Origin of the sequence: Pseudomonas sp. PA1(2017) (assembly GCF_001945375.1) — a bacterium.
Lineage (GTDB): Bacteria > Pseudomonadota > Gammaproteobacteria > Pseudomonadales > Pseudomonadaceae > Aquipseudomonas.
Map to the genome: position 1 here is coordinate 112,408 of NZ_MSXU01000002.1, position 57,671 is coordinate 170,078.

Consider the following 57,671-nt stretch of genomic DNA (forward strand, 5'->3'; position numbering starts at 1 on the left):
GCAGACGGCTGAGCGAGGCGCTTTCGATCAGCGCATCAGGGTGCTTGAGGTCCAGGCCCAGGGCGCTGCGCTCACCGAGTTCGCGTGAGTCCTGACCGCAGGCAGCCAGCAGGCCGGCCGTCAGCAGCAGGGCGACGTGGCGCAGGTGGGCAGTGGTATTCCGGTTCATCCGAGCCTCGGGATATCAGTAATTGAAGGATTTCACGAAAAGCAGCTCGCCAATGGCGCGCAGCGGTACCACGAAGGTCTCGCGCTTCTCGTTGACGGTGTTCTCGTTGAAGATCAGGTTGATCTGCGCGGTGATGATTTCGTTCTGGTTGCTACCAGCCTCGAAGTTGTAGCCCTCGCTGCCCAGGTTGCCCCAGTAGTTCACGTAGATCAGGTAGGTGCCTTGCAGCGGCGCGGTCATGGTGAACATTTCCGGGCCGGGACCGTCGACGCTGTCGACATCCAGCCCGCCGCCATTGGTGAGTACCGGGTGGCTCCAGAACGCGTGCTGGCCATCCGGGGTGACCACGTGCAGGTCGAGTTCGGCCTTGGGATCGTCCCAGCCCAGCACCATGCGGATACGCGCCGGTGTGCGCAGGCTGTTGGCTTCGAAGAACTGAATGCGCTTCAGCGACTGCCCTTCACCGGCCACCAGTTCCACGCTGTTGGAGCCGGCGCCAAAGGCGTAGGGCCGGGCGAAGCTGCCCTGCTCGTCGGTGTACAGCGGCAGCGGGTTGCCGTTGACCACCAGCCGATGTGGCGCACGCAGGTGGCCGATGTTCTGCAGGGTGCCTTCGATCAGGCTGCGCCCACGCTGCGCGCCGCGGTCGATGGGCGGCGTCGGATAGGCCACCCGGGCGTCGTTGTCGCCTTCGTTGAGGCCGTGATAGCGCCAGCCGCCAGCGGGGCTTTGCAGGGAAACGGAAGGTTCGGCACGGCCAGTTTCGGCCCGGCCAGGTTCGGCCCGGCCAGACTCGGCCCAGCTCAATGGCATGGCGAACAGGGCGCAGAGCAGCACCAGTCGCGAAGCGACCGGCGCGCGCCGAAGAGCTCGGCATCGCAGAGGGAAACGAACCACCGCACTGCACTCCTTGTGCTGGCTCAGGGGGGCTGGCGCCGGCACTCACACTGTTGGCTCTGAGAGAAAGGTTTGACTTGCGCGAGGCGCAAGCCGCTTCTGCGGCGCACCCGTCACATCAAGTTACACGCTGGGCAGGAATGCTAGCGAGTTGCCCGAAGGCTGACAATCGTGGCACTTGCGAATCGGCACTGGATCACAATGAGGAGGTGCAGAATCACACAAGACCGACGTGCCGGCCGGGCCAGGCGTCGGCCGTGCTCAGATCAGGAAAGGCGCTGGCGCAGCTTGGCCGAGGCCCATTCGGAAAAGATCACAGTGGCGAAGATCAGCAGGAAGATCACGCTGACCCGATCCCAGGCGAGGTTGTTGATCGCCGCATCCAGCTGCAGGCCAATGCCACCGGCACCGACCAGACCCAGCACCGTCGCCTCGCGGATGTTGATGTCCCACCGATACAGCGAGGTGCCGACGAAGGCCGGCATGATCTGCGGCACTACGCCGAACTGCAGCACCTGCAGGCGCCCTGCCCCGGTGGCGCCGATGGCCTCGACCGGCGAGGTGCTGATCTCCTCGATGGCCTCGTAGAGCAGCTTGCCAACGAAGCCGACCGAACGCAGCGCAATGGCGATGATGCCGGCCAACACGCCCGGGCCGAGCATCGCCACCAGCAACATCGCCCAGATCAGCGAGTTGATCGAGCGCGACGAGACGATGATCAGCAACGCGGCGCTTCTGACGGTAGGCGACGGCGTAGTGTTACGCGCGGCGAGAAACGCCAGCGGGAATGCCAGCATTACCCCAAGGGCGGTACCCAGCGTGGCGATGTTGAGCGTGTCCCAGAGCGGCTTGAACAATTCGGGCGTGTAGTCCCACTGCGGTGGCACCATGCGCGCCAGCAACGAGGCGCCTTGGGTTCCGGCATCTGCCACGAACTCCCACAGGGTGTTCTCGGAGATGAACCGCGCGCACCAGACGAACAGCAGCGCGCCAGCGAACCAGGCGACCCAGTGGGCCCACTGCTCGGCGGTGGTACGTCGGCGCCATTGCGGCTCGGCCGTCTCGGCATGAATGATCGGCATTACGATAGCGCCCTATTGAAGCCAGCGACGTACATAGCCGGAGAGATATTCCGAGGCCAGCACGATGGCGATGATGATCAGCAACACGGCTGCAGCCGTGCTGTATTCGTAGCGATCCATGGCGGTGCCGAGCGTCGCGCCGATGCCGCCCGCGCCAACGATGCCGATGATCGCCGACTCGCGGAAATTGATATCCAGGCGGTACAGCGAAAGCCCGATCAGGCGTGGCAGGATTTGTGGCTGCACCGCGTGATTCAACACCTGCAACCAGCTGCCACCCGTTGCCCGAATGGCCTCGACCGGCCGCGCGTCGATGTCCTCGATCGCCTCGGCCAGCAGCTTGGCGATGAAACCGATGGTCGCGAAGGTCAGCGTGGCCACACCGGCCAACGGGCCGAAGCCGAACATCACCACGAACAGGATGGCGATGATCACCTCCTGAAAGGTACGCGACACCATGATGATCCAACGGCAGAACAGGTAGATCGGCAGTGGCGACAAATTGCGTGCGGCGCCCAGGCCCACTGGAATCGACAATGCGATGCCGAGCACGGTGGCGACCAGGGTCATGCTCAGGCTTTCCAGCAAGCCTTCGACGATATCGCCACCACGGCTGGTGAAGTCCGGATGCAGAAAGCCGCCGGCGAAGGCCAGGCCGCGCGACCAGCCTTCGGCAATGCGATTCCAGTCCAGGTTGATGCTCGAACCGGCCAGCAGCAAATAGAGCAGCAGGCCACCGATCACCAGGCAGCGCTGCCCCGTTCCCGATAGCAACGAGGGCGGTTGCCAGTCGCCGGCCCGGGCTCTGGCCAAGCGATCGTGCAGAGACGTTTCCCCCGTCATCAGGTCGCCACCCCTGACCAGCCGGAGCGCGACGCGTGCGGCGTGGGACGCTCGGCTGGGTCGTCCTGCGTTGCGTCACCGGCATGGGTTTCCCAGTCTTCCTCGCCGTAGATACGGGTCAGCGTTGCGGCGTCCAGTGAATCGGGCGAGCCATCGAAAACCACCTTGCCGGCATGCAGGCCGACGATACGGTCAGAGAAACGCCGTGCCAGCTCGACGTCATGGATATTGATGATGGCGGTCAGGCCGCGCTCATCGCACAGCTCACGAATCAGCCGCATGATCTGCCGAGAGGTTTTCGGGTCGAGGCTGGCCGTGGGCTCGTCGATCAGCATCAACTCGGGATTCTGCAGCAGGGCGCGGGCGATGCCGACTCGCTGGCGCTGGCCACCGGACAGCGCATCGGCGCGCTTGTCGATGGCATGGGCCAGGCCGACGCGCTCGAGCAAGCGAAACGCCTCCTGCACATCGGCCCGCGGATAGCGTCGCCACACGCTGCGCCAGAAGCCGACGTAGCCCAGCCGTCCGGACAACACGTTTTCCATTACCGTAAGGCGGTCGACCAGGGCATGGTCCTGAAAGATCATGCCCATGCGCCGCCGCGCCTTGCGCAGGGCACCGCCACGCAGCCTGGTCAGCGACAGGCCAGCGAGCAGCACCTCACCCTCGGAGGGTTCCACCAGGCGGTTGATGCAGCGAATCAGCGTGCTCTTGCCAGCGCCGGACGGGCCGATCAGCGCCATCACCTGGCTCTTCGGCAGCGCCAGACGGATATCGGCCAGGGCCTGGTCGCCAGTGGCATAGCGCTTGCCCAGGCCTTTGATCTCGAGCAGGTTCATGGCTGCGCTCCTCTGTCCAAGTGGATCACTTGTCGCACGCGTAGCTCACATCCATGGCCTGGTCGATCTTGCGCACCACTTCCCAGTGCTCCTGATAGGTGATGGGGATGAACTGTGCCTGGCCGGAGTTCTTGAATTCCGCCTGCAGCGCGGTGCCTTCCCAATCGAAGGTCTCGAAGCCCTCGCGCACCTTGTCCGCCAGTTCCGGCTTGAGGTTGTAGACGTAGCCATAACCGGTGGTGGGGAAGGTTTGCGAGGTGTACAGCACCTTGTACTGATCGGCCTTGATCACACCGCGCGCCTGCATTTGCGACAGCACCGAGTTGGCGATGGCAGCGGCGTCGTAGTCGCGGTTCACCACGCCCATGATCGAATTATCGTGCTTGCCGGAAAACGCGGTCTTGAAGTCCTTGTCCGCCTCCAGATTGAACTCGGACTTGAGCAGGGCTGACGGCGCCTTGAAACCGGAGTTGGAAGTCGGCGACGTGAACGCCAGGGTGTGGCCACGAAGGCCCGGCACATCATCGATGCCGCTGCCTGCATGGGTGATGATTTCCATCTGGTAGCCGTAGCCACCATTCTCGTCGGCCATCATGGTGAACGGCACGAAACCGGCGCAGTTGACGGCCAACGGCACGGAACCGGTGTTGAAGCCGGCGATGTGCAGGCGCCCGGCGCGCATGGCTTCGAGCTGGGCGGCGTTGGACTGGACCGGGAAGAACCTGACTTTCTTGCCGGTCACTTTCTCCATGTGCTGTAGGAACTCGTCCCACACCTTGGCGTAGACGGCCGGATCTTCGACCGGGGTATAGGCGAAGATCAGCGTGTTCGGGTCCAACCACTCGCTGGGCTTGGCCGGCGCGTCGGCCACCATGTCGTCGTTGCCGTCGGTGTAGCGCGAGGACAGATCCGTGGCATGAGCGCTGCCCATCAGAGGCAGCAACAGGGCAGGTAGCAGTCGACAGAAAGGGGCGCGCAGCATGGTCGTGTCCTTACAGGCTGGAAAGAGATTCCGGCCACCATAAGGCGCCCTTGTGACGCTTTTGCTGCAATGAATCGCGCCGTCACGTCTTGCAATGAAGTGCGCAGGCGCCTACTAGACCCATCTCGCCCACTGCAACAACAACAGCCCCACGTTGGTGCTCACCACCGCCGCCAGGGTGGTGATGACGATAATCGCAGCAGCGAGCCGGTAGTTGCCATTCACTGCCTTGGCCATGACGAAGCTGGAGGCAGCTGTGGGGCTGACGAAGTACAGGAACAGGATCGCCAGGTCCGCACCGCGAAAGCCTACGGCCCAGGCGCCGAGAGTGGAGAGCAGCGGCAGCCAGACCATCTTCATCAGGCTGGAGCTGATGGCCACGCCGCTGCTCTCGCGCAACGAGGCCAGTGAGAGGGTGCCGCCGATGCAGATCAGCGCCAGCGGCAGGGTCATCTGCGCGAAGTATTCGGCCGAGACCATGGTCCAGTGCGGCAGCGGGATCTGCCAGTAGGCAAAGGGGATGGCCGACAGCACGCCGATGATCAGCGGGTTGGTGAAGATGCTCTTGCACAGCGTCCAGGGATCGGCCTTCATGTCCGGCGCGTAGATGGCCAGCACGATGGCGGACAGCACGTTGTAGCAGAGGATCACCACGCCACCGAGCACCGCGCCCACCGACAAGCCGTAGTCGCCGTACATGCTGGTGGCCAGCGCCAGGCCGACGATGCCGTTGTTACCGCGAAAGGCGCCCTGGGTGTAGATGCCGCGGTCGACCTTCGGGCAGCGCCAGATCGCCCAGCCCCAGGCGAGGGCGAAGCTGACCAGGGTAGCGAACACGAAGTAGCCGATCAGCGCCGGCTGCAGTGCCGCGCTCAGGTCTGCCTGGACGATGCTGATGAACAGCAGCGTCGGCATGGTGCCGCGAAACACCAGGGACGAGGCGGTATCGATGAACGGGTCGTCGATCCAGCGCAGCCGCTTGAGCAGCACGCCGAGAAACAGCATGGCGAAGACGGGCGCGGTGATCGCGAGCGTCTGCTGGAGTACAGCGAGCATGAGAGCCCCGGGAGGTGGAAGTGCCTTAGGATGCGCCGACGTGCCTGGCGCTCAGGCACGTCGATAGCCTGCTAATGATAGCAAGGCTTTGGCTTCCCGAAACGGTTCGACACTCGCTTCAGCGGCGAACCGGGCGCTTCTGTAGTTTGCGCTGCAGGGTACGCCGGTGCATGCCCAGAGCGCGGGCGGTCGCCGAGATGTTGCCTTCGTGTTCGGCCAGCACGCGCTGGATGTGCTCCCACTGCAGGCGATCCACCGACATGGGGTTTTCCGGCACCAGGGTGTCGAGATCGGCGTGCTGGGTCAGCAGCGCGGCAAGCACGTCATCGGCATCGGCAGGCTTGCACAGGTAGTTGCAGGCGCCACGCTTGATGGCTTCCACGGCGGTGGCGATGCTCGAATAGCCGGTGAGGATCACCACGCGCATCTCGGCATCCAGCTCCAGCAGCTTGGGCAGCAGCACCAGGCCGGAGTCGCCTTCCATCTTCAGGTCGAGCACGGCGTAATCGGGCAGGTCCTGGGCGGCCAGCGCCAGGCCTTCCTCGGCGGAAGCGGCGGTGGACACGCGCAGCCCGCGGCTGCTCATGGCGCGCGCCATCACGCGAGTGAAGGTGGGGTCGTCGTCGACCAGCAGCAGATGGGGCTGTTCTTCGCTTTCCAGCAGCGTTTCGTCACTCATGGTTCACTCCTCAATACATGCTCGCGGCCTGCCGGCCCGGCAGTGCGCTGCATCGAAAAACCTGCGTCGGGCTCACACCCGGGCGTAGGCGCGCGGCAACTTGAGCTCGGTGAGCGTGCCGCCTTCTTCATGGTTATACAGCTTCACCGTGCCGCCGGCGCGGGTCACGCTGGCCTGGCTGAGAAACAGGCCGAGGCCGAAACCCTTGCCTTTGCCCTTGGTGGTGAAGAAAGGCCGGCCCAGTTGCTCGGCGATGGCCAAGGGTACACCCGCGCCGTAGTCGCGAATGCTCAGGCGAACCCACTGGTGATCCCAGTCCAGGTTGATTTCCAGGTTGTCCGGGCAGGCATCGGCCGCATTGTTGAGCAGGTTGAGCAGCGCCTGGGTCAGGTCGGCGGGCGGCATCAGTTGCGGCGATTTGCCCACGCCGAGGCATTCGTAACGATAGCTGGCTTCCGGGCGCATCAGGTGCCAGCGATTGAGGGTGGTCTCGAGCCAGCTGACCGCCGGCATTTCCACCACGGCCTGACGACGATCCGCTTCGGCGGCGCGCACCAGGTGCTGGAGGGTTTCCTTGCACAGCTTGACCTGCTCCTGCAGCAGCGCCAGGTCTTCCTGCAGCAGCGGGTTCTGGTGCTCGCGGCGCAGTTCCTTGATCAGCACGCTCATGGTCGCCAGCGGCGTGCCCAGCTCATGGGCGGCACCGGCAGCCTGGGTGGCCACGGCCAGCAACTGCTGGTCACGCATGCCTTCCTCGCGGCGCTCGGCACGCAGCTTTTCCTGCTGGCGCAGCTCCTCGGCCATCTTGGCGACGAAGAAAGTGATCAGCCCCGCCGCCAGGGCGAAGCTCAGCCACATGCCATACACCAGCAGGCTCTCGCGCGGTCCTACCGGCAACTGCAGCGGGTGCGACCAGACCAGCAACAGCGTGTAGGACGCCAGCGCCATGCCGCCGAGAATCATGGTGAACAGCCATGGCAGGGTCGCCGCGGCGATGGTCAACGGCACCAGGTAATAGGACACGAAGGGGTTGGTCGAGCCGCCCGAGTAGTACAGCAGCACGCTGTGGATCACCAGATCGAAGCCCAGGTGGATGCCATATTCGGCTTCAGTGACCGGCCAGGGCCCGCGCAGGCGCAACGCGGTCAGCAGGCAAAGCACCAGGGAGGCACCCAGGGTGATGCTCAACTGCAACCAGGGCAGCGGCAACAATTCGGATTTGTAGGCCAGGCCAACCGAACCGGCTTGGGCAGCCAGCACCAGAAAGCGAATCAGGGTCAGCCGCCAGAGGTTCTGGCGGCTGGCCGAAAGCAGTTGTACGGGGGCGAGCATCGATACTCCTCTATGCTCGTTGGCGAGCCCGGCGAGTATAACCAAGGCCGCCGGCGCCCTGATGCGGCAACGCGCCGCAGTCGTACGACGATTGCCCGGCAGGCGCCGAATCAGACCAATCACTTGCTGGTCGGCGCGGTCTGAGGTGAGGTGAATATTTTTTCGATTCGCTTAACCCGAATACCCAGACCGCCTCGTCTAACCCTATGAACACGGTCTCCATCCGTGCCCGCTATCGATAAGGAATCGCCATGCTGCCACTGTCCCGCCTCGCCACCGCACTGGCTTTCACCACCGCCGGCCTGCTCAGTATCGCCGCGCACGCCGATGAACCGCGCTACAACCAGATTTCCCTGAGCACTCAGGTCAGCCACGAGGTGGCCCACGACCTGATGCAGGTCACCCTGTATACCGAAGCCCAGCAGAAGGACCCCGCGGCGCTGGCCGCCGAGATCACCCGTACCCTCAATGCCGGCCTGACCCAGGCCCGCGGCGTGAAAGGCGTGACCGTTTCCCAGGGCAGCCGCAACAGCTACCCGGTGTACAGCGAAAAGGGCGAAGAAATCAGCGCCTGGCGCGAGCGCGCCGAGATCCGCCTGGAAAGCGCGGACTTCGCCGCCCTCTCCAAGCTCACCGGCGAGATGCTGAAAACCCTGAAGATGGGCGGCATGAGCTTCAGCATCGCTGATGCCACCCGCAAGAAGGAAGAAGACGCACTGATCAAGGACGCCGTCGCGGCGTTCAAGGAGCGCGCCCAACTGACCACCGAAGCCTTGGGCGGCAAGAGCTACAAACTGGTCAGCCTGAACCTCAACAGCGGCGGCTTCGTGCGCCCGCCGATGCGCATGGAAGCCATGAAGGCCTCGTCGTTCGCCAGCGACAGCGCCACCCCGGAAGTCGAAGCCGGCACCAGCCAGGTGACGATGAATGCCGATGGGGTGATCGAGGTGCAGCTGTAAACCCGCCTGCCGCCCCCCGAGAAGAGGTTGCGACCGCTGTCGCAACCTCTTCTTTTTTTGCCCCAAGCTTTTCGGCACAGCCCGTGCATAGGCTTAACTAAGGTCTAGGCTCAAGGCAGGCTCGTCACCATCCGACACGCCCGTTTTGCCGCAGCAGACCCCTCAGGAAAAATCACAATAGACATGAGGTAACCATGCACAAGAACGCCTTTATCCAGGCTTTTGTCGTCGCCGGGCTGATCGCCAGCGCACCTTTCGCACAGGCAGCCGGCAACCTGGTGTACTGCTCCGAAGGCAGCCCGGCGGGCTTCGACCCCGGGCTCTACACCACCGGCACCGACTTCGACGCCGGCGCGGAGACCGTCTTCAACCGCCTCTCGCAATTCGAGCGTGGCGGCACCTCGGTGATCCCCGGCCTCGCCGAGAAATGGGACATCAGCGATGACGGACTGACCTACACCTTCCACCTGCGCGAAGGGGTCAAGTTCCACACCACCGACTACTTCAAGCCCAGCCGCGAATTCAACGCCGACGACGTGCTGTTCACCTTCAACCGCATGCTCAACAAGGACGATCCGTTCCGCAAGGCGTACCCCACCGAGTTCCCGTACTTCACCGACATGGGCATGGACAAGAACATCGCCAAGATCGAAAAGGTCGACGAACACACGGTGCGCTTCACCCTCAACACCGTCGACGCGGCCTTCATCCAGAACATGGCCATGAGCTTCGCCTCGATCCACTCCACCGAGTACGCCGCCCAGCTGCTCAAGGCCGGCAAGGCCTCGGACATCAACCAGAAGCCAATCGGCACCGGCCCGTTCGTGTTCAGCCGGTACCAGAAGGACGCGCAGATCCGTTACAAGGGCAACAAGGAATACTGGAACCCGGATGACGTGAAGATCGACAACCTGATCTTCGCCATCAACACCGACCCATCGGTGCGCATGCAGAAACTGCGCGCCGGCGAATGCCACGTCAGCGTGTTCCCGCGCCCGGCCGACCTGGAAACGCTGAAGAAGGATCCCAAGCTGCAAATGCCCGAGCAGGCCGGTTTCAACGTCGGTTACCTGGCCTACAACACCGAGCACAAACCGTTCGACCAACTCGAAGTGCGCCAGGCCATGGACATGGCGGTCAACAAGCAGGCGATCATCAACGCCGTGTATCAGGGCGCCGGCCAGGTGGCGGTAAACGGCATGCCGCCGACCCAGTGGTCCTATGACGACACCATCAAGGACACGCCTTACAACCCGGAAAAGGCCAAGGAATTGCTCAAGGCCGCCGGCGTGAAGGAAGGCACCGAGATCACCCTGTGGGCCATGCCCGTGCAGCGCCCCTACAACCCCAACGCCAAGCTGATGGCCGAGATGCTGCAGGCCGACTGGGCGAAGATCGGCATCAAGGCGCGCATCGTCAGCTACGAGTGGGGCGAGTACAACAAACGCGCCAAGGCCGGCGAACACGATGCCCTGCTGATCGGCTGGACCGGCGACAACGGTGACCCCGACAACTGGCTGAGCGTGCTGTACGGCTGCGACGCCATTGGCGGCAACAACTACAGCCGCCTGTGCAACAAGGAGTTCGACGCACTGCTCAAGAAAGCCAAGGCGATCAACGACCGTGAAGAACGCACCGTGCTCTACAAGCAGGCCCAGCACCTGCTCAAGGCCGACGTGCAGAACACGCCGATCGCCCACTCCACGGTGTACCAGCCGATGAGCACCCGGGTGAAGGACTTCAAGATCAGCCCGTTCGGCATCAACTCCTTCTACGGCGTGAGCATCGAGTAAACCAGCTGCATGAATGAAAACGCCCGGCCAATTGGCCGGGCGTTTTCGTTTCCAGGTGCCTGATCACGATCTTGCGAATTGAATTCAGCGCGCTGCCTGCAAAAGGCGGGAGCGGCCGGTGAATGCGTGGCTTTGTAGGGGCTTCAGGCATTCAGCCCGAACGGGTCGTCCACCGAGTGGCTTGGCTGGGTAAACCAGCGCGGGCCTTCGGACGTCATGTAGAAGTGATCTTCCAGGCGGATGCCGAACTCGCCCGGCACGCAGATCATCGGCTCGTTGCTGAAGCACATGCCCTCGGCCAGCGGCGTGTCGTCGCCACCAACCAGGTAAGGGCCCTCGTGAATGTCCAGGCCGATGCCATGGCCGGTGCGGTGCGACAGGCCCGGCAGCTTGTAGCCGGGGCCCAGGCCGGCGGCTTCCAGGCTGCGTCGGGCGGCGGCATCCACACTGGCGCACGGGGCGCCGAGCACGGCGGCTTCGAAGGCAGCCTGTTGGGCAGCCTTTTCCTTGTTCCAGAACTCGCGCTGGCGCTCGCTCGGCGTGCCGAAGACGTAGCTGCGAGTGATGTCCGACAGGTAACTGTGCACCTGGCAGCCGGTGTCGATCAGCACCATGTCGCCGTCCTTGAGGGTCTGCGCATGCTTGACGCCGTGGGGGAAAGCGCTGGCCGGACCGAACAGCACGATGCAGAAGATCGAGCCCGGCGCGCCGACCTTGCGGTGCGCCTGGCGGATGAACTCGGCGACTTCGGTGGTGGTGATGCCTTCGTGAAGGATGCTCGCCGCGGCCTTGTGCACCTCCAGAGTCATGTCCTTGGCACGTTGCATCAGGGCGATTTCGGCGGCGGATTTGCGCTGCCGGCACGCGGCAGTAATCACCCCGGCGTCGACGAAACGGTAACCGTTGGTCAGCTTGCGGATGCCTTCGAACATGAAAAAAGGCAAGGAAGAACAAAGACCTACCTGAGGCGGCGCACCTTCATCGGGCATCACGCCGAGGCGCCGCAGGCACCTGAGCAGCAATGCATAGGGGCTCTCGTGCTCCTCCCAGGTATTGATGGTGCCTGGCACCACCTGAAAGTCGCACACCGTGCCTTCCTCAAAGGTCGGCGCCAGGTATTCCAGCGCGCCACTGGCCGGCAGGATCGCCCCGACCATGCGCTCGCTGGGGTTCCATTTGACCCCGGTGAAGTACTGCAGATTGCTGCCCGCGGCGACGAACAGCGCCTCGATGCCCTGCTCGCGCATCAGCGCCTGAGCACGCTCGATGCGTGCCTGATACTCCGCTTCGCCGATCGGCTGCGCGCCGGCCGTCATGTCCTGCAGGCGCGCCAAGGCCTGCTCCGGCGTGCTACCGCCCACTCCCAGTGTCATCTGCACATCCTCGTCTGGCGACGGCAGCGGACATCGCTGCCGGGTCATTCACTGCGGCAAAATTTAAGTGCAACTTAAATTACGGTCAAAGCATTTTTCAGTGGGACTTAAAAAATGCCGTCAACTTCCGGCTGAAGTCCCTACTCGCCATCGGTATACTCCGCCCATTCGAACAGCGAACCTTACCCATGACCGCAGATCGCATCGGCGAACGCCTGCGCCGCTACCGGCGAGCCGCCGGCAAGACTCTCAATCAAGTAGCGGCGGACGCCGGCCTGACTGCCAGCTTCCTGTCCCAGGCAGAGCGCAACCTCACCGGCGTGTCGATCTCGTCCCTGGCGAGCATCGCCAAGTCCCTGAACGTGCCGCTCAACGCGCTGTTCGACCAGCCCGAGCAGGCGCAGCCCGACTCGCACGTCAACGAGCGCGTACGCTATACGGTTGGCGGCCAATTGCTGGCCTACGAGCGGCTATCCAGCTCGTTTCCCGGCAACTCGATCAATGCCGTGAAGATGAACATTCCGGTGGGCTACGAATCGGAGTTGATCGCCCATGAAGGCGTGGAGTTCTCCTACGTGCTGGCCGGGCAGATCGTCTATACCATCGAAGGCCGTGACTACCCGCTCGGCCCTGGCGACTCCGTGCACTTCGATGCCGGCAAGCTGCACCGCCTGATCAATGCCGCCGACGAGCCGGCAGAGGTGCTGACCATGACCACCATGGCATTGTTTGGTGATCACCCTGCCAACGGCTGATTTCTGCTCCAATTCAGGGCAAATATGCGCAATGTTAGTGCCGCTTAATTTTTGTTGACCGAAATTTCAGCATGACTTAATTTCGAGCCCGACCCGGTGAGTGAGCTATCCGCTTTCACCGCATTCCGAGCTCGCGCTGAACCCAAGCGCGAACAAAAAGAAAAAAGAGGTTCGCATGCGCATGTCTCTCCTGTGCAAGGCTCTGCTCACTGCAGGTCTGCTCTCCAGTGTTTCGCTCGCCCAGGCCAGCAATCTGGTGTATTGCTCCGAAGGCAGCCCGGGCGGTTTCGATCCGGGCCAGTACACCACCGGCACCGACTTCGATGCGGCCTCGGAAACCATCTTCAACCGCCTGGCCGAATTCGAGCGTGGCGGCACCAAGGCCCAGCCGGGCCTGGCGACGTCCTGGGACATCAGTGAAGACGGCCTGACCTACACCTTCCACCTGCGTGAAGGGGTCAAGTTCCACACCACCGACTACTTCAAGCCGAGCCGCGAATTCAACGCCGACGACGTGCTGTTCACCTTCCAGCGCATGCTCGATCGCAATCACCCGTTCCGCAAGGCTTACCCCAGCGAGTTCCCGTACTTCACCGATATGGGCCTGGACAAGAACATCGCCAAGATCGAGAAGACCGGTGACCACACCGTGGTCTTCACCCTCAAGGAAGTGGACGCCGCGTTCGTGCAGAACCTGGCGATGAACTTCGCCGCCGTCCATTCCGCCGAGTATGCCGACCAGCTGCTCAAGGCCGGCAAGGCCGCGCAGATCAACCAGCAGCCCATCGGCACCGGCCCGTTCGTGTTCAGCCGCTACCAGAAGGACGCGGCGATCCGCTACAAGGGCAACAAGGAATACTGGGCACCTGATCAGGTGAAGATCGACAACCTGATCTTCTCGATCAATACCGACGCCTCGGTCCGCGCCCAGAAGCTGCGTGCCGGCGAGTGCCAGATCACCCTCAATCCGCGTCCGGCCGACCTCAAGGGCCTGCAGGCGGACAAGAACCTCAACGTGCCGACCGCCCCGGGCTACAACCTGGGCTACATCGCCTACAACGTGACCCGCGCGCCGTTCGACAAACTCGAAGTGCGTCAGGCGCTGGACATGGCGGTCAACAAGCAGGCGATCATCGATGCCGTGTACCAAGGCGCTGGCCAGCTGGCCGTCAACGGTATGCCGCCGACCCAGTGGTCCTATGACGAGTCGATCAAGGACGCCCCCTACAACCCGGAAAAAGCCAAGGAACTGCTCAAGGCCGCCGGCGTGAAGGAAGGCACCGAAATCACCCTGTGGGCCATGCCCGTGCAGCGCCCCTACAACCCCAACGCCCGTCTGATGGCCGAGATGCTGCAGGCCGACTGGGCCAAGGTCGGCGTCAAGGCACGCATCGTCAGCTACGAGTGGGGCGAATACATCAAGCGCGCCCACGCCGGCGAGCACGACGCCATGCTGATCGGCTGGACCGGCGACAACGGTGACCCCGACAACTGGCTCGGCACCCTGTACGGCTGCGCTTCGGTGGACGGCAACAACTTCTCCAAGTGGTGCGATGCCGAGTACGACAAGCTGGTGGTGGCCGCCAAGCGCGTGACCGATCAGAACGAGCGCAGCGAGCTGTACAAGCAGGCTCAGGTAGTGCTCAAGCGTGAAGTGCCGATCACCCCAATCGCCCACTCCACCGTGTACCAGCCGATGCGCACCAGCGTGAAGGGCTTCCAGATCAGCCCGTTCGGGCGCAACAGCTTCATCGGTGTCAGCAACGACTGATTGGCGTAAAGGCCGCCTCGTGGGCAACCGCGAGGCGACCTGCCAGCCGACAGGCCCGAGTGACGGGGCGTCATCGAGCGCTCAGGCCTCGTGCTTACCCACTGGCTGAGCACGCCGCACGACCGATGATGCACGCATCCTTCTGACCACGGCTCACGGCCTGCCCCTTGCAGGCCGTACGTCTATGCTGACCTCATTCGCGAGGGATATCCGATGAAGACACTACCGCTACGTGCAGCGCTGGCCGCCCTGGTTCTCGGCGCCGCCGGCAACCTCGCAGCCAAGCCACTGGTGGTGTGTACCGAAGCGAGCCCCGAGGGCTTCGACATCGTTCAGTACATCACCGCGGTGACGGCCGATGCCTCGGCCGAGACGGTATTCAACCGCCTGGTCGACTTCAAGCCCGGCACCACGGACATCCAGCCGGCCCTGGCCGAGCGCTGGGCGGTCAGTGACGATGGCCTGACCTACACCTTTCACCTGCGCAAGGGCGTGAAATTCCACACCACCGATTACTTCACGCCGAGCCGCGACCTCAACGCCGACGACGTGCTGTGGAGCCTGAACCGCCAGCTCGACCCCAAGCACCCCTGGCACGCCAAGGCCAGCGTCGGCTATCCCTATTTCGAGAGCATGGCCTTCCGGCAACTGCTCAAGTCGGTGACCAAGACCGACGACCACACCGTGGTCATCACCCTGACTCGCCCGGAGGCGCCGTTCCTGCGTGACATGGCGATGGCCTTCACGTCGATCTACTCAGCCGAATACGCCGATCAGCTGCTCGCAGCCGGCAACACCGCCGACCTCAACAGCAAACCGATCGGCACCGGCCCCTTCGTGTTTCAGCGTTACAACAAGGACGCCCAGGTCCGTTTCCGGGCCAATCCGGATTACTTCCGCGGCAAGCCACCGGCCGACCCGCTGATCTTCGCCATCACCACAGACAACAACACGCGCCTGCAGAAGCTGCGCGCCAACGAATGCCAGGTGGCGCTGTATCCCAAGCCCGACGACGTGCCGGCGATCAAGGCCGATGCCAAGCTCAAGGTCGACGAGATCGAGGCCATCGTTACCGGCTACATCGCCATGAACACCGAGCACCAGTACCTGAGCGACGTGCGCGTGCGCCAGGCGATCAACCTCGCCTTCGACCGCCAGCGCCACGTCGAGCAGCTGTTCGGCAAGGGCAACGCGCTGGTGGCGGTCAACCCGTACCCGCCAACACTGATCGGCTATAACGACGACAACCGCAACCCGCCCCGCGACCTCGACAAGGCCCGCGCCCTGCTCGAGGAAGCCGGCGTGCCGAAAGGCACCGTGCTCACCCTGTTCACCCGCAGCGGCGGCGGCCAGACCAACCCCAATCCGCGCCTGTCGGCAGAAATGCTGCAAGCGGATCTTGCCGAGATCGGCCTGAAGGTCGACATTCGGGTGATGGAATGGGGCGAAATGCTACGCCGCGCCAAGAATGGCGAAGGCGATCTGGTATCCGCCGGCTGGGCTGGCGACAACGGCGACCCGGACAATTTCCTGGGCCCGCTGCTCAGCTGCGATGCGGCAAAAAACGGCGAGAACTATGCACGCTGGTGCAACCCTAAGTTTCAGGAACTGATCACCAGGGCCCGCGGCGTGACCGCCAACGATGAGCGTGCCGCCCTGTATCGCCAGGCCCTGGCACTCTACGCCGAGGATCAACCCTGGATCAACGTGGCCCACCCGAAGCTGTTCACCGCCATGCGCAAGGACGTCGAGGGCTATCGGATCAGCCCGCTGACCACCAACAACTTCGCCACCACTCGAGTGAAGTGAATAAAAACACACCGCCGGCGCTACAGACGCTGGCGGGCTGCCTGACCGGCCAATGAGGTACCTACCACGATGTTGAGTTTTATAGCCCGGCGCCTGGGCCTGCTGATACCCACGTTCTTCGGGGTCACGCTGCTTACCTTCGCGCTGATTCGCATGATTCCCGGCGACCCCGTGGAAGTGATGATGGGCGAGCGTCGCGTCGACCCGCAGATGCACGCCGAAGCCATGGAGCGACTGGGCCTCAACAAGCCGCTGTACGCCCAGTACTTCGACTACATCGGCCAGTTGGCCCAGGGTGACCTGGGGGAATCGCTGCGCACCCGTACCCCGGTGTGGGACGAATTCACCACCCTGTTTCCCGCCACGCTCGAGCTGACCCTGGCCGCGCTGCTGTTCGCCGGCACGCTGGGGCTGATCGCCGGGGTGATCGCCGCTCTCAAGCGCGGCTCGCTGTTCGATCACGGCGTGATGGGCATCTCCCTGACCGGCTACTCGATGCCGATCTTCTGGTGGGGTCTGCTGCTGATCATGTTCTTCTCGGTGTGGCTCGGCTGGACGCCGGTATCGGGGCGTATCGACCTGCTCTACGACATCCAGCCGGTGACCGGCTTCATGTTGATCGACACCCTGCTGTCCGACGAGGAAGGCGCCTTCGTCAACGCCCTGCGCCACCTGATCCTGCCGGCGATCGTGCTGGGCACCATCCCGTTGGCGGTGATCGCCCGCATGACCCGTTCGGCGATGCTCGAAGTATTGCGCGAAGACTACGTGCGCACCGCCCGCGCCAAGGGCCTGTCGCCCACCCGCGTGGTGTTCGTGCACGGCCTGCGCAATGCACTGATTCCGGTGCTCACCGTGTTCGGCCTGCAGGTCGGCACGCTGCTCGCCGGCGCGGTACTGACCGAGACGATCTTCTCCTGGCCGGGCATCGGCAAATGGCTGATCGAGTCGATCGGCGCCCGCGACTACCCGGTGGTACAGAACGGCATCTTGCTGATCGCCTGCCTGGTGATCCTGGTCAACTTCGTGGTCGATATCCTCTATGGATTGGTGAACCCACGTATTCGCCACCAGCGCTGAGAACCGGCCATGACCTGCTGCGCGTCGGCGATGCCGCGTCAAAATCCCTCTCGAGATGCTCATTGGCTACAGCCAACTCCGCTCTCTCGACGAATTTTTCCTTGCCTCGCGCTAGCTCGCGAGGCCATGAACCGATTCTCCGGAGTCATGAATGGCAACTGATACCAACACAACCGTAGGGTGGATGACGCTTTTCTCATCCACCGTGACCGCGCCGCGGTGGACGGATAAAGCGTCGTCCACCCCCCAAACTACTTCCGTAGCCTGGGTCGAGCAGCGCGATACCCAGATCGCTCTTTCCCGGGTGTCGACTCGCTCGACCCGGGCTACGCCAAAATCAGATATCCATGAGGTGCGAGCATGACCTCGACTACTACCACGCCGCTCGACCAGAGCCTGGTCTACCCCTCGCCGCTAAAGGAATTCTGGCGCGCGTTCAGTCACAACAAGGGCGCCGTCGCCGGCCTCGGCTTCATGCTGCTGATGGTGTTCTGCGCACTGTTCGCGCCGTGGATCGCGCCCTACTCGCCCAGCGAGCAGTTCCGTGACGCCCTGCTGACCCCGCCGGTGTGGCTGGACGGCGGCCAGTGGCGCTTCATTCTCGGCACCGACGAAGTGGGCCGCGACCTGCTCTCGCGACTGATCCACGGCGCGCGCCTGTCGCTGCTGATCGGCCTGGCCTCGGTGGTCATCTCGCTGATTCCCGGCCTGCTGCTGGGGCTGGTCGCCGGCTTCTTCCCGCGCCTGATGGGCCCCTCGATCATGCGTCTGATGGACATCATGCTGGCCCTGCCCTCGCTGCTGCTGGCCGTGGCCATCGTCGCCATCCTCGGCCCTGGCCTGATCAACACCGTGATCGCCATCGCCATCGTCTCGCTGCCTTCCTACGTGCGCCTGACCCGCGCCGCGGTGATGGGCGAGCTGAACCGCGACTACGTCACCGCCGCCCGCCTGGCCGGCGCCAGCCTGCCGCGGCTGATGTTCATCACCGTGCTGCCCAACTGCATGGCGCCGCTGATCGTGCAGGCGACCCTGAGCTTCTCCTCGGCGATTCTCGATGCCGCCGCCCTGGGTTTCCTCGGCCTCGGCGTACAACCGCCAACGCCGGAGTGGGGCACCATGCTCGCCTCGGCGCGCGACTACATCGAACGCGCCTGGTGGGTGGTGACCCTGCCCGGCCTCGCCATCCTGCTCAGCGTGCTGGCGATCAACCTGATGGGCGACGGCCTGCGCGATGCGCTGGACCCGAAACTCAAGAACGCGATCTGAGGAGGCCGCCATGAACATCTCTCGCATTACGGCCTGCCATTCGATGGAGGCCGCCCGATGAGCCTGCTGGAAATAGACAACCTGAGCGTGCGCTTCGGCGACGCCAACGCCGTGCCGGTGGTCGATGGCCTCGACCTGAAAGTCGACAAGGGCGAAGTATTGGCCATCGTCGGCGAGTCCGGCTCCGGCAAGTCGGTGACGATGATGGCGCTGATGGGCCTGATCGATGCCCCCGGCATCGTGCGGGCCGACCGCCTGACGTTCGACGGCACCGACATGCTGACCCTCAAGGGTCGCCAGCGTCGGCACATCGTCGGCAAGGATCTGTCGATGATCTTCCAGGATCCGATGACGGCCCTGAACCCCAGTTTCACCGTCGGTTTCCAGATCGAGGAAGTGCTGCGCCAGCACCTCGGCCTCAAGGGCAAGGCTGCGCGCCAGCGTGCCCTGCAACTGCTCGAACGTGTGGAAATTCCCGGTGCGGCCAGCCGCCTCGACGCCTTCCCGCACCAGCTCTCCGGTGGCATGAGCCAGCGCGTGGCGATCGCCATGGCGATCGCGGCAGAACCCAAGCTGCTGATCGCCGACGAGCCGACCACCGCCCTGGACGTGACCATCCAGGCGCAGATCATGGAGCTGTTGCTCGACCTGCAGCGCGAACAGAACATGGGCCTGGTGCTGATCACTCACGACCTGGCCGTGGTCGCCGAAACCGCCAACCGGGTTTGCGTGATGTACGCAGGGCAAGCGGTGGAGCTGGGCCAGGTGCCGGCGCTGTTCGACGCGCCGACCCACCCGTACACCGAAGCGCTGATCAAGGCGATCCCCGAACACAGCCTGGGCGCCACGCGCCTGTCGACCCTGCCCGGCATCGTTCCCGGCCGCTACGACCGACCCAAAGGCTGCCTGCTGTCGCCGCGCTGCCCCTACGTGCAGCCCAAGTGCCGCGAACAGCGCCCAGCCCTGGAACCCCACGAGCGCGGCGCGGTGCGCTGCTATTTCCCGCTCAATCTGAATGCCGAGGTGGCGTGATGACGACTGTCCTGAACGCACGCCAACTGACGCGTCACTATTCCGTGTCCCAGGGCCTGTTCAAGCCTGCCGCTACGGTGCAGGCGCTAAATGGTGTGTCCTTCGAATTGCAGGCCGGCAAGACCCTGGCCGTGGTCGGCGAATCCGGCTGCGGCAAATCCACCCTGGCCCGCGCCCTGACCCTGATCGAGGAGCCCACCTCGGGCTCGCTGCAGATCGCCGGGCAGGAAGTCAACGGCGCCAGCGCGCAGACCCGCAAGCAACTGCGCCGCGACGTGCAGATGGTTTTCCAGAACCCCTACGCCTCGCTCAACCCGCGGCAGAAGATCGGTGATCAACTGGCCGAACCGCTGTTGATCAACACCAGCCTGTCGCGCGCCGAACGCCGCGAAAAGGTGCAGGCGATGATGAACCAGGTCGGCCTGCGCCCGGAGCACTACCAGCGCTACCCGCACATGTTCTCCGGCGGTCAGCGCCAGCGTATCGCCCTGGCCCGCGCCATGATGCTCAACCCCAAGGTGCTGGTGGCGGACGAACCGACTTCGGCGCTGGACGTGTCGATCCAGGCCCAGGTGCTCAACCTGTTCATGGACCTGCAGGAAGAGTTCAAGACCGGCTACGTGTTCATCTCCCACAACCTGTCGGTGGTGCGCCACGTCGCCGACGACGTGCTGGTGATGTACCTTGGGCGCCCCGCCGAGATCGGCCCCAGCGAGCGGCTCTACGAGCGCCCGTTGCACCCGTACACCAAGGCGCTGCTGTCGGCCACGCCGACCATCCATCCGGACCCGAGCAAACCGAAGATCAAGATCGTCGGCGAGCTGCCCAACCCGCTCAACCCGCCACCGGGCTGCCCGTTCCACAAGCGCTGCCCCTACGCCACCGAGCGATGCCAGACCGAGCTGCCGCTACTGCGCCCGCTCGATGGCCGGGAAGTGGCCTGCCACCACGCGGAAACCATCAACAGCTGAGGCGAACGCTCGCGGCCCTTACAAAAGCTTACAACGCTGCAAGGGCCGCGTTCTCTCCATGCGGGAGCTGAAGATACAAGCGGTTACGATCAACTGAGAACCAAGTTCAACTAACAATAATTATCATCCCGAGCGGAATTCGCATAACCACTCAGGATGAATACGATGCACAGCCCTTCCCGCCGCTCCTTGCTGGCCACTGCCATCACCTTCGCCGGCGCGCTAAGCGCTACCGCCCAGGCCAACGAGCCCATGGTCCTCGACAACGTGGTGGTCTCGGCTTCCGGGTTCGAGCAGAAAGTGGCCGAAGCCCCCGCCAGCATCAGCGTGATCAGCCAGCAAGACCTGCAACAGAAACGCTATGCCAACCTGGCCCAAGCCCTCGAAGATGTCGAAGGCGTGGATGTGCGCCAGGGCACCGGCAAGACGGGTGGGTTGGACATCAGCATTCGCGGCCTGCCCAGCGACTACACCTTGATCCTCATCGATGGCCGCCGGCAAAACACGGCGGGCAACGTCACCCCCAATGGTTTCAACGAGACCTCGACCAGCTTCATGCCACCGATGTCGGCCATCGACCGCATCGAAGTGATCCGCGGCCCGATGTCGACCCTTTACGGTTCTGATGCAATGGGTGGCGTGGTCAATATCATCACCCGCAAAGTGAGTGATCAATGGGGTACATCCCTGAGCGTGGATCACACGCTGCAGGAAAACAGCGACTACGGCGCCGCCAGCAGCACCAGCCTGTACACGAGCGGGCCACTGGTCGAGAACCTGCTCGGCCTGACATTACGTGGCAGCTTCCACAACCGTGAAGAGTCCGACCTGACCTTCGACAATGGCAGCACCGTCAGCAAGCGCGGCGCATCGCCCGTGGAGGGTCGGAACACCACGCTGGGCGCGCGCCTGACGCTCACCCCCAACGAAGATCATGACTTCTCCGTGGATGTCGATAGAGCGCGCCAGGTGTACAACAACGACAACTGCCAGCTCGGCAACCTCGACGGCAAGAGCGGAGGCAGTGCCACCCAGGGATGCACCACGGATGCTCCCACCACCATCAACGGCTACAAGGATGAACTGCGCTTCGAACGCGAACAGGTCGCCCTCATACATACCGGGCGCTTCAGCTTCGGCACCCTGGACAGCAGCGTGAGCCACAACACCACCGAAACTATCGGCCGCACCGTACCTGGCCGCCTTGGCGTCGCCTACACCGGCTACCCGAGGATCGTCGGCGGCAACGACCGCACGCTGAAGTCCACCGACCTCATATTCGACACCAAGCTGGTCAGCCCCATCGGGGACGCCCACACCGCCACCATCGGCGGCCAATACTGGGACGCCGAAGTCGAGGACGGTATCGCCAGCGAGAAATTCCAGCAGACCTCATGGGCGCTTTTCATCGAGGACGAATGGCGCCTGCGTGATGACCTGGCACTCACCCTCGGCGCCCGCTATGAAGACCACGAAGCGTTCGGTGGCCATGTGAGCCCAAGGGCGTATCTGGTATGGAACACCACCGACAACTGGACGATGAAGGGCGGCATCAGCAGAGGTTACAAGACGCCGACGCTGAATCAGTTGCATGACGGCATCAATGGCGTCACCTCGCAGGGGGCACGTATCACCATCGGCAGCCCCCATCTCGAACCGGAAATCACGACCAATACCGAGTTCGGCGTTTACTACGACAGCCATGCAGGCTTCGATGCCAATGCCACGCTGTTCCACAACAAATTCGAGGACAAGATCGACGATGGATCGCCGATCCCCAACTGCTTCTCCGCCATCGATCCGAATCAACCGGGCTGCGTCAGTTACGGCTCTGCCTTCACCCAGGCGGATTTCTCGCAAAGCATCAACGTGGGCAAGGCTCAGACCAAGGGCCTAGAGCTGGCCGGGCGCTGGGAGTTCGTGCCCTCGTGGACGCTGGCCATGAACTACACCTACACCGACAGCGAGCAGAAAAGCGGTGACAACAAGGGCGCCCCGCTGACCAACACGCCCGAGCACATGGCCCATGCCCGCCTCAGTTGGTTGGCCAATGAGCGCCTGACGCTGTGGTTCAAGGGTGAATACCGCGGCGAGCGGGCACGCTTCACCGACCGCTACGAAAACCTAACCGCCGCCAACCGTGCGGTACAGGATCAAGTTGGCGACCTGAAGGCCTATCAGGTCTTCCATCTCGGCGGCTCGTACCGTGCCACGGACAACCTCACCCTCAACGCGACGCTGTACAACGCCTTCGACAAGGACTTCGCCAAAGGCAAGCTGTACACCACCAACACTGGCACCACGGCCTGGGCATCCGAGTACATTCAGACGGCTCAGTCCACCACGGGTACCCTGGAAGAAGGCCGGCGCCTTTGGCTTTCGGCCAATATCACCTTCTAACCTAAGGTGCCGTCACGGAGCCATCGCAGGCCCCGTGACGGCCCCTTCGTTCCGGGCATTAGCGCCGACAACTGTCGGCCTAAGCCTCAATAGACATCGCGCCGATAGCGGCCCTGCTCGAGCAACTCGTCGACGGCATCGTCACTCAGTACCTCTCGCAGCACTCGGTCCACGCCACCGGCCATTCCCTGCAAACTGCCGCATACGTAGACGGCGGCACCACCTGCAATCCACGCCCGCAGTTCATCGGCCGCCTCGCGCAGGCGATCCTGCACATAGAGCCGCTGAGCCTGGTCGCGTGAAAAGGCCAGATCCAGTCGCTGTAGCTGCCCGCCTTCGAACCAGGCCTGCAACTCGTCACGGCAGTAGAAGTCATGCTCGGCATTGCGCTCGCCGAACAACAGCCAGTTGCGCGCGTGCCCGGCGGCGATGCGCGCCTTGAGCAGGCTGCGCAGGCCAGCGAGCCCGGTGCCATTGCCGATCAGGATCAGCGGGCGATCATCTTCAGGGGCATGGAAACCACTGTTACGGCGTACCCGCGCCAGCAACTGCGCGCCCATCGGCAGGTGCTCGGTCAGCCAGCCGGAACCGGCGCCCAGTTCGCCATTGGCCAGGTACTGCTGACGCACGATCAGCTCCAGCACGCCATCTTCGCGCAGCGAGGCAATCGAGTATTCGCGGCTCGGCAGAGGCACCAGCGCCTCGAGCAGCGCCTGAGCATGCAGGCCGACCAGATGACTGACGCTGTACGGCAACTGGCGAGCGGCCAATGCCTCAGCCAGCGTATGGCCCAGCGGTTCGATGACGACGGACGCCAGCGCCTGCAAACCGTGGGCTTGCAACCAGCGCTGCACCTGCGCTTCACCGTTGCGCGGGAGGATTTCCAAGATATCGCCCGCCTGCCACTGGGCACCGGCCGGCGGCTGCAAGCCAACCAGCCAGGTTCCCGCGCCCTGGCTGCCCGGGTTCAGGCAATGACGCTCGCGCAGCCCCCAGCCATCGAACGGCACCTGCTGCACGGCCAGAGGCTGCACGCCGGTCAGCTCGGCTAGCTGCCGCTGCCAATGCTGTAGCGCCTGCTGATCGTCACCATCCACCTCGATACGCTCGCCCAGGCGCTGCGCACCGCGGCTGGCCAGCCAGTCGTCGAGGCGCCGGGCGAAGCCGCAGAACTGCGTGTACTGGCGATCCCCCAGGGCCAGCACCGCATAGCGCAGGCCAGGCAGATCCAGCGTTGCCGTCAGCCACTGACGCTCTGCACCGCGGGCGCTGTCCGGCGCCTCGCCGTCGCCAAAGGTGCTGAGCACCAGCAAAGCGCGGGGTGTGGCGCTGAGCCTGGCGGTGTCGATACGCGCCAGCGGCTGCACTTCCACCGCCATGCCGGCGGCCTGCAACTGCCCGGCGGTTTGCCAGGCCAATTGTTCGGCAAAACCGCTCTGGCTGGCAAAGCCCACCAGCCAGGGCTCCCCGCCCTCGCCCCCTACAAGTGCCTGTCGAGCAGCCAGCGCTGCACGCTTCTTGCGGCGCCTGTCCAGGTACAGCAGCAGGCCGGTGACGAAGAACAGCGGCATCAGCAGGCTGGCGACCATCATCAGGATGCGCCCGGTCATGCCGAAGTATTCGCCGGTGTGCAAGGCGTAAACACTGGCCAGCAACCGCGCCTTGAACGACTTGTCAGCGTAACGCTCGACCTGTTTAGCCTCGCCGGTCAGCGGGTCGAGCTGCATCTGGTCGAAGGCGCGGGTGTGCTCGGCGTCGCGCAGCATGAAGAATACCCGCGCCGGCTGGCCGGCCGCATTGGGCAACTGCAGGCTGTAAACGCCAAGCCGGTTCCCGGCCGTACGCTGGATGCCCTGCCAGAGGTTTGCGTAGTTCACCGGCGGCATCGCTTGCCCTTCGGGTGGTGGCCCGCGACGACCGCGCTCTTCGCCAGCAACCCGGGGTTTGTCGCTGAGCAGGCTTTCCAGACCACTGCGGTACCAGTCGTAGGACCAATACAGCCCGGTCAGCGCCGCACACAGGTAAAGCGGCAGGCACCAGGTGCCGACCACCGCGTGCAAGTCCCAATTGAAGGCGCGGCCCTTCTTGGCCCAATCGAACGTCAGCCAGGCGCGCCAGCTCCACACCTTGCGCGGCCAGCGCAGGTAAAGCCCGGACAGGCAGAAGAACACCAGGGCGATGGTGCAGGCACCGGTGATCTGCCGACCGCTCTGGCCCATGGCGAGAAAGCGATGCAGCTGCAGCATCAGGCCGAAGAACTGCAGGCCCCGCGGCTCACCCAGGGATTGGGCGCTGTAAGGGTCGACGAAGCGTATGCCGCCCCGCCGCTCGCCGGGCGGCGGGGTCAGGAACACCCGCGTCGGTTGGCCGCCCTCGGTGTCCACGTAGAGCCCGGATACGCTGAGCCCCTGAGCCTGCAAGCGCTCGACCATTTCGCCCGGTGGCAGCACTTCACCCGCCTGAGCGTTCACCGCCATCTCGGGGTTGATCGCCAGCAGGATCTCTTCCTGAAAGCTGTACAGCGCGCCGGTCACGCCCATCAGGGCCAGCACCAGCCCGGCGGTGATGCCGAAAAACCAGTGCAGTTGGAACAAGACTTTCTTGAACACGATTAACACTCAGCAGATGGACACGACTCGAAGCCGCGCGATCATAGGGTCTGTTGCCGTTTCACGCACGACCGCGCCTGAGCCCGTTTTGCCGCGAGGCATGGCAAGAGCCGCAGAGTTTAGCGGTCTAAATGAGCCGGCGAGAAACGCCGCATCGCGGCAAAACGCGCACGGCCCTTCAGGTTGCGCGGGAAACCTCGCCATGCGTCGTTGGAGGACTTGGCAAGGGAAAAACCATTCCCTGCGTCCTCCGCCTAGCCTGGCAAGGTTTCTCGCGACAACGCGGCTCGCGTTGAAACGGCAACAGACCCTAGATGAGAAGCATTCGAAATGCTCGATATTTACTCGCCTTTTACAACCAGTCGACCGCCACACAGGCAAAAGCCCCGTCGACGCCAGGCGTCGACGGGGCTCGGTGGCGCCGGTCAGAAGCTGTAGGTCGCCGACAGCAGCGTCGAACGGCCATCGCCATACTCGATGGCCGACGAGCGTGCCGCGGCACCGGCCTGCTGACGCACGCGCTCGACATAATCCTCATCGAACAGGTTGTTCACGTTGAGCTGCAGGTCGAGGTTCTCGTTGACCTTGTAGCCGACCATGGCGTTGTGCAGCCAGTAGTCGTCCAGCTTGGCGCGAGTGCTGGACGTCACGTTGCGCTCGCTGACATAGCGAGCGCCGTAGCCGATGCTCCAGCCCGCCGGCAGCTGGTAGGTGGTCCACAGGTTGAAGGAGCGCGGCGGCGTGTTGCCCAGCGCCTGGCCTTCACGCGCGGCACCGGCAGGCGTGTCGGCGGCCTCGAGGGTTTCGCTATCAAGGAAGGTGTAGTTGGCGAACACGTCCCATTGCTCGGTCACGTGGCCGGTCAGGCCCAACTCGAAGCCGTCGACACGCTGCTTGCCGGCCAGTTGCGTGGAGCCGTCGGACATGGTTTCCCGTGCGTTGCTCTTCTCCACACGGAACACCGCGGCGTCCAGCTCCACGCGGCGCTCGAACAGCTCCCACTTGGTGCCCAGTTCCCAGGTTTCGTTCTTCTCGGGGTCGAGGTTGGCGGTAGCGATGGTCAGGCCACCGCCCGACGAGGCCAGGTTTTCGGCCGACGGGTTGAAGGAGTTGCCCCAGGCGACGTAGAAGCGGCCGTTTTCCACCGGTTTGTAGACCAGACCGAGACGGCTGCTGGCCTTGCGATCATTGGAATCGAAGCGCGTGGTCGGCTGGTGAGTGGCGTCGAAAGCCCGCGCCTGGCCGTCCATCCAGTCCACCCGCACGCCGCCGTTGACGTCCCATTGCTCGTTGAGCGCGATGGTGTCGAACAGGTAGATGGCCTTATCGACCAGCTTGGTCTCGGTATAGCCGCTGTTCGCCTTGTTGGTGGCGCCGGCCCAGTGACCAGGTGGGTTGCCGAGATCGAAAATCGGATAAGGCGCCGCGCTCGTCAGGTTGTAACTGTAGGTGCGCAGGTCGAGGGTCTCGCGGGAGATCTCCGCGCCGACCACCAGGTTGTGGGCCAGCCCGAAGGTATCGAAGGCGGCCTTGAAGTTGGTCTGGTTGATCCACATCTCGGTCTCGGCGTCACGGCCGTAACCCTGCGGGCCAGCCGGGCGATAGCTGCCGGCCGGCACCCCGGTGGTGTTGACGTGTGAGGCGGAAACCGTGGTGTCGCGGTTGACCAGGCTGTAGCGGGTCAGGTTCTGGATGCTCAGGCTGTCGTTGAAATCGTGCTCGAAGTTGGCGGTGAATGCGCTTTGCTCGATCTCTTCCTTGTCCAGGTTCTTCCAGCCGAAGTAGGCCTCGCGATCGACACCGGCCAGGCGCTTGCCATCCAGGGCCGGCACGCCGTAATCGGGCAGGTTGTCGTCTTGCTGATGATGCAGGCTGAGGGTCAGCCGGGTCGACTCGCTGAAACCCAGGCGTAGCGACGGCGCGATCCCCCAGCGCTCGCGATCGATCTCGTCGCGACCGGCGACATCGTTCTGGTGGCCCATCAGGTTCAGGCGCACGGCGCTGTCGGTACCCACGCCGTCGAGCGGCTGGTTGGTGTCCAGGGTCATGCGGTAGTAGTTGTCGGTACCGACGCTGCCGCCGATGCGGGTGAAGGCGCGCTCCTGCGGCTGCTTGCTGATCACATTGATGCTGCCGCCAGTGGTGCCGGCACCACCGAATACCGAGTTCGGCCCTTTGATGACCTCGACCTGATCGATGTTGAAGGTGTCGGTACGGCTGGTCTGGGCGCTGTCACGCAGGCCGTCGATCTGCATGTTGGCATTGGCACTGAAGCCGCGGATGTTGATGCTGTCGCCCGAACCGCCGCCGCCCTCACCGGCGTTGAAGGTGATACCCGATACGTTGGACAGCACCTGGCGCAGGCTCAGGGCCTGCTGTTCCTCGATGACTTTCTTCGGCACCACGGTGATGGTCTGCGGGGTATCCAGCAGCGGTGTGGTGATCTTCGCGGAGGCGGATTGCTCGACCTTGGAGCTTTCCGCTTCCTGGGCCTGGATCCGAACGTCGCCCAGTTCCAGCGAGCCGGCCTTGGTAACGGTTTCGGCGGCCAGGGCGCTGCAGGCACAGGAGGCCAGGGCGAAGCCGATGGCAGAAGCGAGCAGGCAGGGTTGTGGACGGCGGGTCAGCGTTTTTCTTGTGTGTTGCATGATGTGTCTCCCCAGAAAGCCGGGAATAATAATTGATAATTATTATCATGCAACAACAATAATCATTCGAATCTGTATGTATAGCGACCGTGTTTCGACCGGCCAGCTCCAACACCAATTTCTTCGAATGAAATGCCCCGCGATCAGCGGGCCAGCACGCGCTTGTCGATGGCCGCAAGGTCGCGACACCCGGTCAGGGCCATCGCCACTTCCAGCTCGGCGCGCAGCAGTTGAATGACATGCGCCACCCCCGCCGCGCCAGCCGCCGCCAGCCCATGGATGTAAGGCCTGCCGATCAGCACCGCGTCGGCGCCAAGGGCGAGGGCCTTGAGAACGTCGGTACCGCGACGAATGCCACCGTCGAACAACAGCGGCAGGCGGCCCTGCAGCGCATCGGCAATCGGCTCCAGGCAGTCGAGGCTGGCCGCCATGCCGTCGAGCGTGCGGCCACCGTGATTGGACACGATCAGGCCGTCCGCGCCCTGCTCCAGCGCTTCGCGGGCGTCCTCCACGTCGGTCACGCCCTTGAGCAACAACGGCAAGCGGGTGATCGAGCGCAGCCAGCGGATGTCCGCCCAGGTCGGCGCTGCGGCGAGCAGGCTACCGCCCAGCAGCAAAGCGCCATTGCTTGCCGCCGGCTGCGCGACGGGCGCGCGCATGCCCTGCAGATTGACCGCCTGCACGTCGGCCGGCAGCACGAAGCCGGCACGTTGCTCGCGGTTGCGCACGCCGTTGACCGGCGCATCCACGGTCAGTACCAACGCGCGATAGCCGGCCGCTTCGGCGCGCCGTACCAAGGCTTCGGTGAAGGCACGATCGGGCTGGATGTACAACTGGAACCACAGCGGGTTGCTGGCCGCAGCGGCGATGTCCTCGAGGCTCGTGGTGGCCTGGGTGCTGACGATCATCCCGGCCTGCAGAGCGGCGGCGGCCATCACCGTGGCCAGTTCGCCGTCCGGGTGGGCGAGCTTCTGAAAGGCCACCGGCGCCAGCAGAATCGGAAAATCGTGGGTCACCCCGAACAATTCCCGGCGCGTGTGCCCACCGCTCAGGTCGCGCAATATGCGGCTGCGCAAACGCAGGCACTGGAACGCCTCCAGATTGGCCTGCAGAGTCAGCTCATCGGCCACGCCACCATTGACGTAGGCCCAGGCCGGCTCGCTCATGCGCGCCTGGGCGTAGGGTTGGTAATCGCTGACCGAAACGATGCTCGGGGGAATCTGCTGCAGCTTTTCCATGCTCAGGTGTTCGCCCAGTGCCGCAACAGGTTGTGGTACACGCCAGTCAGGCGAACCACCTCGGAGCTTTCCGGCAACTGCTGGCTGATGCCCTGGATGGCCTGATCCAGCTCGAACAGCATGCTGCGCTGGCCATCCTCGCGCACCAGGCTCTGGATCCAGAAGAACGAGGCGAAGCGTACGCCACGGGTAACGGGCATCACCCGGTGCAGGCTGGTGCCGGGATACAGCACCAGGTGCCCGGCAGGCAGCTTGACGCTGTGACTGCCGTAGGTGTCCTCGATCACCAGCTCGCCGCCGTTGTATTCATCCGGCTCGCTAAAGAACAGGGTGGCCGACAGGTCGCTGCGCACCCGGTGCGGCGTGCCTGGCACGCTGAAGATGGCGTTGTCCACATGGCTGCCATAGGTGCCGCCGCCGGCGTAGCGGTTGAAACGCGGTGGCAACACCTTGAGCGGCAGCGCAGCGGCGACGAAGCGCGGGTTGGCGCCCAGGCAATCGACGATGAAGTCGCCGATTTGTATCGCCAGCGGATCATCCTGGGCCAGTTGCTGGTTGTCCTTGGCGCGCTGGGCGACATGCCCGGCCGTGCCGCGACCATCCTGCCAGGCGCCCTGCTCCAGCGCGACACGGCACTGGCGCAGCTGCTCGGGCGCCAGCACATTGGGGATGGTCAACATCATGAACGGAATCTCGCGAACGCCTAGTAGAGAATGATTCTAAGGCGCAACAATCCGGCGAGAGAAGCCAGCACATGAAAAATAAACGCCTGCACCGAATCCAGAGCAGGCGCAGCGGTATCCAGAAAGGAAAGGCAGCGTCATCAGCGGATCAGCGCAAACGCCACATCTCGAACGGCTTGGCCAACACGAACAGATCGCGGGCGACGCTTTCCGGGTACTGGTCGAACGGCGGGGCGTCGGGCAGGTACAGCGCCGCGGCATCGAGGGTCGACAGCGAGAACTCCGGCTCCACACCAGCGGCCTGGAATAGCCCGATGACCGCCTCGACTTCCGCCGCGCAGCTGCAATTGACCCGGCGCCCGGCGTAGAAGGCGTTGAGCTGGTCGCAGACCTTCTCGGCAGCCAGGCCGGTGGCCTCGGCTTCGAGCAGCGACAGGCCGAGGTCTTCCTCGCAGGCCGCATCCAGGGTGATGGGGCTGGCCGTCGGTTTGACGATGGCGGACATGCTCGTGCCTGGCACCGCGGCACCGATTTCGATGGGGAAAGGCCCCTGCACGCTCTCGTAGAAGCGAACCGCCATGGCGCCTTCGAGCATTCCTGGGATCTGTTTCATGACACGACTCTCGTTGTTCCAGTGGTGTTGCCAACACGCGCGGCGCCATCCTGCGCCGCGACGGGAGGGCATTGTCGGCACCTTGTGTGTACGAGTCGTGACAATGAGCGCATCTCGCCGACCAGCCGTCGGCAAAATGGCTGGGGGTGAAGGCGCAGCAGGATTGCCCTACTGCGCGTGCGGCGGTCAGACCACGCCTTGGGCCAGCATGGCGTCGGCCACCTTGACGAAGCCGGCGATGTTGGCGCCTTTGACGTAGTTGATGCCGCCATTCTCCTCGCCGTGACGCACGCAAGCGTTGTGGATGGACTGCATGATGCCGTGCAGCTTCTCGTCCACCTCGCCCTCGCTCCAGTGCAGGCGCATGGCGTTCTGCGACATTTCCAGCCCGCTGACCGCCACGCCACCGGCGTTGGAGGCCTTGCCCGGGGCGAACAGGGTGCCGTGCTCGATGAACAGGTCCACCGCGTCCAACGTGGTCGGCATGTTGGCGCCCTCGGCCACGCACACGCAGCCATTGCCGAGCAGTGCCCGGGCGTCGTCGAGGTTCAGCTCGTTCTGGGTCGCGCAGGGCAGTGCGATGTCGCACGCCAGGCCCCAGGGACGTTGGCCGGCCTGGAAGCGCAACGCGCCGCCGTCCAGTTCGCTCAGGCGGCCACGCTTCTGGTTCTTCAGCGCCATCACGTCCTGCCAATGCTGCTCGCTGAAGCCCTCTTCGACATACAACGTGCCTTCGGAATCGGAGAAGGAAATCACCTTGCCGCCCAGGTCCATGACCTTGCGCGCGGCGTACTGCGCCACGTTGCCGGAACCGGAGATGGCCACGCGCTGGCCATCGAAGTTGCGACCGCGGGTCTTGAGCATTTCTTCGGCGAAATACACGCAGCCGTAGCCAGTGGCTTCCGGGCGGATCAGGCTGCCGCCGTAGGTCAGGCCCTTGCCGGTCAGCACCGAGGTGAACTCGTTGGCCAGGCGCTTGTACTGGCCGAACAGGTAACCGATCTCGCGGCCACCGACGCCGATGTCACCGGCCGGCACATCCAGGTTGGCGCCGATGTGACGGTACAGCTCGGTCATGAACGACTGGCAGAAACGCATCACCTCGGCGTCGCTCTTGCCCTTGGGGTCGAAGTCAGCCCCGCCCTTGCCGCCGCCCATGGGCAGCGAGGTCAGAGAGTTCTTCAGGGTCTGCTCGAAGGCCAGGAACTTGAGCACGCTCAGGTTCACCGAGGGGTGAAAGCGCAGGCCGCCCTTGTACGGGCCTATGGCGCTGTTCATCTGGATGCGGAAACCACGGTTGACCTGCACACGCCCGCCATCATCGACCCACGGCACGCGGAACAGCACGGCACGCTCCGGCTCGACCAGACGCTCGACGATGCCTGCCTCCAGGTAACGCGGGTTGGCTTGCAGGAACGGCCACAGGCTACGCAACACTTCCTCCACCGCCTGGTGGAACTCGGGCTGGTGAGGATCGCGTTGTTTCAGGCGTTCGAGGAAATGATCGACGGACATGCTCATGGCAGACTCCCTGGCGTCTTGCTGCGCCGCGCAATGAAAAGTGGCGGGACTCTAACAAGAACGCCATGCCCTTAAAAAGGGCAAAATGACGCCTTTATGAAACTTTTTGGTGCTTTATTGTAAATCGATCCGCGAAAGCAGGGCTTTCACAAACCAAAACAACGCACCAAATCAGCCTCATCGCGCACCATAAAATCACTCCTCCCGGATGGACTGCCAGCTCAAGCCGAAGCGCGCCAGGTACTTGCGCAGGCGATCCGCATCGTTGGGCTGCGCCTTGGCCTGACGGCTGATATCGAACAAACGCCTGCCAGCCTCTGACAGGCTACCTGTCTGCCGACAGATATCGATCACCGCCTGCAATTGCAGACGGTCGAACAGGTCGGTATCACCTGCGGCCTCGCCCAGCAGAGTCGACAGGTCATCCTCCGCGCCCAGAACGCCCCAGGCACGCCGCAGCCGCTCGATCTCTTCCTGTACCTGGGCCTCGTCGATGCGGCCGCTGTCGGCCAGGGTCGCCATGCGCGTGATCGAGGCCGACAGCTCGCGGAAGTTGCCCTGCCAGGCGGCTTCGCCGGAGCTGGCGAAGGCCAGGTAGCGGCGCCGCGCCTCCAGGTTGAAGCGCACCATTCGCCCCTGTTCGCGCGCATGGCGCTCGAGCTCGAAGTCGATGTTCGGCTCGATGTCTTCGCGGCGCCCGGCCAGCCCCGGCAGCTCGAAAGTCCACAGATTGATGCGCGCATAGAGGTCTTCACGAAACAGCCCTTCGGCGACCCGTGCGCGCAAGTCGCGATGGGTGCCGGCGATCAGCAGGAAATCGCTGCTCACCTCCTTGTCCGCGCCCATGGGAAAGAAGCGTTTTTCCTCGACGGCCTTGAGCAGCATGGCCTGCTCGTCCAGGCCCAGTTCGCCGATCTCGTCGAGAAACAACATGCCGCCATCGGCGGCGCGCAGCAGGCCATCGCGGGCGTTCTGGGCACCGGTGAAGGCGCCCTTGATGTGCCCGAACAACGCCGACATGGCACCGTCACCGCGCAGGGTCGCGCAGTTGACCTCGACGAAGCGGCCATCGACCAGATGGCGACTACGTTTGAGCTCGTAGACGCGCCGGGCCAGAAACGACTTGCCGGCACCGGTCGGGCCGATCAGCAGCATCGGTGCCGAGGAGCGCACGGCGACCCGCTCGATCTGCTCGATGGAGCGGTTGAACGCCGCGTTGCGCGTGGCGATGCCCGACTTGAGAAACGCCAACCCTTCCAGCCGCTCGTGCTGGAAACGCGTGGCAATACGGTCGTACCGCGACAGGTCGAGGTCGATCAGCGCATGGGTACCGGTGACCTGCGCCTGTTCATCACGCTTGCGCGCCGGCGAGGTCTGTACCAACCGCGCCGGCAGGTAGCGCGCCTCGGTGAGCAGGAACCAGCAGATCTGCGCCACGTGGGTACCGGTGGTGATGTGCACCAGGTAGTCCTCGCGCTCGGTATCGAAGGCATAGCCGCTGGTGAAGTCATGCAGCGCGCCATACACCTCTTCGAAATCCCAGGGGTTGCGCAGGTGCATCGGTTGCAGGCGCACCTCGGTTTCCGGGGAGATCTGCTCGATGTCGGCGCGAATGCGATCGGCCAGGCTGATGTCGCGCGCATCGACGCCGTGAATCAGTTCCAGGCGATCGATCAGCAAATCCGCCTGCTGGCACAGGCCGATACTCGGGCGCCATTTGTTCCAGCGATTGGCGCCCTTGCCGACCCGATCCAGGGTGGCGCCGATGAAGCCGATGGCGACAGTTTTCTTTACTCTCATAGTTTATCCATAGAGATAAATCCTGATATCAGAATATCCAAAACATCAGAAAAAACTAGTCCTCGATCACTTCATGAGAATCTTTTCACAGATAAAAATACATAAATATCAATAGCTTAAAGAATAAACAGCCACCTCTTAAAAAACTGGCACGTCTATCGCTATATCCATCCTGAGCTAATCGCTGATGCCCCCAGGCTCGCAAAAGCTGAATCAGCAATAACGGAGCGCTCGGCCAGGCCTGGAAAGAACCCGCGCAGCGCAGGAGAGGACGCCGTGAAAAGCAACAAACAACGCCGCCGGGAAATCCGCGAGGCACGCGCAAAACGCAAGCTGTGCCAGGCCGCATCGGCCAACTGGCCTGCATGCCAGATGCCGCCACCCGGCAGCATTGCGGTCTACCGCCCCAGCCTGGCGACTTACAACAGCTATGACGAACCGCTTTTCGTCCAGCGCGGTTGGTACCAGGACCTGCCGTTCACCTGCCGCGATTGCGGCGCTGAACAGATCTGGACGGCAACTCAGCAGCGCTGGTGGTACGAAGTGTGTAAAGGGCAGGTATTTTCCACGGCAGTACGCTGCCGGGCCTGTCGATTGAACAAAAGGATTCGCGATGGCCGGGAACGCCCCGACGCCGACCGGGCCATAACGCAAACAGGAGCATGACGATATGAGCGAGAAAACTTACAGCCTGCTGGAAGTCGCGGGCGGCAAGCCGATCAAACTGTGGACGCAAGGCGTTCCGGTCGAGGAAGACGCCAAGCAGCAGCTGATGAACACCGCAAAGATGCCCTTCATCTTCAAGCACCTGGCCGTGATGCCGGACGTGCACCTGGGTAAGGGTTCGACCATCGGCAGCGTGATTCCCACGGTCGGCGCGATCATCCCGGCAGCGGTCGGGGTGGACATCGGTTGCGGGATGATCGCCGCGCGCACCTCGCTGATGGCCCACGACCTGCCGGACAACCTGGCCGGCCTGCGCGCCGCCATCGAGAAGGCGGTACCCCACGGGCGTAGCAATACCCGGGGAGGCCGCGACCGGGGCGCCTGGGAAAACGTGCCGGAGATGGCTGACCATGCCTGGTCGGCGCTGAGCGAGCGCTTCAAGGCGATCACCGACAAGTACCCACGGCTGGAGAAGACCAACAACCGCAAGCACCTGGGAACCCTGGGAACCGGCAACCACTTCGTCGAGGTGTGCCTGGACGAAGCGAATCGGGTCTGGTTCATGCTGCACAGCGGATCGCGCGGCGTGGGTAACGCCATCGGCAACCTGTTCATCGAACTGGCCCAGGCCGATATGCGCCAGCACATCGCCAACCTGCCGGACCGTGACCTGGCCTACTTCGAGGAAGGCAGCCAGCATTTCGCCGACTACGTGGAAGCGGTGGGCTGGGCCCAGGACTTCGCCAAGCAGAACCGCGCGCTGATGATGCACGCGGTGATCACGGCGGCCCGCGGGGTGATCGCCAAGCCGTTCGAGGTGGCGCTGGAAGCGGTGAACTGCCACCACAACTACGTGCAGAAGGAACGTCACTTCGGTGAAGAGGTGCTGGTAACCCGTAAAGGCGCGGTGTCGGCGAAGAAAGGCGAGCTGGGCATCATCCCTGGCTCCATGGGCGCCAAGAGTTTCATCGTGCGCGGCCTGGGTAACGAGGAGGCGTTCTGCTCCTGCAGCCACGGCGCGGGCCGCACCATGAGCCGCACCAAGGCCAAGAAGCTGTTCACCGTGGCAGACCAGATCAAGGCCACGGCCCACGTCGAATGCCGCAAGGACGCCGACGTGATCGACGAAATCCCGATGGCCTACAAGGACATCGACCATGTAATGGACGCCCAGCGCGAGCTGGTGGAAGTGGTGCACACCCTGCGACAGGTGGTGTGCGTTAAAGGATAGCGATTATGAAATACCTGAAAGAATGGCTGCGGCGATTGAAAAACCGCCCGGTCTCCGGCGACTACTGGGAAGACCGTCGCCATCACGAAGCATTGCAAGCCCTCGCTGGCTGTAAGGGCGAAGGCGACTGGCTCACGCTGAGCCGTCATGGCAACGGTTTCGTGCGCGAGGTGGCGGTGCGTGAACTGAGTGAGCTGCCTTCACCAAAAGCCCTGGCCGCTCTGCTCGAACGAGTCAACGATTGGGTGCACCAGGTACGCCAGTTGGCCGATGCAGGCGTACGGCGCTACCTCATAACCGAGCATGCACCGGCTTTACTGTATGCCCTGCAACCGCTGATGGCGCTTGCTGAGCGCCAGCGCGCCGACCACACAGAGACACTGGCGCTAGCCCGCACGGTACTGCAGGGCGCCGAGGTGCGCGATACAGTGCTGGCGGCATTCGTCGTGCATCACGGCAAAAGTGCGCGGTTCCTGTTCGACCTGCTGCTCGAGGCAAGCGACGAGCCCGTTAGCCTGCTAGGCAAGGCACTGGTACATCGCGAGATGACGGTACGCCAGATGGCGGTTTCGGCCTGCCAGAAGCTGCCCGCGGAACAGGCGGTACCGCTGTTGCAGCACGCACTGGCCACGCCCGGTGCCAGCGTGCGGGTCAAGGCCCTTCACGCATTGCTGAGCCTGCTCGACGACCCACGCGAGATGCTGCGCGGCGCCCTGCTGGACGCCTCGCCGGCGGTGCGCAGCCTGGCCCGCTGGGCGGCGCCAAGCTGGCAGCTTGATGCCGGTGAGGTGCTGACTAATCGACTGGACGCAGCCCTGCCAAAGTCCAAGCGCGAATGGCTGGGCGTGCTTGGTCTGGCCAGCGAACTGCAGGTCAGCCTGAATGAGCGCTGGCGCGCTGCTGCGCTACGCTCGCCCATGGCCAGCGTGCGCCTGGCGGCGCTGCCGAGTCTCGGCGACGAGCACCTGAGCGAGCAGTTGGTGATGCTGGACGATCCAGCCGACAAGGTTTTCGCCAAAGCCTGCGAACGTCTGAGCTGCCAGCCCTGGGATGCATTGCAAGCTGAGCTCGACGGCCGCCTGGATCGTGACTGGCAGAGCCTGCCTGACCACCGCCGCGCCGCCCTGATGGCGCTGCGACCACGCTGGCAACAACTGGCCTACCTGCTGCGTCGCCTGGATAGCGATATCCAGCAGCGCGACTACTGGCTGGTGTGGATCGTCAACTGGTGCCAGCAGCAATACCTGATGGTCGACCCGACCACAGCGCCAGCCGAACGGCGCAGGTTGCTTGCCCGGGTTAGCGAATTGCAGGACAGCGGCGCCCTGCCGCCAGGTTGCGTGACGCGCCTGACGTGAAACAACCGCCTGCTCGAGGCATGCGAATAACGGGATGAGGTGAGGCCATGCTGCAACCGATGCAAAGCCAGCGACTCGACGAACTGCGCACCCGCCTGGAAGAGGCGGGCTGCGTGTTCGATTTCGTGGTGACCACGCTCGACACGACCGCCACACCTGGCGAGGCGGAGCATCGGCAGGCCCTGGAGTTGCTGTTCGAGGCCATCCAGGCACGCGCCCGGGTCTGGCAACAGAAGCTGATCGCTCAGGATGCCCGTTACGCGAACTACCGCTGGCCCGAACCGACGGCGGATCTAGCTCAGGCCCGCCCACAGCCGCTCACGGCCGATGCCAATCGGGAGCTGGCCAGCGAGGAGGGTTCGCTGTGCCGCAACTTCCGCGACCCGCCCTACGGCACTCAGTTGCAGGTGGCGGACTTTCGCGAGTGGCTACAAATGCTGCGGCTGTATCCCGATGAACCGCTGCAGGTGTTCGATTGGGTCGGCGATGCAGACAGAGAGCCGCAGCGCAGCACCTGGAGCGACTATTTCGACGACGGCAAGGAATGGTGGGGCATCTGGTGCCTCACGTTATACAACCCGCGACGTCGGACATTGTCCGCGCTGGCCGCCAGCGCGACAGACTGAACAAGGATGGAAAAACATGGACATGCAACAACGCCACCCCCTCAGCGACGCCATGCGCGCGCGGGTGCTGGCTGAACTCGAACGGGTCGAGCGCGAACGCAACGTCAAGGTGCTGTATGCCTGCGAATCCGGCAGCCGCGCCTGGGGTTTCGCCTCGACGGACAGCGACTACGACGTGCGCTTCGTCTACGTGGAAAAACCGGACTGGTTCGTTCAGGTGGATGCTGGTCGCGACGTGATCGAGCGCCCGCTGGACGACGAGCTGGACGTCAGCGGCTGGGAGCTGCGCAAGACCCTCGGCCTGCTGCGCAAATCCAACCCGACGCTGCTCGAATGGCTCGACTCGCCCCTGGTGTACCGTCAGGAAGATCAAGCCACGGCGCGCCTGCGCGAGCTGGCCGAGCATTTCTACAGCCCGCCAGCGGCGCGCAATCACTACGTGTCGATGGCCAGAAAGAATTTCCGCGGCTACCTGCAGGACGAGACGGTGCGCCTCAAGAAATACTTCTACGTACTGCGCCCGCTGCTCGCCGTGCTGTGGATCGACCAGGGCCGTGGCCGGCCGCCGATGACCTTCGCCGATCTGCTGCAGACGGTGGACGACTCGGCGCTGCTGACCGAAGTGGACGAGCTGCTGACCCTCAAGCGTAGCGCCGACGAGTCCGCCTACGGCCCGCGCCGCCCTGCCCTGCACGCTTTCATCGAGGCGCAGCTGGAGCGGCCGGTGCCGGCGTTGCCGCGTACCCAGGCGGACAGCGGGCTGCTCGACGTCTACCTGCGAGAAATGGTGGGTCGCTACGCCTGAGCCGCATTTGTAGCCCAGATGAGCGAGGCGATACTCCGGGTATCGCCTGTTCGATCCAGTCCACCGCTGAGCGGGACGCGGCGCGACCCGGTAGGAATTCCCACGCGGAGCGTGGGAACGATCAAGATCAAAGGATTCACCATGAACAAGGATATTCTCGAACTCGACGGCGTCATCGGCGGCGGGCAGGTGCTGCGGACGGCACTGAGCCTGTCGATGATCACCGGCACACCGTTTCGCATCATCAACATTCGCGCCAGGCGTAGTCGCCCGGGCCTGCTGCGTCAGCACCTGACCGCCGTGCTCGCCGCTGCCGAAATCAGCGGTGCCGAGGTTGAGGGCGCCAAGCTGCATGCCACCAGCCTGGTGTTTCGCCCCGGCCCGATCCGCGGCGGAGACTACCGTTTCGCCATCGGCTCGGCGGGTAGCTGCACCCTGGTGCTGCAAACCGTTCTGCCGGCCTTGCTGCAGGCCGCCGAGCCAAGCCGCGTGCAGATCCGCGGCGGCACCCACAACCCGGCCGCGCCGCCGTTCGACTTCCTCGACCGGGCCTGGCTGCCGCTGCTACGGCGTATGGGTGGCCGGGTCGAGTTGCAGCTGCATCGCCATGGCTTCGTGCCGGCCGGTGGCGGCGCGCTGGAAGCGTTCATCCAGCCGTCGCCGCTGATGCCCCTGCACCTGCCCGAGCGGGGCGAGGTGCTCGAACAACGCGCCGACGTTCTGCTGGCTGGCATTCCCGGCCACGTGGGCGAGCGCGAGCTGGCCCGCGTCGGCAAGCGCCTGCAGTGGCCGGACGCCGACCTGCACTGCACCTGGCTGGACCAGGAGCACGGCCCAGGCAACATCCTGACCCTCACGGTGGCCTGCGAGCAGCTCACCGAGCAGTTCTGCGCCTTCGGCCAGAACGGCGTTCGCGCCGAGGCAGTGGCCGACCGTGCCATCGAACCGCTGCGCCAGTGGCTGACCAGCGGCGCGGCGGTGGCCGAGCACCTGGCCGACCAGTTGCTGCTACCGATGGCGCTAGCCGGCAGCGGCAGCTTCACCACAACGCATCTGAGCGAGCATCTGCAGAGCAATATCCAGGTGATCGAAGCCTTCTGCCCGGTGGCGGTTCATTGCACGCCGGCGGGCAAGGCGTTGCGGGTAGAAGTTGGTGGTAGGGCCTGAGACCTGATCGCGATCGTTGTGCACTGGCGAACACGTATCTCACGGATCGGCAGCAAGAGCGGCCACTCAAACCAACCTGTGGGAGCCCCGACCTCGGGGCGAAACGATTGCAGCCTGACTGCCTATCGGCGGTGCCTGACTCATTCGCCGCGAGGTCGCGGCTCCCACAAAAACGGGCCAAGTTCTCAAAGCCTGTTCAAAGTCTTATCTGCGCATGAAGCGGCAACTACAAGGCAGAAGCAGACACTCAAACCAATCTGTGGGAGCCCCGACCTCGGGGCGAAACGATTGCAGCCTGACTGCCTATTTCGGCGGTGCCTGAGCGATTCGCCGCGAGGTCGCGGCTCCCACAATGGATCGGATAACGGCCGCTCCCGCCGCTTTGCAGTCATCGAAACGAAAGGAATTCGAAAACACCCCAAAAAACGCAGCCATAAAAAAACGGAGCCCTGAGGCTCCGTTTTCTACGACAGCGCTTACTGCGCCAGCTTCTTGTGCCGTACACGGTGTGGCTGGGCGGCGGCGTCGCCGAGGCGTTTCTTGCGGTCGGCTTCGTACTCGGTGTAGTTGCCTTCGAAGAACAGCACGCCGTCGTCCTCGTAGGAGAGGATGTGGGTCGCCACGCGGTCCAGGAACCAGCGATCGTGAGAGATCACGATAGCGGCGCCGGGGAAGTCCAGCAGCGCGTCTTCCAGCGAGCGCAGGGTTTCCACGTCGAGGTCGTTGGACGGTTCGTCGAGCAGCAGGACGTTGGCGCCCTCCTTCAGGGTCAGGGCCAGGTGCAGGCGGCCACGTTCACCACCGGAGAGGTCCTTGACGAACTTCTGCTGGTCGGCGCCCTTGAAGTTGAAGCGGCCCACGTAACCGCGGGACGGGACTTCGTAGTTGCCGATCTTGATCATGTCCAGGCCGTCGGACACCGCTTCCCAGACGGTCTTGCTGCCGTCCAGGTCTTCGCGGCTCTGGTCGACGCAGGCCAGCTGCACGGTTTCACCGATCTCGATGCTGCCCGAATCCGGCTGTTCCTTGCCCATCAGCATGCGGAACAGGGTCGACTTACCTGCACCGTTACCGCCGATCACGCCGACGATGGCGCCCTTGGGTACGCTGAACGACAGGTCTTCGACCAGTACGCGGTCACCGTAGCCCTTGGTGACGTTCTTGAACTCGATGACCTTGTCACCCAGACGCGCGCCGGCCGGGATGTAGATCTCGTTGGTCTCGGCGCGTTTCTGGAATTCCTGGGACTGCATTTCCTCGAAGCGCTGCAGACGAGCCTTGGATTTCGACTGGCGGGCCTTGGCGCCTTTGCGCACCCACTCCAGCTCTTCCTTCATGGCCTTCTCGTGGGCGGACTGCTGCTTGGATTCCTGGGCGAGACGGTCGGACTTCGCTTCCAGCCAGCCGGAATAGTTGCCTTCGTACGGAATGCCCGCGCCGCGGTCGAGTTCCAGGATCCAGCCGGCGACGTTGTCGAGGAAGTAACGGTCGTGGGTGATCGCCACCACGGTGCCCGGGAAGTCGTGCAGGAAGCGCTCCAGCCAGGCCACCGAGTCGGCGTCCAGGTGGTTGGTCGGCTCGTCGAGCAGCAGCATGTCGGGGGCCGACAGCAGCAGGCGGCACAGCGCCACGCGGCGCTTCTCGCCACCGGACAGGTGCTCGATCTTCGCATCCCAGGCTGGCAGGCGCAGGGCATCGGCGGCGACTTCCAGCTGACGCTCCAGGTTGTGGCCGTCGCTGGCCTGCAGAATGGCTTCCAGCTTGGCCTGCTCAGCGGCCAGCTTGTCGAAGTCGGCATCCGGCTCGGCGTAGGCGGCGTAGACTTCGTCGAGGCGCGCCTGGGCGTCCTTCACGACGCTGACGGCTTCCTCGACCACTTCGCGCACGGTCTTGGTCGGGTCCAGCTTCGGCTCCTGGGGCAGGTAGCCGACGTTGATGTCCGGCATCGGCCGGGCTTCACCGTCGAATTCCTTGTCCACGCCCGCCATGATACGCAGTAGGGTCGATTTACCGGCGCCGTTGAGGCCCAGTACACCGATCTTGGCGCCGGGGAAGAACGACAGGGAGATGTTCTTGAGGATCTCGCGCTTCGGCGGCACGACCTTGCTCAGCCGATGCATGGTGTAGACGTATTGAGCCAAAATTCAGACCTCACTAATAAATGGCGACGATGGCGCGCACCCTATGCCAAGACGCCGCCTCACGCAAACGGATAAATGCCGCGCCAGTTGGCGCGCCAGGCCGTACCGCACGCCCGGACATAATAGAGATGACCTGCCCGGATGACGGTACAGCGGTGACCGGGCATTTTCGGCGATCTGCCCGCGACTAGGAAGAGCCGGCGACGCATGACATTCGTCGCCCGGGCTGGCACTTCGCCACATTTGTGGCATGCTAGCCGCCCTGGGAAGCGGACGCCCTGGACACCCTTATCATCGCAGCACCACCTGCCTACTCGACCCCGCCGTTGCAGGACGTCATCACGTGTCAGCCGCCGAAACCATTCGCCCTCAGCGCGATACCACGATCATTCCCATGCGTCGTTCCCTCAAGGGCGCGCTGGTCGTACTGGTGCTCGGGTTGCTGGTGCTGCTGTTCTGGCAACTGCAATTCGAGTTCCGCCAGTTGAAGGACGACCAGCGCGCCCTCAACCTGGCGGTCAGCGAACAACTGGCCAAGCAACTGAGCCTGAGCATGGCCTCGATGGCCAACGCCGGCTCAGCGGTGCTGCACGCCACCCGCGAGCCGCTGGATTCCGTCGACCAGCAGCAACGCTACCTGGACAACCTGCGCGTGGTTTTCCCGACCCTGCGGGACCTCGCCCATCTGGATGCCAGCGGGCAGCCGCGGCCGGGCAGCAGCCTGGCGCAGGCCGAACAGGCGCTGCTCGCCGAGTTGATCGGCCGCAGCAGCAAGCACAGCTATTACTACGTATTCGACCCGATCGATGGCGGCCATCTCGACCTGCTGCTGCGCGTCGACGACGGCTACTGGGCGCTGCAACTCGATGCCAGCGCCCTTGGCGGCTGGCTGCTCAAGGCGCCCCAGCAAGACGTTTCCTGGCAACTCGAGGACGCCACCAACCAGCGGGTGATCGCCGACTCGCGCGGCGTCAGCGCCGAGGAGCGCAATTACCCGTCGGTCACCGCGGCCAACCAGGCGCAGACCATCGTGCTGCAGGATCTGCCCGGCTCCGACTGGCAACTGCGCGCGATGCTCGATGAAAGCAAGGTGCAGGCCCAGGTGCTGCCGGAGATGCTCGGCAAGATCCTGCTGTTCACCCTGTGCAGCCTGCTCACCCTGTTCGCCCTTTACCGCCTGGTGCGTGAACAGGGCCAGTTGCACGCCCTCAACGCCGCCTCGCGGCGTTCGCTGCATCAGGCCGCCAGCGCCTTGAGCGCCATCGAGGAGCGGGTACTGGTGACCGACGCGACCGGCCGCCTGACCTACCTCAACCCCCAGGCCGAAGCGATGTTCGGCCTGACCACCCAGCACGCCCGCCAGTGGCACCTGCTCGAACTGCTGCCAGGCCTCGACCCGCTGCTGCTGCACGCCACGGCCTTTCACAGCGACCAGGGCCCGGACGTGGTGGAAATCCGCCAGAATGGCCAGACCCGCCTGTTCACCATCACCCGCAGCGACCTGCGCGACGCCTCCCGCCAGCTGGGTTTCGTCTGGGTGCTGCGCGACGTCACCGAGCAGCAGCAGGCGACCCGCGTGCTGCAGGAAACCCGTCGCCGCTATCAGGACATCTTCGACGGCACCGGCACGGCGCTGTGCGTGCTCGACCTGGCCAGCCTCTATCACTTCCTGCGCGAGCAGGGCCTGAACAGCGGCGCCGAACTGAAACCCTGGCTGGACGCCAACCCGCAGCGTCATGGTGAGCTGCTGCAGCATATGCGCTTCACCGAAACCAACCAGATCGCCCTGCGCCTGCTCGGCGTGAGCACCACCGAACAGGCCTGGGAGCAGCTGATCGACCGCGGCGCGGTGCGCGCCGACGGCTTCCGCGCCCAGCTCAGCGCGGCCCTGCTCGATGGCGGCGGCCACCTGGAACTGGAAAGCCACATCGAAGGCGCCAACGGCATCACCCGCCACCTGTGGCTGGTGATGCGCCTGCCGGAAAGCCCCGAGGACCTGCACGCGGTCGCCCTGAGCATCAGCGATATCACCAGCCGCAAGCGCATGGAGCTGTCGCTGGTCGAACGTGAGCGTTTCTGGTCCGAGGTAGTGCGTGCGGTGCCGGACACCCTGTACGTCACCGACCTGCCTACCCGCACGCTGCTGTTCAGCAACCACGACTTCGCCAGCCGCCTGGGCTATGACGACAATTCCGTACGCGGCAAGGGCGACGACTGGTGGAAGCTGATCGTCCACCCCGACGACCACGACCTGCACCAGCGCGTGCGCAACCAGCAGCGCGTGCTGGGCAACGGCGTGCTGCTCGAGTCGCAGCTGCGCGTGCGTCATCGTGACGGCTCCTGGCGCTGGTTCAGCATCACCGAACAGGCCCTGGCGCGCGACGCCAATGGCTGGGTGAGCCGCCTGATCAGCGTGGCCAGGGATATCACCGAGCAGATCGCCCGCAACGAATCGCTGCGCGAGAACGAGCACCGCTACCGCATGCTCGCCGAGAGCATCAGCGATGTGATCTTCTCCACCGACAGCCAGTTGAACCTCAACTACGTCAGCCCCTCGGTGCAGACCGTGCTGGGCTATCCGCCGGCCTGGGTGCAGGCCCACGGCTTCGGCAGCCTGGCCACCAACCCCCAGCAACTCGCCGCGGTGTACGCCCTGCTCGAACGCATCCGAGGCGCCCTGGGCGTGCACCAGCAAATGCACGAGTTGCGCCAGACCCTCACCCCGCAGCTGTTCATCCTCGACTTCCTGCGTGCCGACGGCCGCAAGATTCCCGTAGAACTGCGCCTGGTGCCGATGTGGGACGACAACGGCAAGTTCGAAGGCCTGCTCGGCGTGGGCCGCGACGTGGCCCAGCAGCGCCGTGCCGAGAAAGACCTGCGCATGGCCGCCACGGTGTTCGAGCACTCCACGGCGGCGATCCTGGTCACCGACCCGGCGGGCTACATCGTGCAGGTCAACAATGCCTTCAGCCGGGTCAGCGGCTACAGCGCCGAGCAGGTGCTCGACCAATTGCCAGGCATGCTCACCGCCGACAGCCAGCAGAGCACGCACCTGCATTACGTGCTCAACCAGTTGCACCAGCGCGGCACCTGGGAAGGCGAAATCTGGCTCAAGCGCCGCGACGGCGAAAACTTCCCGGCGTGGGTCGGCATTACCGCCGTGCACGACGAGGAAGGCGACCTGGTCAGCTACGTGTGCTTTTTCAGCGACATCAGCGAGCGCAAGGCCAGCGAGCAGCGCATCCATCGCCTGGCCTACTACGACGCCCTGACCCAGCTGCCCAACCGCACACTGTTCCAGGATCGCCTGCACACCGCCCTGCAGCACGCCGAGCGGCACCGAGAGTGGGTGGTGCTGATGTTCCTCGACCTCGACCGCTTCAAGCCGATCAACGACTCCCTCGGCCACGCCGCTGGCGACCGCATGCTCAAGGACGTGGCCGTGCGCCTGGCCGCCTGCGTGGGCGAAGACGACACCGTGGCGCGCATGGGCGGCGACGAGTTCACCCTGCTGCTGCACTCCAGCGCCAGCCGCGATGCGGCCCTGCACCGCGCCATCCACGTCGCCGAGCAGATTCTCGCCAGCCTGGCCCAGGCCTTCGTGCTCGAAGGCCGCGAGTTCTTCGTCACCGCCAGCATCGGCATCGCCCTCGGCCCGCAGGACGGCAACGAGCCGAGCCAGCTGATGAAGAACGCCGACACCGCCATGTACCACGCCAAGGAGCGCGGCAAGAACAACTTCCAGTTCTACCAGGCGGATATGAACGCCAGCGCCCTGGAGCGCCTGGAGCTCGAAGGCGACCTGCGCCACGCGCTGGAACAGGGCCAATTCCTGCTCCACTACCAGCCGCAGTTCTCCGGCAACGGCAAGCGCCTGACCGGCGTCGAGGCGCTGCTGCGCTGGCAACATCCCAAGCGCGGCCTGGTGGCGCCCGATGCGTTCATCCCGGTGCTCGAAGAACTCGGCCTGGTGGTGCAGGTCGGCGACTGGGTGCTGGCCGAGGCCTGCCGCCAGTTGAACATCTGGCACCACAACAAGATCCGCGTGCCCAAGGTGTCGGTGAACCTCTCGGCCCGTCAGTTCAGCGACGGCGACCTGCGCCAGCGCATCGAACGCATCCTGATCGACAGCCGCATCCCGGCTGCGTGCCTGGAGCTGGAGCTGACCGAAAGCATCCTCATGCAGGACGTCGGCGCCGCGCTACAGACCCTCACGGACCTCAAGAACCTGGGCCTGTGCATCGCCATCGACGACTTCGGCACCGGCTACTCGTCGCTCAACTACCTCAAGCAGTTCCCCATCGACGTGCTGAAGATCGACCGCAGCTTCGTCGACGGCCTGCCCCAGGGCGAGCAGGACGGGCAGATCGCCCGCGCCATCATCGCCATGGCCCACAGCCTGAACATGTCGGTGATCGCCGAGGGCGTTGAAACCCAGGAACAGCTCGACTTTCTGCGCACCCACGACTGCGACGAGGTGCAGGGCTACCTGCTGGGCCGGCCGATGCCCGCCCATCGCTTCGAGGCGCAGTTCTGCGGGCGCAGCCTGTTCATGCTCGAGTAAGCGCGGCGCGTCTTGAGCGCCACTTGTCCCGGTCATGATCACGCTTCATATGCCTGGCCAGCTCGGATGCGGTAGAATCCGCACCCTATTTCTTCCGCCCAGCTGACTTTCAGGGGATTGCCATGTTCAGCCGTGATTTGACCATTGCCAAGTACGACGCCGAGCTCTTCGAAGCCATGCAGCAAGAAGCTCTGCGCCAGGAAGAGCACATCGAGCTGATCGCCTCGGAAAACTACACCAGCCCAGCGGTGATGGAAGCTCAGGGCAGCGTGCTGACCAACAAATACGCCGAAGGCTACCCGGGCAAGCGCTACTACGGTGGCTGCGAGTACGTCGACGTGGTCGAGCAACTGGCCATCGACCGCGCCAAGGAACTGTTCGGCGCCGATTACGCCAACGTTCAGCCACACGCCGGTTCGCAAGCCAACGCCGCCGTCTACCTGGCCCTGCTGAGCGCCGGTGACACCATCCTGGGCATGAGCCTGGCCCACGGCGGCCACCTGACCCACGGCGCCAGCGTTTCCTCCTCCGGCAAGCTGTACAACGCCATCCAGTACGGCATCGACGCCAACGGCCTGATCGACTACGACGAAGTCGAGCGCCTGGCCGTCGAGCACAAGCCGAAGATGATCGTCGCCGGTTTCTCCGCCTATTCCCAGGTGCTGGACTTCCCGCGCTTCCGCGCCATCGCCGACAAGGTTGGTGCTTACCTGTTCGTCGACATGGCCCACGTGGCCGGCCTGGTTGCCGCTGGCGTGTACCCCAACCCGGTGCCGTTCGCCGACGTGGTCACCACCACCACCCACAAGACCCTGCGCGGCCCGCGCGGCGGCCTGATCCTCGCCCGCGCCAACGCCGACATCGAGAAGAAGCTGAACTCCGCCGTTTTCCCGGGTGCCCAGGGCGGCCCGCTGGAGCACGTCATCGCCGCCAAGGCAATCTGCTTCAAGGAAGCCCTGCAGCCCGAGTTCAAGGCTTATCAGCAGCAAGTGGTGAAGAACGCCCAGGCCATGGCCGAAGTGTTCATCGAGCGCGGCTTCGACGTGGTGTCCGGCGGCACCCAGAACCACCTGTTCCTGCTCTCGCTGATCAAGCAGGAAATCTCCGGTAAGGACGCCGACGCTGCTCTGGGCAAGGCCTACATCACCGTCAACAAGAACTCGGTCCCGAACGACCCGCGCTCGCCGTTCGTCACCTCGGGCCTGCGTTTCGGCACCCCGGCCGTCACCACCCGCGGTTTCAAGGAAACCGAGTGCCGCGAACTGGCCGGCTGGATCTGCGACATCCTCGCCGACCTGAACAACGAAGCGGTGATCGACGCCGTTCGCGAGAAGGTCAAGGCCATCTGCGCCAAGCTGCCGGTCTACGGCAAGTAAGCGTCAGCGCAGCAATGAGGAGCCCGGCTGATGCCGGGCTTTTTCTTGCCTGCGGGAAAATGTGCTGGCGCCGCTCCCACAAAAGCAAATACGACACCCACTATCGCGTAGGAGCCCCGACCCGGGGCGAATGGCAGCTTCACCGCAACATCCCTGCGCGCCAACCATCGCTTCGCGCCGGGGGCGACGCTCCCACAGAAGCAGCTGCGACACCCACTCCCGCGTAGGAGCCCCGACCCGGGGCGAATGGCAGCCACACCGCAACATCCCTGCGCGCCGACCATCGCTTCGCGCCGGGGGCAACGCTCCCACAGAAGCAACTGCGACACCCACACCCACGTAGGAGCCCCGACCTGGGGCGAATGGCAGCTACACCGCAACATCCCTGCGCGCCAACCATCGCTTCGCGCCGGGGGCGACGCTCCCACAAAAAGCGGCTACACCCGCTCCCGCGTAGAAGCCCCGACCCGGGGCGAATGGCGGCCACGTCGCACTATCCCTGCGTACCAACCATCGCTTCGCGCCGGGGCGGCGCTCCCACAAAAGCCGCGCTAACCGCCCTCGCGTAGAAGCCCCGACCCGGGACGAATGTCGGCCGCAACGAAAAAACCGCGCAATGGCGCGGTTTTTTCGGCGGGTCTTTCCAACGGGGTTGCGCGGCTAGGCCGCTTCCATCAACGCGATGCCGCGGCCGGTGCAACTGCCGCGGTGCAAGGCGAACCTGCGCCCAGGCCGGCGGTCATGCTTTCGACGTTGTTGAGCACGTCGTTGCCCTGGTTGACGCGCTGAGCCTTCTCGGCGGCATCCATACGCTGGGCATAGGTCGTGGAGTTGCCCTGCATGCTCTGCTGGGTTTCCAGCACGGAGTTGGCGATGCTCAGCAGGCTGCGGCCCGTGGAGATCAGGCTGTCGGAGGTGCTCGGCGTGCACGGTGCGGCGCCATTGGCCACCTGGGAGCTGTGCAGCCCCTGGCTTTGCGTGTTCTGCGGCAGGCACCCGGCGAGTGTGGCCAGTACCGGGACAAAAAGCAGAGCCCCAAGCGTTCCTTTGATACTCATGTCTGTTCCCTCGATCACTGGGCTCCGGCCTGGTGCCGAAGCGATGGCGGGGATTCTAGGAAGCGTGCCTGCGCGGCGGAATAGTACGGGTGTGCTAGAGGCACTTTGTACCCCACGCGCGCCTTGCACCACCGAGCGGCGGCGGCCTATGGTGGGCGGATATCCGCGTTAGCGCACAGGGAAACCGTCATGCTGGCCACCGCATCTCCACAATACGATGTCGAACGCGCCCAGGCGGTGGTGCGCCTGATCATCGCGCCGATCGCCATCGGCTACACCCTGCTGATGCACCTGCGCTCGGCCATAGACCCCGCGCTGGCCGGTTGGATCCTGCTGCTCGAGTTCCTCTTCCTGGCCGCGTCCCTGGCCCTGTGGATCGACATCCGCCGGCGCCCCGGCAACCACCCGGTGCGCCGTGTGCTGACCATGCTCAGCGACTACACCTGCATCACCCTGACGATCGCTATCGGCGGCGAACCGATGCTGCCGGTGTACGCCATCCTGATCTGGGTCACCGTGGGCTACGGCCTGCGCTACGGCTCCAGCTACCTGCTGCTGGCAACCGTGCTGGCCACCCTGTCGCTGCTGATCATTGCCAGCATCTCGGCCTACTGGCAGTCGCAGCCTTACCTGATCGTCACCTTGCTGCTCACCACCCTGATGGTGCCGGCCTACATGCACGCTCTGCTCAAGCGCTCGCGCCTGGCGGCCGAGGCCGAGCAGGCCGCCAACCGCGCCAAGTCGCAATTCCTCGCCCAGGCCAGCCACGACCTGCGCCAGCCCATCCACTCCATCAGCCTGTTCACCGCCTGCCTGCGCGACAGCCGCCTGGACGGCGAGCAGCACCGTCTGGTGGAGAACATCGACAAGTCCCTGAACAGCGTTGCCCGGCTGTTCCGTACGATTCTGGACATGTACTCGCTGGACAGCGGCAAGGTCGTCGCGCACATGGAGCCCCTGCCCCTACAAGGCCTGCTGCGCCAGCTGATCCAGCAGAACCTTGAGGCGGCGCGCTGGGCCGGTGTGGAGATCCGCCTGCACTGCCCGGACGTGCATGTGCAGGCCGATCAGGGCCTGCTGACCACCATGCTGCAGAACCTGCTCTCCAACGCCCTCAAGTACGCCCCCGGCCAGCCCATGCTGATCGGCTGCCGTCAACGCGGTGCGCATCTCTCCATCGAGCTTTACGACAGGGGCCGCGGCATCGCCGAGGCCCACCTGGAAAACATCTTCGAGGAGTTCTACCGCGTGCGGCAGGCCCGCGACAGCGACGTGGAAGGCATGGGCCTGGGGCTGACCATCGTGCGCCGGCTGGGCAAGCTGATGAACCTGCAGGTGCGCATCCGCTCGGTGGAAGGCAAAGGCACCCTGGCGGCCATCGACGGCCTGCAACTGGTCAGTGCACCCGCCCGGCAGGCGGCACCACTGGCGAGGCCACAGGCGCCGAGCGTGCTGAACGGCCTGCGTGTGTGCCTGATCGAGGATGACCAGAACGTGCTGCTGGCCACCGCCACCCTGCTGAAGAAATGGGGCTGCGTGGTCGACACCTACACCTCACTACCCGACGTGGCGGCGGATATCGACCTGGTGGTGACAGACTTCGACCTTGGCCTGGAAGCCTCCGGCGCCGACTGCATCGCCCACGTGCGGGCCCTCGCCGCCCGCCAGGTACCGGCCATCATCATGACCGGCCACGACGTGCGCCGCGTGCAGGAAGCAGTGGGCGAAGACGCGATCCCGATTCTCTCCAAACCCGTGCAACCGGCCGAACTGCGCTCGTTGCTGGTGGCGCTGAAGCTCAAGGCCCAAGTGGCCTAAGCGGCCTAGGCTCCGTACGGAAAGTTGCCGAGCGAAGGTCAGGCAAGGCGAAATGGCTCGAAGAAGCGCAGTTTACGTGTTGTAAATGAGCATTCTGAGAGACATTTCAACGCAGCATCACCGAGCGCAGGCACTTTCCGTAGAGAGCCTAGCGCAGCCCGGCCTTGGCGCCCATCGCCGCTGCAGCCGCGCGGCTGCTCACATCCAGCGTACGCATCAGCGCTGAAACATGGATGCGCACGGTAAAGGGCGAGATATCCAGCTCACGGGCAATCTCCTTGTTGGCCAGGCCGCGCACCAGTAGGCGCAGCACGTCCTGCTGCCGCGGGGTGAGCTGCTCCAGCAGGTGCCGCGCCTCGGCGAAGGCCGGCACCCCGGCAGGCCCCAGGGTCAGCACGAAATCGCCGTCGCGCACCGCCTGCAGCGCCTCGGCGATCTCGTCGGGCGGCGTCGCCTTGCCGATAAAGCCATCGGCACCGGCCGCCATTACCTCGTCGATCAACTCACGGTTGTCGACCATCGACACGATCACGATGGAGCTGCGCGTGAAGCGCTGCCGCAACGCGCCAATGGCCTGCGGCGATTGCCCGGGGAACAGCAGGTCGAGCATGAACAGGCTGGGCGGCACACCGGCAACGGCCAGGGCCAGCACCTCGTCCATGTCGCCGGCTTCGAGAATGCAGGCGTGGGGGAACACCCGCTGCGTGATGCGGCTCAGCCCCTCGCGGAACACCGGATGATCATCGGCGACGATGATGCGTTCTTGCGCGGATCGTTCGAGGTTGGGAGGCGTGTGGGTCATGGGCTCAGACTAAGGTCATCCACCCGCGCGTGCCAGCACTGGTTCACAGACTGAAGCGATGATGCGACGGAATGTTCGCCGCGAGCGCAGCGCCGACGGCACTGACGAATGCCCTCGGCGCCCGCTGCCAAGCCACGCTAATCCCACGCGTGGCTGGCAAGATTGCCGCGTTACCAGCCCATGTTGAAATGAATGCCCGGTCTGAAGCTGAAGCTCGGGTCGGCGACGATCAGTTCGTCCTTACCCTTCTCCCTGGCCACGCGCACGTTGAAGGATTGCGGTTCGACAATTTTCTCAAGCGACGCGCGGCTCGCCGCCTTGATGATGTCCGGGTTCTTGACCCACTCATCGACGCTGGCCGGGGCCACGGTGAAACTCACGGTCCAGGCACCGGAGAGCGCCGGCGGCAGGTCGCCCTCGGCCTCTTCGCCGATGACCTTGATGTCGCTGATCTGGTAGCTGTCCGTGTAGCAGAAGCCGGAGCGCTCGGCATCGTACTTAGCCTGGCCCTTCTCGGTGAGCTGGTAGCCATCGGCGCCCTGCGCGATGAAACCGATGGTTTCGAACGGCCGGGTGATCGCCCCGTTTTTGCTGGCCATGTCGGGCGCAATCGGGAAGCTCTTGAACAGCGTCGAGGTGGCGCAGCCTTTGCGGGAAATGCTGTCGGCCAGCGTTTTGGAAATTTCCGACTCCGATGGCGCGTTTTGCCCACAAGCGGAGATCAGGGCGGACAGGGTGACGAGGGTTAGCAAGCGTTGCAAAGTTGGCATCCTTTTCGAGGGTAAGTGCAGTCGGCGCGGCGCCTGAAGGTAATCAGGCCCGCCGTGCCGATGCTTACAGACACCAACGCCGCGCAATCGTTGCCGAGATTTCCGACCGCCGCGCCCCTCACTCGCGCCGCAGAAAATGCACGCTGAACAGCTGCGCGGGGTCGCGCCACATGGCCACCGAGGCGAAGCCGCACTCACTTGCCAACGCCCGGAAGGTGCCAGGCGTGTACTTGTAGGAATTCTCGGTGTGCAGAGTTTCGCCGGCAGCGAAATCGAACACCCGGTCTTCGATGCGCACCTGCTGCTTCTGGCGGCTGACCAGGTGCATCTCGATGCGCGAGGCCTGCTCGTTGTAGAAGGCCCGATGCTCGAAGCGCTGCGGGTCGATGTCGCTGTCCAGTTCGGTGCGGATGCGCTCGAGCAGGTTGAGGTTGAACAGCGCGGTGACCCCGGCCGCATCGTTGTAGGCACGCTCCAGCACCTGGCGGTCCTTGACCAGATCCACGCCGATCAGCAAGCCACTGCCGGCCGGCAGCGCCTGGTGCAGATTACGCAGAAAGGCGCGCGCCTCGATGGGGTCGAAATTGCCGATGCTCGAGCCCGGAAAGAACGCCAGCGGCCGTTGCCCCAGTGCCTCGGCGGGCAACTTCAGCGGTTGGCTGAAATCGGCGCACAACGCGTGCACGTCCAGCCAGCGGTAGTCGGCGGCGAGCCGGCGCGTGCAGATATCGAGAAACTCGCGGGAGATATCGATGCCCAGGTAGCGCGCCGGGCGCAGGGCTTCTAGCAGCAGGCGAATCTTGCGGCTGGCGCCACTGCCCAGCTCCACCAGGCTGGCGTTACGCCCGGCCAGCTCGGCGATAGCGTCCGCGGCCAGGCGCAGGATGGTTTCCTCCGTGCGCGTCGGGTAGTACTCCGGCTGCTGGCAGATCAGCTCGAACAGTTGCGAGCCGCGGTGATCGTAGAAGAACTTCGGCGACATCGCCTTCGGGCTGGCCGCGAAGCCGCGCAGGGCCTCGTCACGCAGCGCCTGCTGTTCGACGTTCTGGGGTTGTTCGTGGGTACGGATTGCCAGTGCCATGCTCAGAGCTCCTTGGCCAGGCGCAGGCCGGAAAACTGCCAGCGCATGGTGGGGTAGAAGAAGTTGCGATAGGTGGGCCGAACATGGTCTTCCGGCGTGGCGCAGCTACCGCCGCGCAATACCATCTGGCCCGACATGAACTTGCCGTTGTACTCACCCAGGCTGCCGCCCAATGGGCGAAAGCCGGGGTACGGCCGGTAGGCGCTGGCGGTCCACTCCCACACATCGCCATACAGCTGCTGCAGGCCATCGCCCTGCCCCGCCGCCACCGGCTGCAGGTGATCGTTCTCGACGAAGTTGCCCCACACAGGCTCATCCTGGGCGGCGATTTCCCACTCTTCCTCGCGCGGCAATCGCGCCTGGGCCCAGGTGGCGAAGGCCTCGGCCTCGAAATAACTGAGGTGGCAGACCGGCGCAGCCAGATCCAGCTCACGCGGCCCGCCGAGGGTCAGCTCCAACCAGTCGTCGCCCTCTCGCTGCCAGTACAGCGGCGCCTGCCAGCCGGCGCGCTGGATATGATCCCAACCGTCCGCCAGCCACAGGGCGGTGCTGCGGTAACCGCCATCACGGATGAACTCCAGATACTCGCCATTGCTCACCGGTCGGTTGGCTAGCTGAAAGGCCTCGGCGAACACCCGGTGCTGCGGCCGCTCGCAATCGAAGGCAAAGCCCTCGCCGCTAAAACCGACCTGGCGCAGCCCGGCGGGAAACTCGATCCAGCGCAGTTCGCTGGCTGCCGCGCCGCCCGGCTTGAGGTCATGCCGGTAAACAGGCCGCAGCGGGTTCTGCGCCAGGATGTGCTTGATATCCATCAACAGCAGCTCCTGATGCTGCTGCTCGTGCTCCAGCCCCAGCTCGATGCGCTGCAACACTTCGTCGGGCAACTCAGCACCGTGCTGGCTGAACAGCTGCTCCATGGCCAGATCGACATGGCTGCGATAGGCGTACATCTCGCTCACCGTCGGCCGCGACAACAACCCTCGCCGCGCCCGCTCGAAGGGCGTGCCGTGGGTCTTGTAGTAGGAGTTGAAAAGATGGTCGTAGCGCTCGTCCAGCGGGCGATAGCCCGGCAGGAAGGGCTGCAGCACGAAGGCCTCGAAGAACCAGGTGACATGCGCCAGATGCCACTTCGGCGGGCTCACGTCCGGCATGCTCTGGATCACATGATCCTCGGCCTCCAGCGGCTCGCAAAGCCGCTCACTGGCAGTACGTACACGCTGGTAACGCTGCCAGAGCTGTTCGACGTGCAGCGGTGAAGTGGCGATCCTGCTGGTGCGGTCTCGCATAACACGCATCCTGTGCCGGCGCCGCGAAACGCGACGGTTCTAAAGCCGACTGGATGGGGATGGGAAAGGTTCAGGGAAAGTGGCTGGGTGGTGCGGGTTGAAGCTAAAGCGCAGAGGTATAAACGAAAAAGCCGCGCAGAGCGCGGCTTTGAAGGTGGTGGGCCCACACGAACTCGAACCGTGGACCAAAGGATTATGAGTGACCTAGAAACGCCTCAAGGCCAGTAAAACCGTTAGTAGCTTAGTGTAAGTAAAATAAACTGAAAGCAGCGTCGTTACTGGCCTTGAGCGAAGCTTTTAGAAATCATCAAAAGCTAGTCACTGTACCGCCAGTGTACTGTTTTTGTACCGAGCAACACTCAGTCTCTGAACACTTGCATCGTCCCCCTTGCCCATAATGCAGGCACCCAGCAACGAGGCAAGTTGTTCAGCCTGCCAGGTGAAATGCGGCCAAACGGCATCTCAATGAGAGACTTAGGTTCATATTTAACAGGTGAACCAGCATCCATCCTTCGCTATGACTGCTACCGGCCATAAGAGGTCACTCGGTTAAGCATAAGTTACTCAGTGAGGCGCCCGTAAAAGTTTTTCTGAGCGGCTACTCTTGAGCTTCGCGGTCGCAGATTATAAATGTTGAAGCCGTCACATTCGAAGTCATTGGGACTTGTTCAGACGGTGACCTGTTGTTGAATCTAAGCAGCCCGATTCTGGAAATGAGTTATCCAATCTGTTAACGATTGAATATTCTTTTCGAGCTCGTCTAACTCTGGTGGTACGCTCGGTAGCTCCTATGCGTGGGAGTACTCATACACTGAATAACGACCCATAAGGTGATCTATCAAATCGCAATCGGCAGTCGTGATACCTACTAGCTTGCGAAGACGCCCCTTCGTCGTAAAATCCTTTCGAAAGCGAAGCACCGCCTCGTTGATCAGTATCATTTCCACAGTGCGCTTAACTATGATTCTGAAGTCGCGGCAAGCGCCCTTGTCGGAATTCTCCAAATTAATGCCCATCCAGTTGCGCGATGGCTGTGACTTGATGGATGTGATCGGGCGACGCTTACGAGCTCAAGCAGCGGAATAAAAGAGAACAGGCGCCGTGGAGGCGTCCATTTTGCGTGGCATGGACTGTTCGTGAACCGTAAAAACGCGCCCCCAAAGCATCAAAAGCACGCCAAATATTCAGCCAGAAAAAAATAAATCTATCCCCATCGTTGCCCATTTCCCTCATAGATCTCGTACATTGCTTTACACCTGCCAAACTAAAGAAGTCTCAGTGTTGCCTCCAGAGCCCGTTTACTTCTACAGTAAGAACTGCCTGCTTCTAGGCCAGTAAAATAAACCGCTATTCCAGGGGAGTGGAAATGGCATCTAAACGCACTAGCATATCAGCAGACCTTACAACAAGATTATTGTACGAGTCTGCATTCACCTGTTGCGTCTGCAAGGATCCTAAAGCAGATGTTGAAATTCATCACATAGATCACGACCCATCCAATAACGTAGAAACAAATCTGGTGGTGATTTGTAAGAATTGTCACTCAAAAGCTCATTCTACGAATTCCATGGCGCGAAACTTAACTCCCAATCGACTGAAAGCCATAAAAATTCGCTGGTTATCCGAAGTAAAACTTAATGCGTCCAAAGCAATGCTCCCAAGCTCAAACATGGAGCAAGCTATGTGGACCTTTATAAATCACCAGCGTTTGCCTGACGTCATGAGAGCCAAGGGCGTAAAATTCAACAGCAGCAGACTAACCCCTTTGATTAACAAGGGCATGTTAAACGAAGATGGCTTACCCATATTTCATTTGCCGCCTAAGAAAGGTGAGCTCTCTACCATCTATGATAGATTTGAATGGGATATATCCATGCAAATTCATGACTTATATAGAGATGCAGTTGACCGACTAATTATCAAATCAAACCCAATAGAACTTGGCGCAATATGGGGGCGGAAAAATATAAAGACTCTGGTTAAGCCAGGCGATATATGTTTTTGCCTGCGGGGCTTCAATTTTAGCCGGGGAGAAATATCTCGCGGCGAGGAAAATCGCCTAGTCGTAGGAAGATCAAAAGGAGTTGAAATAAGATTTATGGCGAATACTCGACATATGTGGGGTTACTCTGCAATTCTTTCAAATTTTGTTGGCAGCTCATTTTGCGCCGCCCTTCTTCTTGTAAAGAATATTTTTGTTGAGGATAAGTATTTGGTTGTCGAGGGAACTCCGCTAGCAATGGGAGCAGGTTTTTTGGGCACATATTACAACACCCCTCATAAGCTAAAGTATGGTTGGAGTGGCGGCAGCGTATTTTCGCGCGTGAGCTATCATAGTGACGTAGAAGAGTCTGACATCTTAGATTTCGACGATCTCTTTTAAAAATACACTTAGTTGATCCTCAACATGAAAACAAATCGACTATTTAAAAAAGGAACATCACAGATCGACCTCACCTACATTTCATTTCCTAGCTAATTTAAGTGCACTGCGGCGCACAAAGAAAAAAAGGGGGCGGATTTATTTTAGGAAAATAAATCCGCCCCCTTTTTCCAATGCAGCACCTCCAACGCCCGAATTAAGCCGAACCGCGGATAGGTTTAGTTTGAATTAGTTGTTAGGTTGCGCCACGCGTAATCTATCCAAAATAGTCCTGTGGCGTATCGATGGCTAGCGCTGCGTAGTCAAGTGCCTTAATCTTGCCCGAGGCGTCTTTAC

At 63.5% G+C, this 57,671-nt stretch carries 44 protein-coding genes (2 of these 44 only partly in view); 20 read left to right on the top strand and 24 right to left on the bottom strand.

The window, feature by feature from the left end; translation table 11 throughout:
• The 9 genes from BVH01_RS04765 to BVH01_RS04805 form a co-directional block, all read right to left on the bottom strand.
• Positions 1 to 169, bottom strand: the start of a protein-coding gene (locus BVH01_RS04765; RefSeq protein ID WP_075929238.1) for a DUF2138 domain-containing protein. It extends 1,475 nt beyond the left edge of the window; 169 of the gene's 1,644 nt are visible here — the first part of the coding sequence; its start codon is at positions 167 to 169; the stop codon falls past the left edge of the window.
• Positions 170 to 184: 15 nt separating this feature from the next.
• On the bottom strand, positions 185 to 982 hold the full coding sequence (locus BVH01_RS04770; RefSeq protein ID WP_075929310.1) for a YfaP family protein: 798 nt from the start codon (positions 980 to 982) through the stop codon (positions 185 to 187).
• 350 nt (positions 983 to 1,332) lie between these two features.
• Positions 1,333 to 2,148, bottom strand: a complete 816-nt coding sequence (phnE, locus tag BVH01_RS04775) for a phosphonate ABC transporter, permease protein PhnE (protein ID WP_075929239.1) — start codon at positions 2,146 to 2,148, stop codon at positions 1,333 to 1,335.
• Positions 2,149 to 2,160: 12 nt separating this feature from the next.
• On the bottom strand, positions 2,161 to 2,991 hold the full coding sequence (gene phnE, locus BVH01_RS04780) for a phosphonate ABC transporter, permease protein PhnE (RefSeq protein ID WP_075929240.1): 831 nt from the start codon (positions 2,989 to 2,991) through the stop codon (positions 2,161 to 2,163).
• The gene (gene phnC, locus BVH01_RS04785) at positions 2,991 to 3,830 is read right to left on the bottom strand and encodes a phosphonate ABC transporter ATP-binding protein (RefSeq protein WP_218189089.1); all 840 of its coding nucleotides are present in this window, start codon (positions 3,828 to 3,830) and stop codon (positions 2,991 to 2,993) included. The genes phnE (BVH01_RS04780) and phnC overlap by 1 nt, the downstream gene beginning before the upstream one ends.
• 25 nt (positions 3,831 to 3,855) lie before the next feature.
• Positions 3,856 to 4,812 (bottom strand): phosphate/phosphite/phosphonate ABC transporter substrate-binding protein, encoded by a 957-nt coding sequence (gene phnD / locus BVH01_RS04790; RefSeq protein WP_075929241.1) that lies wholly within the window; start codon positions 4,810 to 4,812, stop codon positions 3,856 to 3,858.
• 114 nt (positions 4,813 to 4,926) lie between these two features.
• On the bottom strand, positions 4,927 to 5,868 hold the full coding sequence (locus BVH01_RS04795) for an AEC family transporter (protein ID WP_075929242.1): 942 nt from the start codon (positions 5,866 to 5,868) through the stop codon (positions 4,927 to 4,929).
• 118 nt (positions 5,869 to 5,986) lie between these two features.
• On the bottom strand, positions 5,987 to 6,547 hold the full coding sequence (locus BVH01_RS04800) for a response regulator transcription factor (protein WP_075929243.1): 561 nt from the start codon (positions 6,545 to 6,547) through the stop codon (positions 5,987 to 5,989).
• A 72-nt stretch (positions 6,548 to 6,619) separates the two neighbouring features.
• Positions 6,620 to 7,879, bottom strand: a complete 1,260-nt coding sequence (locus BVH01_RS04805; protein ID WP_075929244.1) for an ATP-binding protein — start codon at positions 7,877 to 7,879, stop codon at positions 6,620 to 6,622.
• A 251-nt stretch (positions 7,880 to 8,130) separates the two neighbouring features.
• Between BVH01_RS04805 and BVH01_RS04810 the strand changes: the two genes are divergently transcribed.
• Together BVH01_RS04810 and BVH01_RS04815 are read left to right on the top strand one after the other, a co-directional pair.
• Positions 8,131 to 8,838, top strand: coding sequence for an SIMPL domain-containing protein (locus BVH01_RS04810; protein ID WP_075929245.1), 708 nt, complete (start codon positions 8,131 to 8,133; stop codon positions 8,836 to 8,838).
• Between the two features lie 194 nt (positions 8,839 to 9,032).
• On the top strand, positions 9,033 to 10,631 hold the full coding sequence (locus BVH01_RS04815; protein WP_075929246.1) for an ABC transporter substrate-binding protein: 1,599 nt from the start codon (positions 9,033 to 9,035) through the stop codon (positions 10,629 to 10,631).
• A gap of 143 nt (positions 10,632 to 10,774) precedes the next feature.
• Here BVH01_RS04815 and BVH01_RS04820 read toward each other — a convergent pair whose 3' ends face one another.
• Positions 10,775 to 12,004, bottom strand: coding sequence for a Xaa-Pro peptidase family protein (locus BVH01_RS04820; protein ID WP_075929247.1), 1,230 nt, complete (start codon positions 12,002 to 12,004; stop codon positions 10,775 to 10,777).
• 188 nt (positions 12,005 to 12,192) lie between these two features.
• On the opposite strand from BVH01_RS04820, the gene BVH01_RS04825 reads away from it, so the two are divergent.
• The 8 genes from BVH01_RS04825 (at position 12,193) to BVH01_RS04860 (ending at position 23,091) form a co-directional block, all read left to right on the top strand.
• Positions 12,193 to 12,759, top strand: a complete 567-nt coding sequence (locus tag BVH01_RS04825; RefSeq protein WP_075929248.1) for a cupin domain-containing protein — start codon at positions 12,193 to 12,195, stop codon at positions 12,757 to 12,759.
• A gap of 175 nt (positions 12,760 to 12,934) precedes the next feature.
• Positions 12,935 to 14,530: an ABC transporter substrate-binding protein gene (locus tag BVH01_RS04830; RefSeq protein WP_075929249.1), complete on the top strand. Its 1,596-nt coding sequence runs from the start codon at positions 12,935 to 12,937 to the stop codon at positions 14,528 to 14,530.
• Between the two features lie 213 nt (positions 14,531 to 14,743).
• Complete coding sequence (locus tag BVH01_RS04835; RefSeq protein ID WP_075929250.1) at positions 14,744 to 16,339, top strand: ABC transporter substrate-binding protein; 1,596 nt, start codon at positions 14,744 to 14,746, stop codon at positions 16,337 to 16,339.
• Between the two features lie 69 nt (positions 16,340 to 16,408).
• Positions 16,409 to 17,419 (top strand): ABC transporter permease subunit, encoded by a 1,011-nt coding sequence (locus BVH01_RS04840; protein WP_070884374.1) that lies wholly within the window; start codon positions 16,409 to 16,411, stop codon positions 17,417 to 17,419.
• A 360-nt stretch (positions 17,420 to 17,779) separates the two neighbouring features.
• Positions 17,780 to 18,688, top strand: a complete 909-nt coding sequence (locus BVH01_RS04845; protein ID WP_070884376.1) for an ABC transporter permease subunit — start codon at positions 17,780 to 17,782, stop codon at positions 18,686 to 18,688.
• A 57-nt stretch (positions 18,689 to 18,745) separates the two neighbouring features.
• A complete protein-coding gene (locus BVH01_RS04850) occupies positions 18,746 to 19,720 on the top strand; it encodes an ABC transporter ATP-binding protein (RefSeq protein ID WP_075929251.1) in 975 nt (324 codons plus the stop codon).
• Positions 19,720 to 20,691: a peptide ABC transporter ATP-binding protein gene (locus tag BVH01_RS04855; RefSeq protein ID WP_075929252.1), complete on the top strand. Its 972-nt coding sequence runs from the start codon at positions 19,720 to 19,722 to the stop codon at positions 20,689 to 20,691. Before BVH01_RS04850 ends, BVH01_RS04855 begins: the two co-directional genes overlap by 1 nt.
• A gap of 165 nt (positions 20,692 to 20,856) precedes the next feature.
• Entirely contained in the window at positions 20,857 to 23,091 is a 2,235-nt protein-coding gene (locus BVH01_RS04860; RefSeq protein ID WP_075929253.1) for a TonB-dependent receptor domain-containing protein, read from the top strand.
• Between the two features lie 86 nt (positions 23,092 to 23,177).
• Here BVH01_RS04860 and BVH01_RS04865 read toward each other — a convergent pair whose 3' ends face one another.
• The 7 genes from BVH01_RS04865 to rtcR form a co-directional block, all read right to left on the bottom strand.
• The gene (locus tag BVH01_RS04865; RefSeq protein ID WP_075929254.1) at positions 23,178 to 25,700 is read right to left on the bottom strand and encodes a sulfite reductase flavoprotein subunit alpha; all 2,523 of its coding nucleotides are present in this window, start codon (positions 25,698 to 25,700) and stop codon (positions 23,178 to 23,180) included.
• A 425-nt stretch (positions 25,701 to 26,125) separates the two neighbouring features.
• Positions 26,126 to 28,348 (bottom strand): TonB-dependent siderophore receptor, encoded by a 2,223-nt coding sequence (locus BVH01_RS04870; protein ID WP_075929255.1) that lies wholly within the window; start codon positions 28,346 to 28,348, stop codon positions 26,126 to 26,128.
• A gap of 143 nt (positions 28,349 to 28,491) precedes the next feature.
• Complete coding sequence (locus BVH01_RS04875) at positions 28,492 to 29,586, bottom strand: alpha-hydroxy acid oxidase (RefSeq protein ID WP_075929256.1); 1,095 nt, start codon at positions 29,584 to 29,586, stop codon at positions 28,492 to 28,494.
• A gap of 2 nt (positions 29,587 to 29,588) precedes the next feature.
• The gene (locus BVH01_RS04880) at positions 29,589 to 30,269 is read right to left on the bottom strand and encodes a Fe2+-dependent dioxygenase (protein ID WP_075929257.1); all 681 of its coding nucleotides are present in this window, start codon (positions 30,267 to 30,269) and stop codon (positions 29,589 to 29,591) included.
• A 148-nt stretch (positions 30,270 to 30,417) separates the two neighbouring features.
• Entirely contained in the window at positions 30,418 to 30,882 is a 465-nt protein-coding gene (locus BVH01_RS04885; protein ID WP_139317774.1) for a hypothetical protein, read from the bottom strand.
• A 186-nt stretch (positions 30,883 to 31,068) separates the two neighbouring features.
• Positions 31,069 to 32,403, bottom strand: coding sequence for an NADP-specific glutamate dehydrogenase (gene gdhA, locus BVH01_RS04890; RefSeq protein ID WP_075929259.1), 1,335 nt, complete (start codon positions 32,401 to 32,403; stop codon positions 31,069 to 31,071).
• Positions 32,404 to 32,598: 195 nt separating this feature from the next.
• Positions 32,599 to 34,203: an RNA repair transcriptional activator RtcR gene (gene rtcR, locus BVH01_RS04895; protein WP_075929260.1), complete on the bottom strand. Its 1,605-nt coding sequence runs from the start codon at positions 34,201 to 34,203 to the stop codon at positions 32,599 to 32,601.
• Between the two features lie 276 nt (positions 34,204 to 34,479).
• Between rtcR and BVH01_RS04900 the strand changes: the two genes are divergently transcribed.
• The 6 genes from BVH01_RS04900 to rtcA all read left to right on the top strand — a co-directional run bounded on the left by BVH01_RS04900 (position 34,480) and on the right by rtcA (position 40,056).
• Entirely contained in the window at positions 34,480 to 34,869 is a 390-nt protein-coding gene (locus BVH01_RS04900; protein WP_075929261.1) for a zinc-ribbon domain-containing protein, read from the top strand.
• Positions 34,870 to 34,873: 4 nt separating this feature from the next.
• Positions 34,874 to 36,100 carry an RtcB family protein gene (locus BVH01_RS04905; protein ID WP_075929262.1) on the top strand — a complete coding sequence of 409 codons (1,227 nt, stop codon included), beginning with the start codon at positions 34,874 to 34,876 and terminating at the stop codon, positions 36,098 to 36,100.
• Between the two features lie 5 nt (positions 36,101 to 36,105).
• Entirely contained in the window at positions 36,106 to 37,458 is a 1,353-nt protein-coding gene (locus BVH01_RS04910) for a HEAT repeat domain-containing protein (RefSeq protein WP_083659427.1), read from the top strand.
• 47 nt (positions 37,459 to 37,505) lie between these two features.
• On the top strand, positions 37,506 to 38,084 hold the full coding sequence (locus BVH01_RS04915) for a hypothetical protein (RefSeq protein ID WP_075929263.1): 579 nt from the start codon (positions 37,506 to 37,508) through the stop codon (positions 38,082 to 38,084).
• A gap of 16 nt (positions 38,085 to 38,100) precedes the next feature.
• A complete protein-coding gene (locus BVH01_RS04920) occupies positions 38,101 to 38,889 on the top strand; it encodes a nucleotidyltransferase domain-containing protein (protein ID WP_075929264.1) in 789 nt (262 codons plus the stop codon).
• A 141-nt stretch (positions 38,890 to 39,030) separates the two neighbouring features.
• Positions 39,031 to 40,056: an RNA 3'-terminal phosphate cyclase gene (gene rtcA, locus BVH01_RS04925; RefSeq protein ID WP_075929265.1), complete on the top strand. Its 1,026-nt coding sequence runs from the start codon at positions 39,031 to 39,033 to the stop codon at positions 40,054 to 40,056.
• 476 nt (positions 40,057 to 40,532) lie between these two features.
• Here the strand turns inward: rtcA and ettA are convergent, their stop codons facing one another.
• A complete protein-coding gene (gene ettA, locus BVH01_RS04930; protein WP_075929266.1) occupies positions 40,533 to 42,197 on the bottom strand; it encodes an energy-dependent translational throttle protein EttA in 1,665 nt (554 codons plus the stop codon).
• Between the two features lie 394 nt (positions 42,198 to 42,591).
• Between ettA and BVH01_RS04935 the strand changes: the two genes are divergently transcribed.
• Both BVH01_RS04935 and glyA read left to right on the top strand, forming a co-directional pair.
• Positions 42,592 to 46,761 carry an EAL domain-containing protein gene (locus tag BVH01_RS04935; protein WP_075929312.1) on the top strand — a complete coding sequence of 1,390 codons (4,170 nt, stop codon included), beginning with the start codon at positions 42,592 to 42,594 and terminating at the stop codon, positions 46,759 to 46,761.
• A gap of 122 nt (positions 46,762 to 46,883) precedes the next feature.
• Complete coding sequence (gene glyA, locus BVH01_RS04940) at positions 46,884 to 48,137, top strand: serine hydroxymethyltransferase (RefSeq protein ID WP_075929267.1); 1,254 nt, start codon at positions 46,884 to 46,886, stop codon at positions 48,135 to 48,137.
• Positions 48,138 to 48,811: 674 nt separating this feature from the next.
• Here glyA and BVH01_RS04945 read toward each other — a convergent pair.
• Positions 48,812 to 49,195, bottom strand: a complete 384-nt coding sequence (locus BVH01_RS04945) for a hypothetical protein (protein ID WP_075929268.1) — start codon at positions 49,193 to 49,195, stop codon at positions 48,812 to 48,814.
• Positions 49,196 to 49,384: 189 nt separating this feature from the next.
• Here BVH01_RS04945 and BVH01_RS04950 point away from each other — a divergent pair, with 189 nt between their 5' ends.
• Positions 49,385 to 51,013 carry a hybrid sensor histidine kinase/response regulator gene (locus BVH01_RS04950; RefSeq protein WP_075929269.1) on the top strand — a complete coding sequence of 543 codons (1,629 nt, stop codon included), beginning with the start codon at positions 49,385 to 49,387 and terminating at the stop codon, positions 51,011 to 51,013.
• Positions 51,014 to 51,161: 148 nt separating this feature from the next.
• Here BVH01_RS04950 and BVH01_RS04955 read toward each other — a convergent pair whose 3' ends face one another.
• The 4 genes from BVH01_RS04955 to egtB all read right to left on the bottom strand — a co-directional run bounded on the left by BVH01_RS04955 (position 51,162) and on the right by egtB (position 54,952).
• On the bottom strand, positions 51,162 to 51,815 hold the full coding sequence (locus BVH01_RS04955; RefSeq protein WP_075929270.1) for a response regulator transcription factor: 654 nt from the start codon (positions 51,813 to 51,815) through the stop codon (positions 51,162 to 51,164).
• A 170-nt stretch (positions 51,816 to 51,985) separates the two neighbouring features.
• On the bottom strand, positions 51,986 to 52,576 hold the full coding sequence (locus tag BVH01_RS04960) for an acyltransferase (RefSeq protein WP_075929271.1): 591 nt from the start codon (positions 52,574 to 52,576) through the stop codon (positions 51,986 to 51,988).
• A 127-nt stretch (positions 52,577 to 52,703) separates the two neighbouring features.
• On the bottom strand, positions 52,704 to 53,666 hold the full coding sequence (gene egtD / locus BVH01_RS04965) for an L-histidine N(alpha)-methyltransferase (protein WP_075929273.1): 963 nt from the start codon (positions 53,664 to 53,666) through the stop codon (positions 52,704 to 52,706).
• Positions 53,667 to 53,668: 2 nt separating this feature from the next.
• The gene (gene egtB, locus BVH01_RS04970; RefSeq protein ID WP_075929275.1) at positions 53,669 to 54,952 is read right to left on the bottom strand and encodes an ergothioneine biosynthesis protein EgtB; all 1,284 of its coding nucleotides are present in this window, start codon (positions 54,950 to 54,952) and stop codon (positions 53,669 to 53,671) included.
• 1,366 nt (positions 54,953 to 56,318) lie between these two features.
• On the opposite strand from egtB, the gene BVH01_RS24260 reads away from it, so the two are divergent.
• Positions 56,319 to 57,335 (top strand): HNH endonuclease signature motif containing protein, encoded by a 1,017-nt coding sequence (locus BVH01_RS24260; RefSeq protein WP_139317775.1) that lies wholly within the window; start codon positions 56,319 to 56,321, stop codon positions 57,333 to 57,335.
• Between the two features lie 256 nt (positions 57,336 to 57,591).
• On the opposite strand, the gene BVH01_RS24265 is transcribed toward BVH01_RS24260, so the two are convergent.
• On the bottom strand, positions 57,592 to 57,671 hold the end of the coding sequence (locus BVH01_RS24265; RefSeq protein WP_139317776.1) for a hypothetical protein. It continues 346 nt past the right edge of the window; only the last 80 of its 426 coding nucleotides appear in the window; its start codon lies off the right edge, out of view; it ends in the stop codon at positions 57,592 to 57,594.

What these genes read in the sequence shown, in the direction of transcription:
- rtcA (WP_075929265.1), top strand. Translation starts at nt 39,031, where the DNA reads ATGAACAAGGATATTCTCGAACTCGACGGCGTCATCGGCGGCGGGCAG.
- BVH01_RS04905 (WP_075929262.1), top strand. Translation starts at nt 34,874, where the DNA reads ATGAGCGAGAAAACTTACAGCCTGCTGGAAGTCGCGGGCGGCAAGCCG.
- BVH01_RS04770 (WP_075929310.1), bottom strand. Translation starts at nt 982, where the DNA reads ATGCCATTGAGCTGGGCCGAGTCTGGCCGGGCCGAACCTGGCCGGGCC.
- BVH01_RS04855 (WP_075929252.1), top strand. Translation starts at nt 19,720, where the DNA reads ATGACGACTGTCCTGAACGCACGCCAACTGACGCGTCACTATTCCGTG.
- BVH01_RS04830 (WP_075929249.1), top strand. Translation starts at nt 12,935, where the DNA reads ATGCGCATGTCTCTCCTGTGCAAGGCTCTGCTCACTGCAGGTCTGCTC.
- BVH01_RS04835 (WP_075929250.1), top strand. Translation starts at nt 14,744, where the DNA reads ATGAAGACACTACCGCTACGTGCAGCGCTGGCCGCCCTGGTTCTCGGC.
- BVH01_RS04810 (WP_075929245.1), top strand. Translation starts at nt 8,131, where the DNA reads ATGCTGCCACTGTCCCGCCTCGCCACCGCACTGGCTTTCACCACCGCC.
- BVH01_RS04820 (WP_075929247.1), bottom strand. Translation starts at nt 12,004, where the DNA reads ATGACACTGGGAGTGGGCGGTAGCACGCCGGAGCAGGCCTTGGCGCGC.
- BVH01_RS04955 (WP_075929270.1), bottom strand. Translation starts at nt 51,815, where the DNA reads ATGACCCACACGCCTCCCAACCTCGAACGATCCGCGCAAGAACGCATC.
- BVH01_RS04845 (WP_070884376.1), top strand. Translation starts at nt 17,780, where the DNA reads ATGACCTCGACTACTACCACGCCGCTCGACCAGAGCCTGGTCTACCCC.
- BVH01_RS04805 (WP_075929244.1), bottom strand. Translation starts at nt 7,879, where the DNA reads ATGCTCGCCCCCGTACAACTGCTTTCGGCCAGCCGCCAGAACCTCTGG.
- BVH01_RS04885 (WP_139317774.1), bottom strand. Translation starts at nt 30,882, where the DNA reads ATGAAACAGATCCCAGGAATGCTCGAAGGCGCCATGGCGGTTCGCTTC.
- phnE (WP_075929240.1), bottom strand. Translation starts at nt 2,991, where the DNA reads ATGACGGGGGAAACGTCTCTGCACGATCGCTTGGCCAGAGCCCGGGCC.
- BVH01_RS04915 (WP_075929263.1), top strand. Translation starts at nt 37,506, where the DNA reads ATGCTGCAACCGATGCAAAGCCAGCGACTCGACGAACTGCGCACCCGC.
- BVH01_RS04935 (WP_075929312.1), top strand. Translation starts at nt 42,592, where the DNA reads ATGCGTCGTTCCCTCAAGGGCGCGCTGGTCGTACTGGTGCTCGGGTTG.
- BVH01_RS04825 (WP_075929248.1), top strand. Translation starts at nt 12,193, where the DNA reads ATGACCGCAGATCGCATCGGCGAACGCCTGCGCCGCTACCGGCGAGCC.
- BVH01_RS04860 (WP_075929253.1), top strand. Translation starts at nt 20,857, where the DNA reads ATGCACAGCCCTTCCCGCCGCTCCTTGCTGGCCACTGCCATCACCTTC.
- BVH01_RS04795 (WP_075929242.1), bottom strand. Translation starts at nt 5,868, where the DNA reads ATGCTCGCTGTACTCCAGCAGACGCTCGCGATCACCGCGCCCGTCTTC.
- glyA (WP_075929267.1), top strand. Translation starts at nt 46,884, where the DNA reads ATGTTCAGCCGTGATTTGACCATTGCCAAGTACGACGCCGAGCTCTTC.
- BVH01_RS04870 (WP_075929255.1), bottom strand. Translation starts at nt 28,348, where the DNA reads ATGCAACACACAAGAAAAACGCTGACCCGCCGTCCACAACCCTGCCTG.
- BVH01_RS04945 (WP_075929268.1), bottom strand. Translation starts at nt 49,195, where the DNA reads ATGAGTATCAAAGGAACGCTTGGGGCTCTGCTTTTTGTCCCGGTACTG.
- gdhA (WP_075929259.1), bottom strand. Translation starts at nt 32,403, where the DNA reads ATGAGCATGTCCGTCGATCATTTCCTCGAACGCCTGAAACAACGCGAT.
- BVH01_RS04875 (WP_075929256.1), bottom strand. Translation starts at nt 29,586, where the DNA reads ATGGAAAAGCTGCAGCAGATTCCCCCGAGCATCGTTTCGGTCAGCGAT.
- BVH01_RS04800 (WP_075929243.1), bottom strand. Translation starts at nt 6,547, where the DNA reads ATGAGTGACGAAACGCTGCTGGAAAGCGAAGAACAGCCCCATCTGCTG.
- BVH01_RS04850 (WP_075929251.1), top strand. Translation starts at nt 18,746, where the DNA reads ATGAGCCTGCTGGAAATAGACAACCTGAGCGTGCGCTTCGGCGACGCC.
- BVH01_RS04920 (WP_075929264.1), top strand. Translation starts at nt 38,101, where the DNA reads ATGGACATGCAACAACGCCACCCCCTCAGCGACGCCATGCGCGCGCGG.
- BVH01_RS04840 (WP_070884374.1), top strand. Translation starts at nt 16,409, where the DNA reads ATGTTGAGTTTTATAGCCCGGCGCCTGGGCCTGCTGATACCCACGTTC.
- BVH01_RS04910 (WP_083659427.1), top strand. Translation starts at nt 36,106, where the DNA reads ATGAAATACCTGAAAGAATGGCTGCGGCGATTGAAAAACCGCCCGGTC.
- BVH01_RS04880 (WP_075929257.1), bottom strand. Translation starts at nt 30,269, where the DNA reads ATGATGTTGACCATCCCCAATGTGCTGGCGCCCGAGCAGCTGCGCCAG.
- egtB (WP_075929275.1), bottom strand. Translation starts at nt 54,952, where the DNA reads ATGCGAGACCGCACCAGCAGGATCGCCACTTCACCGCTGCACGTCGAA.
- BVH01_RS24260 (WP_139317775.1), top strand. Translation starts at nt 56,319, where the DNA reads ATGGCATCTAAACGCACTAGCATATCAGCAGACCTTACAACAAGATTA.
- phnE (WP_075929239.1), bottom strand. Translation starts at nt 2,148, where the DNA reads ATGCCGATCATTCATGCCGAGACGGCCGAGCCGCAATGGCGCCGACGT.
- egtD (WP_075929273.1), bottom strand. Translation starts at nt 53,666, where the DNA reads ATGGCACTGGCAATCCGTACCCACGAACAACCCCAGAACGTCGAACAG.
- BVH01_RS04815 (WP_075929246.1), top strand. Translation starts at nt 9,033, where the DNA reads ATGCACAAGAACGCCTTTATCCAGGCTTTTGTCGTCGCCGGGCTGATC.
- rtcR (WP_075929260.1), bottom strand. Translation starts at nt 34,203, where the DNA reads ATGAGAGTAAAGAAAACTGTCGCCATCGGCTTCATCGGCGCCACCCTG.
- BVH01_RS04950 (WP_075929269.1), top strand. Translation starts at nt 49,385, where the DNA reads ATGCTGGCCACCGCATCTCCACAATACGATGTCGAACGCGCCCAGGCG.
- phnD (WP_075929241.1), bottom strand. Translation starts at nt 4,812, where the DNA reads ATGCTGCGCGCCCCTTTCTGTCGACTGCTACCTGCCCTGTTGCTGCCT.
- phnC (WP_218189089.1), bottom strand. Translation starts at nt 3,830, where the DNA reads ATGAACCTGCTCGAGATCAAAGGCCTGGGCAAGCGCTATGCCACTGGC.